Source organism: Verrucomicrobiia bacterium (assembly GCA_026414565.1).
Classification (GTDB): domain Bacteria; phylum Verrucomicrobiota; class Verrucomicrobiia; order Limisphaerales; family Fontisphaeraceae; genus Fontisphaera.
On record JAOAIT010000018.1, the window covers coordinates 1 to 57,671 of the forward strand.

Annotated in this window: 46 protein-coding genes and 1 pseudogene (1 of these 47 running past the window's edge); 21 read left to right on the forward strand and 26 right to left on the reverse strand. The window is 60.7% G+C overall.

Annotated elements, in window-relative coordinates; genetic code table 11:
• The 7 genes from N3J91_04330 to gspE all read right to left on the reverse strand — a co-directional run.
• A partial coding sequence (locus N3J91_04330) for a thioredoxin family protein (GenBank protein MCX8155667.1) occupies positions 1-221 on the reverse strand: 221 nt, incomplete at its 3' end.
• 67 nt (positions 222-288) lie between these two features.
• On the reverse strand, positions 289-1,851 hold the full coding sequence (locus N3J91_04335) for a DUF2961 domain-containing protein (GenBank protein ID MCX8155668.1): 1,563 nt from the start codon (positions 1,849-1,851) through the stop codon (positions 289-291).
• Positions 1,852-1,890: 39 nt separating this feature from the next.
• Complete coding sequence (locus N3J91_04340; GenBank protein MCX8155669.1) at positions 1,891-2,853, reverse strand: ROK family protein; 963 nt, start codon at positions 2,851-2,853, stop codon at positions 1,891-1,893.
• Positions 2,854-2,969: 116 nt separating this feature from the next.
• Complete coding sequence (locus N3J91_04345) at positions 2,970-4,295, reverse strand: type II secretion system F family protein (GenBank protein MCX8155670.1); 1,326 nt, start codon at positions 4,293-4,295, stop codon at positions 2,970-2,972.
• A gap of 14 nt (positions 4,296-4,309) precedes the next feature.
• The gene (locus tag N3J91_04350; GenBank protein ID MCX8155671.1) at positions 4,310-6,013 is read right to left on the reverse strand and encodes a GspE/PulE family protein; all 1,704 of its coding nucleotides are present in this window, start codon (positions 6,011-6,013) and stop codon (positions 4,310-4,312) included.
• Positions 6,014-6,025: 12 nt separating this feature from the next.
• The gene (locus N3J91_04355) at positions 6,026-7,156 is read right to left on the reverse strand and encodes a type IV pilus twitching motility protein PilT (protein MCX8155672.1); all 1,131 of its coding nucleotides are present in this window, start codon (positions 7,154-7,156) and stop codon (positions 6,026-6,028) included.
• Positions 7,157-7,223: 67 nt separating this feature from the next.
• Complete coding sequence (gene gspE / locus N3J91_04360; protein MCX8155673.1) at positions 7,224-8,930, reverse strand: type II secretion system ATPase GspE; 1,707 nt, start codon at positions 8,928-8,930, stop codon at positions 7,224-7,226.
• Between the two features lie 325 nt (positions 8,931-9,255).
• Between gspE and N3J91_04365 the strand changes: the two genes are divergently transcribed.
• Positions 9,256-9,528 carry a hypothetical protein gene (locus tag N3J91_04365; protein ID MCX8155674.1) on the forward strand — a complete coding sequence of 91 codons (273 nt, stop codon included), beginning with the start codon at positions 9,256-9,258 and terminating at the stop codon, positions 9,526-9,528.
• Between the two features lie 45 nt (positions 9,529-9,573).
• Here N3J91_04365 and N3J91_04370 read toward each other — a convergent pair whose 3' ends face one another.
• Complete coding sequence (locus tag N3J91_04370; GenBank protein ID MCX8155675.1) at positions 9,574-11,799, reverse strand: PAS domain-containing protein; 2,226 nt, start codon at positions 11,797-11,799, stop codon at positions 9,574-9,576.
• A 137-nt stretch (positions 11,800-11,936) separates the two neighbouring features.
• Here N3J91_04370 and ptsP point away from each other — a divergent pair, with 137 nt between their 5' ends.
• Both ptsP and N3J91_04380 read left to right on the forward strand, forming a co-directional pair.
• Positions 11,937-13,715, forward strand: a complete 1,779-nt coding sequence (gene ptsP / locus N3J91_04375) for a phosphoenolpyruvate--protein phosphotransferase (GenBank protein ID MCX8155676.1) — start codon at positions 11,937-11,939, stop codon at positions 13,713-13,715.
• A 139-nt stretch (positions 13,716-13,854) separates the two neighbouring features.
• Positions 13,855-15,144: a citrate synthase gene (locus N3J91_04380; protein ID MCX8155677.1), complete on the forward strand. Its 1,290-nt coding sequence runs from the start codon at positions 13,855-13,857 to the stop codon at positions 15,142-15,144.
• 114 nt (positions 15,145-15,258) lie between these two features.
• On the opposite strand, the gene N3J91_04385 is transcribed toward N3J91_04380, so the two are convergent.
• Positions 15,259-15,501: a hypothetical protein gene (locus tag N3J91_04385; GenBank protein MCX8155678.1), complete on the reverse strand. Its 243-nt coding sequence runs from the start codon at positions 15,499-15,501 to the stop codon at positions 15,259-15,261.
• A 285-nt stretch (positions 15,502-15,786) separates the two neighbouring features.
• Here N3J91_04385 and N3J91_04390 point away from each other — a divergent pair, with 285 nt between their 5' ends.
• From N3J91_04390 to N3J91_04405, 4 genes are all read left to right on the forward strand, one after another.
• Complete coding sequence (locus N3J91_04390) at positions 15,787-17,250, forward strand: cellulase family glycosylhydrolase (GenBank protein ID MCX8155679.1); 1,464 nt, start codon at positions 15,787-15,789, stop codon at positions 17,248-17,250.
• Between the two features lie 18 nt (positions 17,251-17,268).
• Positions 17,269-18,117, forward strand: coding sequence for a glycoside hydrolase family 16 protein (locus N3J91_04395; protein ID MCX8155680.1), 849 nt, complete (start codon positions 17,269-17,271; stop codon positions 18,115-18,117).
• Between the two features lie 153 nt (positions 18,118-18,270).
• The gene (locus tag N3J91_04400; GenBank protein MCX8155681.1) at positions 18,271-18,921 is read left to right on the forward strand and encodes a hypothetical protein; all 651 of its coding nucleotides are present in this window, start codon (positions 18,271-18,273) and stop codon (positions 18,919-18,921) included.
• 63 nt (positions 18,922-18,984) lie between these two features.
• Complete coding sequence (locus N3J91_04405) at positions 18,985-19,845, forward strand: sugar isomerase domain-containing protein (GenBank protein MCX8155682.1); 861 nt, start codon at positions 18,985-18,987, stop codon at positions 19,843-19,845.
• A gap of 6 nt (positions 19,846-19,851) precedes the next feature.
• On the opposite strand, the gene N3J91_04410 is transcribed toward N3J91_04405, so the two are convergent.
• Positions 19,852-20,526: an HAD hydrolase-like protein gene (locus N3J91_04410; GenBank protein MCX8155683.1), complete on the reverse strand. Its 675-nt coding sequence runs from the start codon at positions 20,524-20,526 to the stop codon at positions 19,852-19,854.
• A 176-nt stretch (positions 20,527-20,702) separates the two neighbouring features.
• Here N3J91_04410 and N3J91_04415 point away from each other — a divergent pair, with 176 nt between their 5' ends.
• Complete coding sequence (locus tag N3J91_04415) at positions 20,703-21,704, forward strand: MBL fold metallo-hydrolase (protein MCX8155684.1); 1,002 nt, start codon at positions 20,703-20,705, stop codon at positions 21,702-21,704.
• Here N3J91_04415 and N3J91_04420 read toward each other — a convergent pair.
• Entirely contained in the window at positions 21,686-22,618 is a 933-nt protein-coding gene (locus tag N3J91_04420) for an endonuclease/exonuclease/phosphatase family protein (protein MCX8155685.1), read from the reverse strand. The genes N3J91_04415 and N3J91_04420 overlap by 19 nt on opposite strands.
• Before the next feature lie 302 nt (positions 22,619-22,920).
• Between N3J91_04420 and N3J91_04425 the strand changes: the two genes are divergently transcribed.
• Positions 22,921-23,589: a glutathione S-transferase family protein gene (locus N3J91_04425; protein MCX8155686.1), complete on the forward strand. Its 669-nt coding sequence runs from the start codon at positions 22,921-22,923 to the stop codon at positions 23,587-23,589.
• Positions 23,586-24,881, forward strand: a complete 1,296-nt coding sequence (locus N3J91_04430) for a PhoH family protein (protein ID MCX8155687.1) — start codon at positions 23,586-23,588, stop codon at positions 24,879-24,881. The genes N3J91_04425 and N3J91_04430 overlap by 4 nt, the downstream gene beginning before the upstream one ends.
• Before the next feature lie 42 nt (positions 24,882-24,923).
• On the opposite strand, the gene N3J91_04435 is transcribed toward N3J91_04430, so the two are convergent.
• Positions 24,924-25,841, reverse strand: coding sequence for a dihydroorotate dehydrogenase (locus tag N3J91_04435; protein MCX8155688.1), 918 nt, complete (start codon positions 25,839-25,841; stop codon positions 24,924-24,926).
• Positions 25,838-26,623 (reverse strand): dihydroorotate dehydrogenase electron transfer subunit, encoded by a 786-nt coding sequence (locus N3J91_04440; GenBank protein MCX8155689.1) that lies wholly within the window; start codon positions 26,621-26,623, stop codon positions 25,838-25,840. Before N3J91_04440 ends, N3J91_04435 begins: the two co-directional genes overlap by 4 nt.
• A gap of 426 nt (positions 26,624-27,049) precedes the next feature.
• On the opposite strand from N3J91_04440, the gene N3J91_04445 reads away from it, so the two are divergent.
• From N3J91_04445 to N3J91_04480, 8 genes and pseudogenes are all read left to right on the forward strand, one after another.
• Entirely contained in the window at positions 27,050-28,588 is a 1,539-nt protein-coding gene (locus N3J91_04445; GenBank protein ID MCX8155690.1) for a roadblock/LC7 domain-containing protein, read from the forward strand.
• 12 nt (positions 28,589-28,600) lie between these two features.
• Positions 28,601-29,218 (forward strand): ADP-ribosylation factor-like protein, encoded by a 618-nt coding sequence (locus N3J91_04450; GenBank protein ID MCX8155691.1) that lies wholly within the window; start codon positions 28,601-28,603, stop codon positions 29,216-29,218.
• Position 29,219: 1 nt separating this feature from the next.
• Positions 29,220-29,519: pseudogene (locus tag N3J91_04455) on the forward strand (roadblock/LC7 domain-containing protein).
• Positions 29,520-29,774: 255 nt separating this feature from the next.
• Positions 29,775-30,014 carry a CDGSH iron-sulfur domain-containing protein gene (locus tag N3J91_04460; GenBank protein MCX8155692.1) on the forward strand — a complete coding sequence of 80 codons (240 nt, stop codon included), beginning with the start codon at positions 29,775-29,777 and terminating at the stop codon, positions 30,012-30,014.
• A 257-nt stretch (positions 30,015-30,271) separates the two neighbouring features.
• The gene (locus tag N3J91_04465) at positions 30,272-32,797 is read left to right on the forward strand and encodes a DUF294 nucleotidyltransferase-like domain-containing protein (GenBank protein ID MCX8155693.1); all 2,526 of its coding nucleotides are present in this window, start codon (positions 30,272-30,274) and stop codon (positions 32,795-32,797) included.
• A gap of 5 nt (positions 32,798-32,802) precedes the next feature.
• The gene (locus tag N3J91_04470; GenBank protein MCX8155694.1) at positions 32,803-33,600 is read left to right on the forward strand and encodes a metallophosphoesterase; all 798 of its coding nucleotides are present in this window, start codon (positions 32,803-32,805) and stop codon (positions 33,598-33,600) included.
• Between the two features lie 552 nt (positions 33,601-34,152).
• Entirely contained in the window at positions 34,153-34,422 is a 270-nt protein-coding gene (locus N3J91_04475) for a DUF485 domain-containing protein (protein ID MCX8155695.1), read from the forward strand.
• Between the two features lie 15 nt (positions 34,423-34,437).
• The gene (locus N3J91_04480; GenBank protein ID MCX8155696.1) at positions 34,438-36,360 is read left to right on the forward strand and encodes a cation acetate symporter; all 1,923 of its coding nucleotides are present in this window, start codon (positions 34,438-34,440) and stop codon (positions 36,358-36,360) included.
• Positions 36,361-36,563: 203 nt separating this feature from the next.
• On the opposite strand, the gene queG is transcribed toward N3J91_04480, so the two are convergent.
• From queG to N3J91_04515, 7 genes are all read right to left on the reverse strand, one after another.
• Complete coding sequence (gene queG, locus N3J91_04485) at positions 36,564-37,607, reverse strand: tRNA epoxyqueuosine(34) reductase QueG (GenBank protein MCX8155697.1); 1,044 nt, start codon at positions 37,605-37,607, stop codon at positions 36,564-36,566.
• A gap of 5 nt (positions 37,608-37,612) precedes the next feature.
• Positions 37,613-38,152 carry a shikimate kinase gene (locus N3J91_04490; GenBank protein ID MCX8155698.1) on the reverse strand — a complete coding sequence of 180 codons (540 nt, stop codon included), beginning with the start codon at positions 38,150-38,152 and terminating at the stop codon, positions 37,613-37,615.
• Between the two features lie 38 nt (positions 38,153-38,190).
• Complete coding sequence (locus N3J91_04495) at positions 38,191-41,496, reverse strand: DEAD/DEAH box helicase (protein MCX8155699.1); 3,306 nt, start codon at positions 41,494-41,496, stop codon at positions 38,191-38,193.
• Positions 41,497-41,670: 174 nt separating this feature from the next.
• On the reverse strand, positions 41,671-43,038 hold the full coding sequence (locus N3J91_04500; GenBank protein ID MCX8155700.1) for a PH domain-containing protein: 1,368 nt from the start codon (positions 43,036-43,038) through the stop codon (positions 41,671-41,673).
• 283 nt (positions 43,039-43,321) lie between these two features.
• Positions 43,322-43,639 carry a PH domain-containing protein gene (locus N3J91_04505; protein MCX8155701.1) on the reverse strand — a complete coding sequence of 106 codons (318 nt, stop codon included), beginning with the start codon at positions 43,637-43,639 and terminating at the stop codon, positions 43,322-43,324.
• A gap of 255 nt (positions 43,640-43,894) precedes the next feature.
• Complete coding sequence (locus N3J91_04510; protein MCX8155702.1) at positions 43,895-44,785, reverse strand: family 43 glycosylhydrolase; 891 nt, start codon at positions 44,783-44,785, stop codon at positions 43,895-43,897.
• Positions 44,786-44,965: 180 nt separating this feature from the next.
• Entirely contained in the window at positions 44,966-45,310 is a 345-nt protein-coding gene (locus tag N3J91_04515; protein MCX8155703.1) for a histidine triad nucleotide-binding protein, read from the reverse strand.
• Positions 45,311-45,484: 174 nt separating this feature from the next.
• On the opposite strand from N3J91_04515, the gene N3J91_04520 reads away from it, so the two are divergent.
• Both N3J91_04520 and zwf read left to right on the forward strand, forming a co-directional pair.
• Positions 45,485-48,259, forward strand: coding sequence for a PAS domain S-box protein (locus N3J91_04520; GenBank protein MCX8155704.1), 2,775 nt, complete (start codon positions 45,485-45,487; stop codon positions 48,257-48,259).
• Between the two features lie 101 nt (positions 48,260-48,360).
• Complete coding sequence (gene zwf / locus N3J91_04525; protein ID MCX8155705.1) at positions 48,361-49,917, forward strand: glucose-6-phosphate dehydrogenase; 1,557 nt, start codon at positions 48,361-48,363, stop codon at positions 49,915-49,917.
• 32 nt (positions 49,918-49,949) lie between these two features.
• Here zwf and N3J91_04530 read toward each other — a convergent pair whose 3' ends face one another.
• The 4 genes from N3J91_04530 to N3J91_04545 form a co-directional block, all read right to left on the reverse strand.
• Positions 49,950-50,723, reverse strand: a complete 774-nt coding sequence (locus N3J91_04530; GenBank protein MCX8155706.1) for a succinate dehydrogenase/fumarate reductase iron-sulfur subunit — start codon at positions 50,721-50,723, stop codon at positions 49,950-49,952.
• Between the two features lie 23 nt (positions 50,724-50,746).
• Entirely contained in the window at positions 50,747-52,663 is a 1,917-nt protein-coding gene (locus N3J91_04535) for a fumarate reductase/succinate dehydrogenase flavoprotein subunit (GenBank protein MCX8155707.1), read from the reverse strand.
• A gap of 21 nt (positions 52,664-52,684) precedes the next feature.
• A complete protein-coding gene (locus N3J91_04540; protein MCX8155708.1) occupies positions 52,685-53,500 on the reverse strand; it encodes a succinate dehydrogenase cytochrome b subunit in 816 nt (271 codons plus the stop codon).
• Between the two features lie 154 nt (positions 53,501-53,654).
• The gene (locus N3J91_04545) at positions 53,655-54,365 is read right to left on the reverse strand and encodes an HAD-IA family hydrolase (protein ID MCX8155709.1); all 711 of its coding nucleotides are present in this window, start codon (positions 54,363-54,365) and stop codon (positions 53,655-53,657) included.
• Between the two features lie 314 nt (positions 54,366-54,679).
• Here N3J91_04545 and N3J91_04550 point away from each other — a divergent pair, with 314 nt between their 5' ends.
• The gene (locus tag N3J91_04550; protein ID MCX8155710.1) at positions 54,680-55,306 is read left to right on the forward strand and encodes a DUF1080 domain-containing protein; all 627 of its coding nucleotides are present in this window, start codon (positions 54,680-54,682) and stop codon (positions 55,304-55,306) included.
• A gap of 19 nt (positions 55,307-55,325) precedes the next feature.
• On the opposite strand, the gene N3J91_04555 is transcribed toward N3J91_04550, so the two are convergent.
• Together N3J91_04555 and N3J91_04560 are read right to left on the reverse strand one after the other, a co-directional pair.
• A complete protein-coding gene (locus tag N3J91_04555; GenBank protein MCX8155711.1) occupies positions 55,326-56,282 on the reverse strand; it encodes an exo-alpha-sialidase in 957 nt (318 codons plus the stop codon).
• A gap of 219 nt (positions 56,283-56,501) precedes the next feature.
• Positions 56,502-57,671: the 3' portion of a TonB-dependent receptor gene (locus tag N3J91_04560; protein ID MCX8155712.1), read on the reverse strand. Its footprint extends 249 nt past the window's final position; 1,170 of the gene's 1,419 nt are visible here — the last part of the coding sequence; the start codon falls outside the window, past its right edge — the gene reads right to left on this strand; its stop codon occupies positions 56,502-56,504.

Consider the following 57,671-nt stretch of genomic DNA (forward strand, 5'->3'; position numbering starts at 1 on the left):
TTGGCGGCGAATTCCTTGAATTCAGGTGTGGAGAAGACCTCAGCGTCCAGTTTTTTGCACCAACCGCACCAATCGCTGCCGGTGAAGTTGATGAAGAGCAATTTGTTTTCCTTTTTGGCCTGGTTGAGGGCGGCATTGAAATCAGTGACCCAGTTCAATTCTGCGGCACCGAGCCAGCCGGCCACGAGCAGGGTTGCCAGTGCGAGGATTATTTTTTTCATAAGTTGTGCGTAAGGCTCGTTGAGTTTAACGAATCGTTCTGTTCGTAGGACGTTTCACAAGCGCCGTTTATTCAGGGGGCTGCCGCTCGGCATACCAGAAAACGGTGCCCGGGTATGAGCCAAGATACTCGTTATGATGACCGTGCTCAAACCCAATTTTTGCATGTTTTGTGAAGTTGAGCCGGTCGGCGAGATGGAAGCGATAGGCAATTTTGGGGGTGCCGTTGTCCAGCAGACCGTAAAGAGGGCGGGTGAGAGGGCCGCCGTAAAAGTACCAGCCGCAACGGAAGTAATCTTCCGTGCCCGTGCCATGCCAGGCCGGGGGAAAGGCCTCACCGTCCACGTAGAACCGGTCGTCGCCCTCGAGGGTGGCGTTGGCCAGCTCGAGGATGCAGCCGACGAAATGGCCACGGCCGCGAGTTTCAAGGAGCACGATGTCCCGGGCTTTCTCGGTTTTGTCGGTGATGCGGGCAGCGTGGAAGTAAAACAGCCCGGGCTGTGGCCAACCCTGGCGGAAGGTGGTCTGGACTTTAACCTCGAGGGGTTGGTCCGGGTTTTGCAGGACAAGCTTAAGCGATCGGCGGCAGGGCATGGGCCAACGGCTGTAATAGGCGCCGTTGGTGTCCACCCCCATGGTGAGTGCGTGGAATCGGGCCTGCGGACGTTGGTCGCGGCTGAACCCCCAAAACTCCCGGAGGGTCATGTCCACCAGGTTGAGACCATCGGCTTCCACACGCATGCGGAGGGCATCGGCCTTCGCTTGACCCACGTCGAGGCGAAACATCTCCAGAATACCCTGGGTTTCCGCCAGGAAGATGGTCACGGGCTGGCCGGTGGGCAGGGGGAAGGTTGCCGTGGGGCTGAGGGCGGGCCATGCCAATTCCCAGGCGGCGGTTTGCCGCAGGCTTTCGGGGGTGGAGCTGGCCACGGGCGCAGGCAGGCGTTGGAAGCTGAACTGATGATAGAGGTGGGGGATAATTTCGCCGCGGCCATTTTTGCGATGGGTATAAGAGTCACGATGGCCTTCGAGGGTAATTTTTAAGGATTGGGCATAGCTTATGGGCGCATAACAAAGCCACCCGCCACTGCTTTTTTCGGCCAAACCGGGGGGCAGCAAGGGATTATTTTCAAGCCACTCCGGCAGAGGAGCGGAGAGGCGCGGCCGGGGCTCGCCGTCGAAGTAGAAATTCAATGTGCCGCCGAGGTAGGCCTGACCTTGCTTGTTTTTGCCGGTAAACCAGATGCTGGTGATGACGCCGGGGCCTTTTTCCTCAAAAAGCACCCATGCCGAGTGGGCGTTGGAAAAACTCAGGCCTGATGGCTCCACGCGGATTAGATTGCCCGAGTCGTAGTTGGCATCGTTATAGTCAAAGCCGCTTCGGAGATAGGTTTTGGTCGAGTCTGGCACCGGCAGCCAATGAAGGGAGAGGGGATTGGGTTGGAGCAGCAGGGGGACGGCGGCGAAAGTAGAGAAGCAGATGGCCAGAGGCATCAGGCAAAGCGCGAAGCAGGATTGCCGCGGTTTAGGAGGCAGACGGAGCACCAGAGCCAATATTTCGGCCAGGAGAAGGTTTTTGGTGGGGGCATTCCTGGCGGAGGAGCGGGAGGGAGGAGGAGGCTTGGCGATCATAAAGGATGGGTGGCCCTGAGGGGAGACCATGCTCCCCCTTTAGTGGGATGGGGTTTGAGCGGCAAGAAGCAAAGCCCCCATGGGGACGGCATCTTCCTGCCAGGCGGCCAGGCGAACGGCGGGCACGGGGTGAAATGCCTCCATGACGTAGGCAGGCAGCCGGGCGGCGACAGTGGCGCGCAGTGGCTCACCCACAAGGGACAGCCCGCCGCCAAGCACAATAACCGCGGGATGGCATAGATGCACGACATGAGACAGGGCGAAGGCCAGGTCGTCGGCCACTTCATGGAGCAGGCGGCGGGCGTCCTCGTCTCCGGCGGCGAGGGCAGGGGCAAGAGTGCGAGCTTCGCCGCCCGTTTGTTTGAACTGGGCCAGGAGGGCAGCCCAGGGGCCGGTGAGGCCGCGGGAGCGGAGCTCCCGGATGCGTTTGTCCACGGCCCAGCCGCTGCAGCGGTGTTCCACGATCAGGCCTTCACGATTGAGGCGGAGGTGGCCGATTTCGGCCTCGCCGGGGAGGGCGCCGTGATAGATCTGCTCATTGACCACCAAGCCTCCCCCCACGCCGCTGCCCAGAGTGACGTAGAAAACAGGGTTGGCGCCCTGGCCTGCGCCGAGGCGGGCTTCAGCGAGGGCGGCGGTGTTGGCGTCGTTTTCAATCTGCACGGGAAGGTGGGTGAGATGGCGGAGCCAGTCGGCAAGGGGAAAGTCGGCCCAGCCGGGCACCTGGTGGGAGCAGCGAATGATGCCGCGCTGCCAGTCCACCGGCCCCCCGAAGCCCACCCCGAGAGCGCGGACAGGATGTTCGCGCAAGAGGGCAGGGAGTGTGGCCGTGAGCTGTTCCCGGATGCCGTGGCCGCCGGCCTCGGGTTTAACGGTAAAACGCTGGCGGTGGGCGATGTGGCCGGGGCGTCCCAGGACAATTTGTAATTTAGTGCCGCCAATTTCGATGCCGGCGAGGGTGTGCGCGGTGGATTCAGGCGGTTTGGGCGGCGGTAAGTTCATACACCGAGGCGACGGTTACGATGGATAAGGAGGGAGAGGGTCGGCGTCGAGGCCGGCCTGTCCCTCAGCCGCAGTAGAACCTGGCCTGCCAAGGAGAAACCCCCTGCCCCCATGCCTTACTCTCCCGGGCCGGAGCCTTCCTGGCCGAGGCTGTCGATGATGGAGATCAGCGGCAGGAAGAGGGCGATGACGATGCTGCCGACGATGACCGCCAGAATCACGATCATGATCGGCTCCAGCAGGGAGGTCATAGCGGCGACGGCGTTGTCCACTTCGTCATCGTAGTTGTCGGCAATTTTCATCAACATTTCCGGGAGCGCGCCGGTTTGCTCGCCCACGTCCACCATGCTGATGACCATGGGCGGGAAGACGCCGGAGGCCTCCAAGGGGGCGGTAATGGTTTCGCCTTCCTTGACGCTTTCGTGGACGGCGGAGACGGCATCCGCCACGATCACGTTGCCGGAGGTCTCTTTGACAATGGTAAGCGCCTGGAGAATGGGCACACCGCTGCTGATCAAGGTGCCCAGGGTGCGGGTAAAACGGGAGATGGCGACTTTCTTGATGACGGGACCCAGGACGGGCATGTTGAGTTTGAAGCGGTCGAAGAGCTTGCGCCCTGCCTTGGTACGGATGAAGACCTGAAAAAGGAAAAACAGGGCACCCAGCACACCCAAGGTGATGACGAAATGATTGGCAATCATGTCGCTAATCCCCAAGACGATCTGGGTGAATTGGGGCAGCTCTTTGCCGGGGCCAAGGAGGTCCACAAAGATGGCTTTGAATTTGGGGACGACATACACCATGAGGACGCCCAGGATGGTGACGGCCACCACGAGCACCGCCACGGGATAGAACATGGCGGAGATGACCTTGCCCTTAATTTTTTGGGCCTTCTCCATGAACTCGGCCAAGCGGTTGAGCACGACTTCCAATACGCCGCCCAGCTCGCCGGCCTTGACCATGTTGACGTAGAGGCGGTTGAAGACCTTGGGATGCTGGGCCAGGGCTTCGGAGAAGGTGCTGCCGCTTTCGATGGAGGCGCCCAAATCACCGATGATTTTTTTGAGCAGGGGGTGTTTTTCCTGTTTTTCCAGCACGCGAAGGCCACGCAACAGCGGGAGGCCGGCATCCACCAGGGTGGCCAACTGACGGGTAAAGGTGGTGAGGACCTTGCTTTTGACGCGGTCGGTAAGGCCGGGGATTTTGATGTTGAGATTGAGATTGATTTCCTTATGCAGCCCGCCTTTTTTGCCGGGGGCGCCTTTGGTCTCGGCGGGTTTGGCTTTGGCCTTGTCCTTGTCTTTATCCACCTGGACGATGCGGGTGGGGTGGAGCCCCATGTCCTTGATGCGGGAGATGGCCTCGTTCTGGGAGCCGACTTCCAAAGTGCCCTTGGTCTCCTTCCCCCGGGAGTCCATGGCCACGTAACTGAATTTTGGCATAAGGGTCGTTGTGGTCAGGTGTACTTAACGACTTCTTCAATAGTAGTATCACCATCAAAGATGCTGCGCAAGCCGTCTTCGCGCAGGGTGACCATGCCCAGCTCCACCGCCTTCTGGCGGATGACGACGGTGGGGGCCCGTTCATTGATGAGGATGCGAATGGGCTCGGTGATGGGCAGCAGTTCAAAGATGCCTTTGCGGCCCTTGTAACCGGTGTCATTGCAGGTGTTGCAGCCGCGACCGTAGTAGAACATTTTGTCTCCGATGTCGTGGGGGGAGAGGTTGAGGAGGGCGAGCTGGCTTTCGGTGGGTTCAAAGGGGGTGCGGCATTTTTTGCAGATGGTGCGCACCAGGCGCTGGGCCAGTACGGCCATGAGCGAGGAGGAAATGAGAAACGGCTCGACGCCCATGTCAATCAAGCGGGTGACGGCGCCGGGGGCGTCGTTGGTGTGGAGGGTGCTGAGCACGAGGTGACCAGTCAGGGAGGCCTGGATGGCGATTTGGGCGGTTTCGACGTCGCGCATTTCGCCCACCATGATGATGTCGGGGTCCTGGCGGAGGAAGGCGCGGAGGGCCTTGCCGAAGGTCATGCCGACGGCTTCGTTGACGGCCACCTGCATGATGCCTTCGATGTCGTACTCCACCGGGTCTTCGATGGTCAGCAGTTTGGAGTCAATGGTGTTGACCTTGCGCAGGCAGGAGTAAAGGGTGGTGGTTTTGCCGGAGCCAGTGGGGCCAGTGACGACGATGATGCCGTTGGGCTGCTGGATGGCCTCGAGCATGTAGTCGTAAACATACTTGGGGAAGCCCAGGGACTCGATGTCGAGGTTGACGGCGGAGCGGTCGAGGACGCGGAGCACCACCGATTCACCGAACTGGGTGGGCAGGCAGGAGACGCGCATGTCCACCTGGCGGTTGCCCATGGGGAAATTGATGCGTCCGTCCTGGGGGAGGCGGCGCTCGGAGATGTTGAGATTGGCCATGACCTTGATGCGGGAGATCACGGGCAGGGCCAGGTGTTTGGGGGGCGGGGCCATTTCATAGAGGGCGCCGTCCACGCGGTAGCGGATTTTGAACTCGTCCTCAAAAGGCTCGAAATGGATGTCGCTGGCGCGGTCTTTGATGGCCTGATAGAGGACGAGATTGACGAATTTGATGATGGGCGTTTCGTTGGCCAGGTCCATCAACTCGCCCAGGTTTTCCTCGGAAACCTCGGTGATTTCGCGCGCGATGTGCTCGTCTTCGCCCAGTTCCTTGAGGGCGCTGCTGACGTCCACCCCCTCCTCGCCGTAGTAGCGGGAGATGGCCCGCTCAATGGCGTTGGGGTCGGCCACCACGACGATGATTTCGCGGCCGCTGCTGACGCTGATGTCGTCGGCCGCGGTCAAGTTGAAGGGGTCGGCCAGGGCAACCTGCACGGAATTGCCATAGACGGCGACGGGGACGCATTGGTACATGCGGGCGACAGCCGCCGGGATGGTGGCGATGACATCGGGAGGGATTTCCCGTTTTTCAAGCTCCACCACTTCGGTGCCGAGGGCTTCGGCCTTGACCTGGAGCTGGGTTTCCATGTCCATGAGGCCAAAGTCAGCCAGGATTTGGTGGATGGGCTTGGCGGTGCGCTGGTGTTCCTGGACAACTTCTTCGATCTGCATGTCATCCAGCAAGGCGCGCTCGCGGATGAGATTCAGGAAGGGATCGTGGATGAGGTCGGGCATAGGCAACGCAAACTAGGCGGTGGGGGCCGTGGCCGTGGCGGCGGGGGCGGTGCCGGCGCGGGCGGCCTCGGCGGCCTTGGCGATGTCGTATTCCTGGAGTTTTTGCATCATGGTAACGGGGTCCTGGCACTTATTGATGACCTCCTCACGGGCAATGATGCCCTGCATGTATTTTTCCATGAGGTAGCCGTCGAGGGTGACCATGCCGTATTTGGCGCCGGTTTGGATGTCGGAGGCGATGCGGAAGGTTTTGTTGTCGCGGATCAGGGCGGCAATGGCGGGGGTGTTGATCATGATTTCATACACCGCCACGCGCCCGGGCTTGTCGCAACGCGGGATGAGCAACTGGGAGATGACCGCCTGCAGCACGGTGGAGAGCTGGATGCGGATCATTTCCTGCTGGTTCATGGGGAAGGCGTTGACGATACGGTCGATGGTTTTGGCGGCGCCGGTGGTGTGCAGGGTGCCGAAGACCAGGTGGCCGGTTTCGGCGGCGGTGATGGCGGCCTCGATGGTTTCGAGGTCGCGCATTTCGCCGACGAGGATGATGTCGGGGTCCTGGCGGAGGACGCGGCGCAGGGCCTCGGCGAAACTGGGGACGTCCACGTGCACCTCGCGCTGGGTGACAATGGCCTTTTTGTGGTAGTGGTAATACTCGATGGGGTCTTCGATGGTGACGATGTGGGCGTCATCCCGCTCCTGGTTGATGATGTCAATCATGGAGGCGAGGGTGGTGGATTTGCCCGAGCCGGTGGGGCCGGTGACGAGGATGAGGCCGCGCGGTTTGTAGAGGAGGGTCATGATGGTCTGCCGCGGGAGGCCGATCTGCTCGAGGGTAAGGAGTTTGTTGGGGATCTGGCGCAGCACCAGGGCGAACTGGCCGCGCTCCTTGAACACGGAAACACGGAAGCGCGCCATGTCGCCAAAGGCGAAACCGAAGTCGGCGGTGCCGTTTTCGCGGACCTGCTGGATGTGGTCATCGGAGGAGATGCTGCGCATGAGCTCCTCGGTGTCTTCGTTGGTGCAGGGGGGGCCTTCGACGCGATGAAGGATGCCGTGCAGGCGAATGACGGGGGGCACCCCGACACGGATGTGCAGGTCGGAGGCTCCTTCGGAGACCACCAACTGCAGGAGATCGGACATCTGATAGGACATAACGCTTACGAGCTTCTCAAGTCGGTTGTGTGAACACCAGGGGCATGGGTTAGGTTTAATCCACGTCGGCCAGCGTGGCGCGGATGACTTCTTCCGGGGTGGTAAGCCCGGCCAGCACCTTGCGGGTGCCGTCTTCACGCAGGGTGCGCATGCCGGTCTCGCGCGCCCGGGCGCGGAGGATGGAAGCCTGGACCTTTTCGTAGATCAGCTTGCGGGCTTCATCGTCCACCACAAAAATCTCGAAAATGCCCATGCGCCCCCGGTAACCGGTTTTATTACAATCGCCGCAGCCGCGGCCCTTGAGGAAATTGGCGCCGGGGGTGTTGGGGTCGAGGTTGAGGACGCGGCGCTCGTGTTCCGTGGGGTCGTAGGGGGCGGCGCAGCGTTTGCAGACTTTGCGGACGAGGCGCTGGGCCATGATGGCGCGGGTGGAGGAGGCGACAAGGAATGGTTTGACGCCGATGTCAATCAAGCGCGTCACGGCGCTGGGGGCGTCGTTGGTGTGCAGGGTGCTGAAGACCAGGTGACCGGTGAGGGAGGCGTTAATGGCAATGGAGGCGGTTTCGAGGTCGCGGATCTCACCAATCATGATGATGTTGGGCGCCTGGCGCAGCATGGCACGCAGGGCGGCGGCGAAGGTCAGGCCGACGACTTCATTGACCTGCACCTGGTTGATGCCGCTGAGGAGGTATTCCACCGGGTCTTCCACCGTGATGATCTTGCGGTCGGGGCGGTTGATGAAATTGAGCACGGAGTACAAGGTGGTGGTCTTGCCGGAGCCGGTGGGGCCAGTGACCAGGATGATGCCGTCGGGGAGGCCGATGAGGCGCTCGAAGGTTTGCTGGTCGTCGGTGAAAAAGCCCAGTTCCGGGAGGCCAAGGCGCAACCCTTCCTTGTCCAGGATACGCATGACGATGCTTTCCCCGTGGTTGGTGGGGATGCAGGAGACGCGGAGGTCAATCATCTTGCCGCCGACGGAGGTCTGGATGCGGCCGTCCTGGGGGATGCGCCGCTCGGCGATGGACATGTTGGACATGATTTTGATGCGGCTGATGATGGAGGCCTGGAGCTTTTTCGGGGGGCCTTTGATTTCATGCAGCACACCATCAATGCGGTAGCGGACGCGGAAGGACTTGGAGAGGGGTTCGAGGTGGATGTCCGAGGCGCGCATTTTGAAGGCCTCGACGATCATGTTGTTGACCAGGCGGATGATGGGGGCATCGGATTCGACGACGGAGCCGTCGTCTTCGCCCGCGGCCTTGGTCATGGCCTGCACCGCCACATCCCCTTCGGTGATGTTTTGGATCATCATCCCCACCTGATCGTCCTCGGCGCCGTAGTACTTGGAGAGGGCGGCGTCAATCTCGGCATCGGAGGCCACTTTGACCTCGATTTCCATCTTCAAGGCATGGTGGAGGGCGTCGATGGTATCGAGGTCGGAGGGGTCGGAGAGGGCCACGGCCATGGTGTTGCCGTGTTTGTAAATGGGGATGGCGCGGTAGCGTTTGGCGAGGTCACGGCGCAGGGAGGAAATGACACTGTCCTCAATGCGCAGGTCCGCCAGTTGCACCACTTCGGCGCCGAAATACACGGCTTTGGCGTTGGTGACATCCTGGGGGGTAATCCACCGGCGCGCCAGGAGTGTATCCACCACGCCGGCGCCACCGGCTTCCGCTTCCTGCCGGGCTTGAGCCACCTGGTCATGGGTCACAACGCCCATGTCCATGAGCAGGTCCAATAAATAATCGTCTTTGGCAGCCACAAAATTGGTTGTCACTGCCGCCGGGCCTTTCTGGGGGACTCCCACCGGCGGCGTATGGAGTTCTGATAAAACTGTATCCGTGAAACCGGGGCAAAGTCAACATGGGCGCGGAAAAAAACGTGCCGAGGCGAGGGAAACCCGGGCTGTGCGGAGCTTGATGAGGGGGCTTTTTTCCAGATTTCGCCTGCCGGGGTGTTTCCCCGCAGCGGGCTGATGGGGAGGGGGGCATGGTTGGCGACTAGAGGGTGCGAAGGTGCGGTTGCCGGGAGGCGTTTCCGGCGCATTTTCGTTTGCGAAAGCTGCCCTTTGCCGTTACTGTGCGCCAATGGCGAGTCAACCGGCCAAAAAGAAGAGAAAAAAAGCCCTCCTGCTGGGGGTGGGACTGGACAGCGATGGTCACAAACGGGTGACCACGGGGCCGAACTTTGCCCTGGTGGGGGGGACGGAGGAGACCCATGAGGCCATGACCGAGAAGGCCATCAAAATCAATGAAAAGCTGGCGCGGCGGGGGAAGACGCTGGATGACGTGAGCCGCGAGGAATTTGATGACATTGCGCACGAGGTGGGGTTGAAGAAACTTGAACCACCGCAGAATTAATTAGGCACGGCTGGAATGCCGCCCAAGCAGCGGGCGGAATGGAGCCTATGAGGCGGGGGACGGCGGGGGAGGCGATTCGCCGGGAAGTTTCAGGTCAGCCAGTTCGGGGTAAAGTTTTTTGACGCACTCAGGGCATAGGCCATGAGTGAAACGGGCCTCGGAGTGTTGTTGGAGATAGACCTCGATTTGATTCCAATAGCCCTGGTCATCCCGGATTTTTTTGCAATTGGCGCAAATGGGCAGAAGGCCGCTCAAAGTTTTGACATTATCCAGGGCCTCCTGCAGCTCGATGATGAGTCTTTCACGCTCCTGCTGGGCCAGGCGCATTTCGGTGATGTCGCGCACGACGCCGACGATTTTGACGGTTCCGCTTTGGGGCATCAGCACGGTGGCCGCTTGCTCGTGGAGGATGCGCACGCGTCCATCGGGCAGGAGAACGCGAAACTCGTGATCGAAGGTGCCACCCTCGTGAATCAAGGCGGTGATGCGCTGGCGCAGAGAGTCGCGGTCTTCGGGATGGACCAGTTGATAAAAGTTTTCGCGGGTGGGCACGAACTGGTCCGCCTGGAGGCCGAGAATGCGGTAGGTCTGGTCGGACCAGAGCAGGTGTTGGGTGGTCAGGTCAAGCTCCCAACTGCCGACATTGCCGACGCGCTGGGCCAGTCTCAGGCTGGCCTCGCGTTCCTGCAAAGCCTGTTCGGTGTGCTGGCGCTCCACAATGTCGGCCTGGAGCAGCTCATTGGCGCGGCGCAATTCGCGGGAAGCCAGCCCGGCGGTTTGGAAGATGTAAATGAACCAGGCGGTGAGCACACCCATCACGGCGCCCCCCCCGAGGAATAGCCGCGGCAACAGGCTGAGCGAGCGCTGGACCAGCTCGCGGCGCGGAATGACCTCCAGCCGCCAGTAGGCACCTTCAAAATGGATTTCGCGGATTTGGGCGTAGCCATTAAAAACGGAGCGGGAAGCCGATGCCGCGGGAAAAACCAGGTGGTGCCGGCTGCGCATGTCGAGCAGGCGCATTTCAAAGAGCCCGGCCAGCCGGGACCAGTTGTATTGGGCGAGGGAAGCATAGCGGAATACGCCCACCAGCGCGCCTTCGTAGCGATCCTGCCGGTAAAGCGGCAGATAGATCAGGAATCCCAAGCCCCCTTGTTTCAACAGGAGGGACTCACTGACGGCAGGCCGGCGGCGGTTCCGGGCCTGTTCCAGGGCCTGGCGGCGTGGGTCATCAAAGATGCCGGATTGGTTCAGGATGGCTTCGTTGCCCGCGCGGGGGACACACCAGCGGACGATGCCGTCGGGGTCCAGCCATTGCAGTGCCTGGACATCGGGATGGCGTTTGATGACCAGCCCGGCCAGGTGCTCAAATTGCGCTTGAGTCAGCGGGCCTTCGGCGATCCAGACGTCGGCCACAAACTGAAGGGCGGAGCTATAGTAACTAAGCTGATTGGTCCAGGAGGCGGCAGCGAGGTCGGCTGCATCGGAGCAGTTTTGGCGTAGGGACTGGCTTTCCTCGTTGCGCAGCGTCTGCCCAAAGATCAGGGCCACGGTAAAAACAGCCATGCCGCTGGCGATTGCCGGCAAGGGGGAGGGCCGCTCGGAGGAGGGAGGTTTTTTGAGGCGAAGCCAGAGCAGCAGGGTGACGTTGGCCAGAGCAAAGGCCAAAGCGGTGTGGAAGGCCATTAAATTGAAGCGGCCCCAGGCCTGGTCTGGCGCCAATCCCTGCGCAAAACCCACCATGGCGGCGAGGGCGATGGCGATCACCATGCAACTCAGCACGTTGATGGAAATCACACAGGATTCCGGGAGGTTTTTCTGCGAAAGCAATCCTACGGCCAGACTGGTGAGCAGGAAGCAAAAACCTGAGCTGAGAGCGACGAGTGTGGGGGACTGGCTGCCTACGGGGGATTGCGGGGTGATCATCCAGTGATCTATTCCCAAAGAGATACCGCTGAGGTGCTGGAAAACGGTCAAGCAGCCCAAACCCAGGGGGAGGATGGCCAACAGGCGGGTCAGCAGGCGACGGTCGAAGGTTAGCGCCAGGAGTGCAGCCCCCAGGAAAACGAAAGCGAGGGCGGAATTGTAGGCCATGGGGACCCAATCGGTGCGCCAGTGGGTGAGGCGGTCGTTTTGCAGATGCCAGCCGGCCAGGGTCACCAACCCCAAAAGCAACAGCAGGACCGACAATCCACGACTGATCCCTATACGCCAGCGCGGGCTCAGCCACGTCTGGTCCGGAGACGCTGCCGGATTGGTGGAATTAACGCTCATGGAGTTGGGCTATGAGGACGAGCAACGGGTGGGACAGGCCATGAATCCCGTCCGTGGAGGCCCGGGCGGCGGAAAGGGGCACCTGGATAAGGTTTTGCTTTTCATTTTGGTGCAATGCTTTACGATGCCATCGTATCATGGCTGGTTTGGCAAAGACAGGCGAAAAAGTGTTGCGGGGCATTCCTGCTTCGGGGGGGGTATGCAGGGGCAAGGTGCTGGTGCTGGGCAGTCGTGAGCAGAAGGTGGCGCGCCTGGAGATGACGGAGGCGGACGTGCCGGGCCAGGTGGCGCGCTTCGAGCAGGCGCTGGTGCAATCCCGTCAACAACTCCTGGAGTTGCAGGAGCAAATTCGCGCCCGGGTGGGGGCCAAGGATGCGGACATTTTCACCGCGCATTTGTTGATCCTGGAGGACCCGTTACTGGTGGACGAGGTCATGAGACTGATCACGGAAGAAAAAGTCAACGCCGAATATGCCCTGCAATGCGCCATCGATAAATACGTCAATGCGTTGGAGCAGATACAGGATGAACTGTTGCGGGAGCGGACGGCCGATTTGCGGGACGTCGGGGATCGAATTTTGAACAATCTGTTGGGCTGTGTGGACGAGCACCAGCTCAAACTGCTCACCGAGCCGAGCATAGTCATCAGCCATGATTTGACGCCATCCACGACGGCGCTGCTGGACAAGACCAAGATATTGGGATTTGCCACCGACGTGGGCAGCCGCACGTCACATACGGCAATTCTGGCCCGCAGCCTGCAGATTCCGGCGGTGGTGGCGTTGAAGACGGTGAGCCAGGAGCTGGCCACGGGGCAGCAGGTGCTGTTGGACGGCTACAACGGCCTGCTGATCATCAATCCTTCAGACCAGACGTTGTTTGAATATGGTCACCTGGTGCGGCGGCAGGTGACGCTGCAGGAGAAGCTGCGGGCCATACGGGATCAGCCGGCGGTGACGTTGGATGGGCATCGGGTGCTGTTGTCGGCCAATATCGAGCAACCTGCGGATGTGGAGGCGGTGAAAGCGAGCGGGGCGGAGGGAGTGGGACTGTTTCGCACCGAGTTCATCTATCTCAATCGTGAATCCGCGCCGGACGAGGAGGAGCAATATCAGGCCTATTTGTCGGTGGCCGAGGCGTTGCATCCGGCGCCGGTCATCATCCGGACGCTGGATTTGGGGGGGGATAAATTTTTGACGCATGTCAATGTGGGGCCGGAGACCAGCAGCTTTTATGGGTGGCGGGCAATCCGTTTCTGTCTGCATCGGCGGGATATTTTCCGGACGCAAATCCGGGCGATCTTGCGCGCCAGCGTGCGGGGGAATGTGAAATTGATGTATCCGATGGTTTCGATGACGCGGGAGATCGAGGAGGCCAACACGCTGGTGGCGGAATGCAAGGCGGAGCTGCGGGCGGAGGGGCGGGCATTTGATGACTCGATGGAGATTGGGGCGATGATCGAGGTGCCCTCGGCGGTGCTGGTGGCCGATGCCCTGGCCCGGCGGGTAAAGTTCTTCAGCATCGGGACGAACGATTTGATCCAGTACACGCTGGCGGTGGACCGGATGAACGAGCATGTGGCGCATCTTTATCAGCCCACGCATCCGGCGATACTCAAACTCATCCGGGAGACGGTGGAGGCGGCGCATCGGCAGGGCATCTGGGTGGGGGTATGCGGGGAAATGGCGGGCGATCCGGTGCTGGTGCCGTTGCTGCTGGGGCTGGGCGTGGATGAGCTGAGCGCCGCGCCCTCGGCGGCGGCTCAGATCAAGTTTTTAATCCGGCGCCTGAAGATGAGCGAGGCCCGGGAGCTGGTGGAATTTGCGCTGCAGAGCGAGGACGCGGGCGAGATTCAGGAACGCTCGCGCCAACTGGCCCGGAATGCGGCGCCCAGTTTGTTTGAGACGGAATTGTGAGGGCGGTCAAGATGGGAAGCGCAGGAAAAGCGGCTGATTCAATGAAAAACGCTTGTGAGCGGGACAGGCTGCCGATATTAGTTTTTTGCACGACGCATTAAGCTGACTGAATACACAACCCCCAGACAGGAGAGCGCTCATGAATAAAACGGCGACGCTGACGATTGATGATAAAACCTATACGCTGCCGGTGGTGGAGGGCAGCGAGGGCGAGAAGGCGATTGACATTTCCGCCCTGCGGCAGCAGAGCGGGTATATCACGTTGGATGATGGCTACGGGAATACCGGCTCGTGCAAGAGCAAGATCACGTTTATTGATGGAGAGCGGGGCATCCTGCGCTATCGGGGGATTCCGATTGAGGAGCTGGCGGAGAAGTCGTCCTTCATTGAGACGGCCTATTTGATCATCTACGGGGAGCTGCCGAATCGGAAGCAGTTGCAGCGGTTTTCGGATTTGTTGACCAAGTGCGAGAATCTGCACGAGGACATGAAGTATCACTTTGAGGGGTTCCCCTCGACGGGGCATCCGATGGCGATCCTGTCCTCGATGATCAACGCGACGAGCTGTTTTTATCCGGAGGTGATGAAGGGGTATGATCCGGCAACGTTTGATTTGATGGCGGCGCGGTTGATTTCGCAGGTGCGCACGATTGCGGCCTTTGCGTATCGGAAGGCGCACGGGCTGCCGATCATTTATCCCAAGCCCAGCTACAAGTACACGGCCAACTTTCTGCACATGATGTTCAGCGAGCCCTACCAGGATTACGAGCTGCAACCGGAGGTGGTGTGGGCGCTGGATTTAATTTTCCTGCTGCATGCCGACCACGAGCAGAACTGCTCGACGGCGACGGTGCGTTTTGTGGCGTCGAGCCGGGCCAATTTGTTTGCCTCGGCGGCGGCGGGGGTGTGCGCGTTGTGGGGGCCGCTGCATGGCGGGGCCAATCAGGCGGTCATTGAGATGCTGCAGCAGATTCACGACAGCGGGGATGATGGGCGCAAGTTCATCGAGATGGCCAAGGACAAGACGAGCGGCAAGCGGTTGATGGGTTTTGGGCATCGGGTGTACAAGAATTATGATCCGCGCGCCAAAATCATCAAGGCGCGGTGCGATCAGTTGCTCAAGGCGCTGAAATTGAATGATCCGCTGCTGGACATCGCCAAGCGTCTGGAAGAGGCGGCCTTGAATGATCCGTACTTTATTGAGCGCAAGTTATATCCGAATGTGGACTTTTACAGCGGCATCATCATGCGTGCCATTGGCATCCCCATCGAGATGTTCACGGTAATTTTCGCCATTGGCCGCATGCCCGGCTGGATCGCCAATTACAAGGAGATCATGGAGAGCGGCGACAGCCGGATTTATCGCCCGCGGCAGATTTATGTGGGGCCAACGATGCGCCCATATACTCCGTTGAAGAATCGGGGTTGAGCCGCCGGCTGAATCAGCCGGCCATTTTTGCGGCGCCAGGGGGCGCGGAAGCGGCAGGAGCTTCCCGCCGGGCAGGGGGCGTTGCCCGGGAGGTTGGTGGGAGCGCCTGAGTGATCAGGAGCGCGTGGGGTCCACGCTGGTTTCTGTTAGCAGAGCCGGGGCTGCCTCCCGCAAAACCGGGTCCGTCTGGGGGCCGGGGGCGTTCAAGACTGCCTGGCGCATTTGTTGAAACCACCAGTGCGCGCCGGGGAGACGGCGCTGGCGGCGGGGGGTGTGGCGCAGGTTGGCCGAGGAGGGCAGGCCCAGCTCCATTTGCCGGGCGTGGGAGCGGTACAGGTTTTTCATCGTCGTTTTCATTTTGACCGCCGCCATTTTGGGCCAGTGGGGTGGACATTTGTTGTCCAACCCTCAATTCTTTTATCGGCAAAGTGGAGGGGGACTTGAACAGGGGCCACGGTGCCGGGGGGCCAGGCGTATGCTGCCTGCCGGGTTCAAGGCGGGGGCGGGGGCGAAGGGGGAAGCGATAGCTCGGGCATGGCTGGGAAAGGGGAGGTTGATTTGATGATGAAGGCGCGGGCGAACGTCCAACCCTAGCAACCTATGAACACAAGAACGTGTTGGCTGACGGGATTACTACTGTTAATGGCTGGCGGAGCCCCGGCGGCGCCGGATCCGCAGGTGGTGGGCGGAGTGGATATATCGAGGTGGCGTGGGTTTAACCTGCTCGAAAAATTCACGCTGCGCCAGAATGCGCCTTATGTGGAGGACGATTTTCGCTGGATTGCCGAGCTGGGATTTAATTACGTGCGGCTGCCGGTGGATTATCGCTGTTACGTTCAGACCAACAACTGGCTGGAGTTTCGGGAGGAGGTGTTGAAGCATTTTGACCAGGCGATTGCCTACGGGGACAAGTACAACATCCACGTATCCATCAATCTGCATCGGGCCCCGGGCTTTTGCATCAACCCCCCGGCTGAGCCGACCAATTTGTGGACGGAAGAGGCTCCGTTGGAGGCATTTGTAGCGCATTGGGTGATGTTTGCGCGGCGATACAAGGAGGTGCCCTCGTCCCGGCTGAGTTTCAACCTGCTGAACGAGCCGACGCGGCACACCCGGGAGCAATATCTGAAGGTCTTTTCGCGGGCGATCGAGGCCATTCAGGCGGTGGATCCCCGGCGGCTGATCATTGTGGACGGAATGAATGTAGGCTCCCAGCCGGTGAAGGAATTTTTGCGCTATTCCAATGTGGTGCAGGCCACGCGGGGGTACCATCCGGGCACGATATCCCATTACCGTGCCAATTGGGTGCAGGGCAGCGATCAGTGGGCGGAGCCGGTGTGGCCGCCGGTGCCGGTGAATGGGATGTTGTACGGGCCGGCCAAGCCAGAATACCAATCGCCGTTGACCCTGCAGGGAAAATTTCCGGCCGGCACCAGGCTGGTGTTGCAGGTGCAGCAAATCTCGGTCAAAGCGCGGCTGGCTGCCAAGGCGGATGGAGAAGCGTTGGGTGAATTGCTGTGCGATCCGGGCGTGCAGAAACAGGATTGGAAAGTGTCACCGGAAAGCCGGCAGTACACCTACCATGAGCCGGTGAATCCCTTGCGGTGGACGGTGACATTACCCAAGGCCGCCGAGGAAGTGACCGTGGCCAATGTGGAAGGGGATTGGGTGCGGCTGCGGGAGATTACCCTAACGCTTCCGGGGGGCAGGACCAACGTGGTGCGTCCGGATGCCCCATGGGGCCGGAAGCAAAGCCCGCTGCGGGTGGATGCCAGCGGCCGATTCCTGCCGCCAGCCGGCGTGTCCGCCGATCAAACGCTGCGGGATTTTCTCAAGCCCTGGGTGGAAATTCAGGCGGCGGGGCAGGGGGTGTTTGTGGGGGAGTGGGGATGCTTCAACCGCACCCCGCATCCGGTGGCTCTGGCCTGGATGAAGGACTGGCTGGAGTTGTGGAAGCAGCATCGGATGGGTTGGGCGTTGTGGAATTTCCGCGGGAGTTTCGGGATATTGGACAGTGGCCGGAATGACGTGAATTACGAGGATTTCCACGGGCACAAACTGGACCGGCAGATGTTGCAATTGTTGCAGCAGTATTTGAAGTATTAACCTGAAAAATCAATGTTTATGCGAAAACACACACGCGTTTGGGCATGGGGCCGGGCCGTTGGACTGGCCTGCTGGCTGGGGACTCTGGGGTTGCAGGCGGCACAATGGGAGTTGGTGTGGGCCGACGAGTTCAACGGGACGGGACTGCCGGATCCGGCCAAGTGGGACTATGAAGAAGGGTGGATCCGGAATAATGAGCTGCAATATTACACCCGCGGGCGGCTGGAAAATTGCCGGCAGGAAAATGGGGTGCTGGTGATTGAGGGGCGCAAGGAGAAATTCCGCAACCCCCATTTTCGGCCAGACGCTGATCCCAAGAGCCGCAAATCCGGCCGGGAATATGCGGAATACACCGCGGCAAGCATCAACACGCTGGGGAAGGCCAGTTTCCTGTATGGGCGGGTGGAGGTGCGAGCCAAGCTGCCCCAAGGTCGGGGGGTGTGGCCGGCGATTTGGATGATGGGCACCAACCGGGTGACGGTGGGCTGGCCGCGCTGCGGGGAGATTGACATTATGGAATTTGTGGGCAAAGCCCCGACTAATGTGCATGCCACAGTGCACTGGTTTGGGGAGGGCAGGCACCAATCGCTGGGAGGAAAGATTGTGACGAATGCGCCCTACGATGGTTTTCATATTTACGCCGTGGAATGGTTTCCGGACCGGATGGATTTTTACTTTGATCATATCAAATATTTTACCTACCCCACCGACAAGGCCGGGGCGGGACCCGACAATCCCTTTCGGAAGCCGCATTATTTGCTGATAAATCTGGCTCTGGGCGGCTCCTGGGGAGGAACGATGGACGATGCCGTGCTGCCGCAGAAATACCTGATTGATTACGTGCGGGTGTATCGGCAGAAGCCGTAGGGGTGGCAGGAGAGGTGCAAGGGCGCGGCAGCTCAGGATTCCTGGGGCTCGTGGGGGGCAACGCGTGAGCAGGAGAGTGGTGAAGCGTCGAGGGGCGCAACTTTTTTTTCGGCTTGGTGTAGTAATCAAAGCAGGCGTATATTCATGGCGGACATGATGTATTGGCGAATCATGGTGGGGATAACGGCGGTCTTGCTGGCCGGCGTGGGAGGAGTGATGTCGCTTGATACCAAGGAGGAGAAGCTGCCCGGCAAGAGCATTACCGAGCGCAATGCCTTTAATTTGAAAGCGCCAACCCCGCCCGCTCCACCGCCGCCGCCGCCGCCGCCGGCGACGAAAGTTAATTTGACGGGGGTGTTCAGCATCATGGGGAATAAGCGGGCAATTTTGCAGATTACGGAGCCGGGCAAGAACAACTCCGAGTCGCGGATTGTGCAGGAGGGGGACAAGGAAGGGGACATTGAGGTGCTGGCGATAGACACCGTGATGGAGACGGTGCGGGTCAAGATTCGGGATCAGGAGAAGGAATTAGATTTCAAGAAGGATGGGATTGCTCCGCCCACGGCACCCGCGGGGGCATTTACGATGACCAATCTGGTGGCCAGACCGGGTGTAACGGTATTGCCCGGGGGCGCTTTGAATGCCACGACCGGCACGCCGATGCCCGTACAACCGCCGCCGAATCTGCCGCCGGGGGCGCTTTGGCGGCCGGATGGGACCGTGATCATGCCGGGGACAGGGGTAACCAATCCCGCAGGAGCGGCGCTGTACCAGCCGCCCACGCGCATCATACGGACGCCGTAGGCGAGGGCCGGTTCCTACCAAACAAGACTGGCCAGCGGCGGGGGTGCAGGATATAATGGGGGTATGAAACCCGCAGAAGCCTACCTGGCCAAGGCCAGGGAAATTATTGCCTGTGTGGCGGGGCAGATGGCAGCCATTGAACAGGCAGCGGATTGGTTTGCCGAGGCCATTCTGGCCGGGCGCATGGTGCACGTCTTTGGGACCGGGCAATGTCGCGCGATGGTGGAGGAGTTTTGGCCGCGCAACGGGTCATTTCCCGGATTTCATCCCATTGTCGAGCTGGCTCTCAGCGCGCCCAATCCGGTGGGAGCCAATGGCCCGCGGCAGGCGATGTATTTGGAAAATACACCCGGTTTGGCGGAGCAAATTCTGAAGAACTTTGCGCTGCACCGCAAAGACGCCGCGCTCATCATCACGTCGAGCGGCTGCAGTGTGGTGCCGGTGGAAATGGCCGCTTTATTTCAAAAACGGGGCATCCGGGTGGTGGCACTGGTGAGTGTGCGGCATTCGGCGGTGAGCGCCTCGCGGCATGCGGAGGGGCGTAAGGTGCAGGATTTTGCAGATTTGGTGTTGGACACGGGGGCGCCGACGGGGGATGCGCTGATAACGGTGGAGGGGATTGAGGAGCCGGTGGGGAGTGCTTCCACCTTGGGGGGGTGTCTGGTGATTAATTGCCTGAAAGTGGAAGTGGCGCGCAGGCTGGTGCAAGGGGGGCATCCGCCGAGGGTGTTGGTGGCGCCAGCGCTGGCGGGTCAGGAGCGGGCTCATGGTTTGTTTGAGCTGGCGGTGGCGGAGCAGGCCCGTTTGTTGGCCAAACTGCATCAGGAACTGGAGGCGCAAACGGAATCCATGACCAGTTTTCGCCGGCGGGCGCCGGAGAAGCCGCCGGAGGAATTTGATACCGGCTCCTTTTTTATCACCTGAGCCGATTCATTGCAGCGCTTCGAGCGGAAAATTTTCCAGGGTGGCGACGGCCCAATCTGGGGCATGGTGTTGAAGTTCGGACAGCGTCGCGCCGCCGGTGGCGACTGCGAGGGTTTTGGCGCCGATGGCGCGGCCACAGCGGATGTCATGGGGGGTATCGCCCACCACCAGGACTTCGTGGGGCTGCAGAGAGTCTCCCAGGAGGGCGCGGCCGCGGGCCAGGGCGATGCGGGCAATTTCGTTGCGGTCCTCGTGATCATCGGCAAAAGCGCCGGTGACAAAGGGCCCCCAGAGGCCAAAATGGCGCAGTTTGATTTCGGCGCCAAGGCGGATGTTGCCGGTCAGCAAGCCCAGGACGGGGGGAGGGTGTTGCGTTTGCAGGGCCGTGATAAATTGCGTTACGCCCGGAATAACGCCGCCGGTGGACTCGCGGAGGTAGTGATCGAGCAGGAAGATGTAGCAGTCAAAAAAGCGGCGCATGTCTTCCGGGGTGGCTTCCCGGCCGTGCTGGCGCAGGAATTCCCGCACCAGACTGGTGTCTGTGCGGCCGGCGAAACTCATGGTTTCCGTGCCGTTGCCGAGGCCGAATTCAACAGCAAAAGCCCGGGCAAAAGCCTTGACTCCCGCGCCGTGAGTGCGGATGAGCGTGCCGTCAATATCAAACAGGGCCAGCCGGACCATAGTGCGGCAAAGGTAGGAGCGGAAGTGGGGACGGGCAACTGAAAAAGGATTTGTGGGGAGCCTCTGTCTGCAGGGGGTCCCGGCGAGCCACATAGGCTCCGTCGTGAGTGGCGGCACGGGGCGGGGGGGGAGGGGTGTGGCCTTGACAAGGCGGGTTAAGGTCACAGATTAAGGGCATGGCCAAAAGCCGCCGGAAGTGGCTGAAATACACGCTCATGGCCGCCGGTGTGGGGGCGGTAACGGGGGCGTGGTGGGTGCAGCATTCGAAGAGCCGTTTGGCGCGGATATTGCGTATGTTAAGTTCTGATTATTTCCGGCGCATGGCCGCGCCGTCGCACCGGCCCGAGCCGCAGCAGTGGTCGGATCGCCATGTTACTTTGAGCTGGCTGGGGCACGCCACCACCTTGATTAATTTCCTGGGAATCCGGCTATTGTTGGATCCGGTGTTCAGTCAGCGGGTGGGGCCGGTGGGGTGGTTGGGGAACGTTGGTCCCAAGCGATATATAGCGCCGGCGTTGGGGGTGGCGGAGCTGCCGGAGGTGGAGCTTATTCTGCTGTCTCATGCGCATTATGACCATTTTGACCGCCCCACATTGCGCCAACTGCCAAAACAGGCCACGGTCATTACGGCGCCGGAGACGAGTGATTTGCTGGAGGGCATGGGTTTCAGGGTGGTGAAGGAGCTGGATTGGAATGAGCGATACGTTTTCCGGAATGGGGGCGGAGAGCTGGAGGTGCAGGCGGTGCAGGTGCGGCATTGGGGGCAGCGCTGGCCCAACAAAAAGGTGCGGGGATACAACGGCTACATTTTGCGGCGGGAGGGGCGGTCGGTGTTATTTGCCGGAGATACCGCCATGACGCCGCTGTTCAAACAGCACCGGCGGTTGGGGCCGTTTGATTTGGCCATCATGCCGATTGCGGCGTATGACCCCTGGATTTGGAATCATTGCACGCCGGAGGAGGCGGTGGAGATGGCCAATGATGCGGGGGCGCGTTTCATTGCGCCGGTGCATCATGAGACCTTCAAGCTGAGTGATGAACCGATGGATGAACCCGTGCGGCGGTTTTGTCGGGCGCTGGCGGACGAGCCTTCCCGGATTGCGTGGCGGCGGGTGGGGGAGACGTTTGCGCTGAATGAGCAGGGGGTGGCGGTCAAAGTTCAGCGGTCTTCGGCATAGATCGTGGCCACGATGGGGCGATGATCGGAGGCCAGCCCCCAATTGGGCAGGGCGAGGACATAGGTTTCCTCGGGGATCCACTCGGCGGCCATGCCTTTGCTCAGGAGGATGTAGTCAATGCGGCTGTAGGAGTCTTCCAGGCCGTAATAATGCGTCCAGGTGATGCGGCGTGCATCCTGCCGGTTATTGAGAGGAGGCAGGCTGTCGCCGTTACGCTCGGCGGGTCGGGTATCCACCAAACCATTGCGGGCGTTGGCCCGGCCGAGGACGGTGCGCAATGTCCGGCTGTCCTTGGTGTCGTTGAAGTCACCTAGAACGACCAGATTCAGCTTGGGATTGGCGGTCAGGCGGGTCTCAATGATTTCCCGGAGGAGGCGGGCCTCCTGTTCCCGCATTTCGGCTTCGTCGCCTTCGGGAATGGGGCGGCGGGATTTGAGATGCACGGCGATCAGGGTGAACTGGTAACCTTTGGGTCCCTGCAAATCCACCTCCAGAAAGGCACGGCTGACATGAAAGCGGCGCCCGTAGAGCAGGTAGGTCAGGTTGGTGTGCGGTCGGCGGGCAACAAGGGGCAGGCGACTCAGCAGGGCGACGTGAATGTTGGTGTCCCAGCCGCGCACCCATTCCCAATGGGGCAGGGAAAGTCCCTCGGCCTGCAGGGAATCGCGCAGCTCCAACAGGGCATTGGTGCTGCCCATTTCGACGAGGGAAATGACGTCGGGTTGGAGGGCGCGGATGCTCTCTCGGATTTTGGCGCGGGCTTCCGGGGTTTTGGCGGGGCGGGTGCCGGCGGGTTGGTCCAGGTAATTTTCGAGATTGTAATGGGCAAGGCGGATTTTCTCCGCGGCGGCCGCCGACGAAAGGCCGGCCAGGAGCAGGCAGAGACTAATAAAAACAAGTATTAGAACGCGCATCAAGCGGATGAATTACGGGGTGGGAGGGAAGAAGTCAAAGCCGATTCATCTGGGTGGGCGGGGGGGCGAGCGGAGGCTGGAGGGATGGCCTGCTTGAGGCGGCGGTCCGGCCGGCTGGTGGATGAAGCAGCGAAGGGGCAAAGTGCAAAAAATCTTGTCAGGGGGCAAAGCTGCCACTAAAAGGGGCGTGTGAGTCACACCATGGTTTATCCAACGGCGCCCACCGAAATTGGACGCTGCGGGCGGCGGGCGGCGGGGTGTCGTGGGCGGCAGGCGCTTCAATCCTCCATTCTGGCAAATCCATGATGGTTTTGGTGCAATTTCCGTGGAGCCCGTTTTGCCTGGTGCAACGGCGCATCCTGGAGTATTCAGGGGCAAAATATAAGCTGCATAACATTCCATGCACGGATCGCCGGCTGGTGTGGCGGTTGACCCGGCAGCGGTATTATCAGGTGCCGATTCTCAAGGATGGCCGGAATGTGATTTTTGAGACGGATCACGAGTCGCAGGTTATCGCCAAATACGTGGATAACGCCCTGGGTCTGGACTTGTTTCCACGCTCACTCGCCGGGGTGCAGAATATTTTGTGGCGGCACATTGAAAACGAAATTGAAGAAGTTTGTTTCAAGCTGAACGACATTTATTTCCGGGAGTTTGTGCCGGCAAGGGAGCATTTGGAATTCATCCGGTTCAAGGAGCGGAAATTCGGGCGGGGTTGCCTGGAGCAATGGCGGCGGCAGCAGGTGACGCTGTTGGAGGAGCTGCAACGGCGGCTGCTGCCGTTTGAGCAGATGTTGACTACCCGCCCGTTTTTGTTGGAGGAGCGTCCGCGATTTGTGGATTTTGATTTATACGGCATGCTGGCCAATTTTTTGTACAGCGGTCATTACCAGTTGCCGGCGCCCCACAACCGGCTGGCCGAGTGGTATCAGCGCATGGACACCTGCCGCCGAACTGACTTCAGCCTGTGAAAAACTACATACTCGACACCAACGTCCTGCTGCACGATCCCAACAGTCTCTTCAATTTTCAGGAAAATCACGTCCTGATTCCCATCGAGGTCATTGAAGAGATTGATCGTTTCAAGCGCGAGGCGACGGAGCTGGGGCAAAATGCCCGCACCGTGAGCCGGACGCTGGATGCGCTGCGGGAGCAGGGGGCTTTAAGCGCGGGGGTGCCGCTGCGCAACGGGGGGCTGTTGAAGATTCTGTTTCATCAAAACAATGGCAACGGCCATCATCATCACAGCGTGGACAGCCGCATTTTGGCGCTGGCACTGGCCGTGCAGGAAGCGGACAAGGGACGCAAGACGGTGCTGGTGACCAAGGACATCAATCTGCGCATCCGGGCCGACGCCTGCGGACTGGCGGCGGAGGATTACGAGACCGATCATGTGCGGATTCAGGATTTGTACACGGGGATGTTTGAAAAGACGGTCAGCGCCGAGCAGATGGCGGCGTTTCGCACGCAGGGTGAGCTGGAGGTGCCGCTGAACGGCCATTATCCCAACGAGTATTGTGTGTTGAACGATGCGGGCAACCCACGGCGGCCGGCTCTGGCCAAGGTGGATGTGACAGGCCGGAAACTGGTGCCGATTCTGGATTGCCGGGAGGGGGTATGGGGGATCAAACCGCGCAACCGGGAACAACATTTTGCCCTGGATGCCCTGTTGGACGAGCGCGTCCGGCTGGTGACCCTGATGGGCAAGGCGGGCACGGGCAAGACCTTGCTGGCGATGGCGGCAGGGTTGAAGAAGACGGTGCAGGACCGGGAGTTTCGGCGGCTGGTGGTGGCGCGGCCGACGGTTTCTGTGGGACGGGAGCTGGGCTTTCTGCCGGGGACGCTGGAGGAGAAGTTAAATCCTTGGATGCAACCCATCCATGACGCGCTGGAGATGCTGAGCGACTTGAACATGGGCCATGAACACCGGCGGGCCTCGGATTTGTTGCGCAGCGGCACGATTGTGGTGGAGGCACTGAGTTATATTCGCGGGCGGAGCATTGCCAACCAGTTCATGGTGATAGACGAGGCGCAGAACCTGACGCCGCTGGAGGTGAAGACGATTTGCACCCGCGTGGGACACGGCACCAAGCTGGTGTTCACCGGGGATCCCTACCAAATTGATAATCCCTATGTGGATTCGGCCTCCAATGGTTTTAATTACCTGGTAAGCCGTTTTCGTGAGCAGCCGCTGGCGGCGCACATTGAATTGCAGAAAGGGGAGCGGTCAGAACTGGCGGAGCTGGCGGCGAATATATTGTAGAGCAGGGAGAGCACGGCAGCGCCGGCGCCCACCGGCGGCGAGTTATATTCGCGGCAACTTCACGGAGCCGACAAGGCTTTTGAGGTCTTCAATTCCGTGGCGTTGCATATATTCGCGGATGCCTTCCAGAACGCGCAGGGAGGTTTGCGGCTCGTAGAAGTTGGCAGTGCCTACGGCCACGGCGGAAGCGCCGGCGATGATGAACTCCAGGGCGTCCTCGGCGGATTGAATGCCGCCCATGCCAATGATGGGGATTTTGACGGCGCGGGCGGCCTCCCAGACGAGTTTGATGGCAATGGGTTTGATGCAGGGGCCAGTGAGGCCGCCGGTGATGTTGGCCAGGCGGGGACGCCGGGTTTCGATGTCAATGGCCATGGCCGGGAAGCTGTTCATGATGGAGAGCGCATCGCTGCCGGCTGCCTCGGCGGCCTGGGCATAAGGGACGATGCTGGCCACGTTGGGGCTGAGTTTGGTGATGAGCGGGAGGCGGGTGGCTTGACGGCAGGCCGAGACGACTTTTTCCAGGAGGCGGACATCGGTGCCAAAGTGTGAGCCGCCTTCCTTGATATTGGGGCAGGAGACATTAAGTTCCAGGGCGCCGACGCCTTCGAGGGCGTCAAAACGACGGGCAACTTCAGCGTATTCTTCCAGGGTGCGTCCCCAGATGTTGATGATGACTGGGACCTTGAGGGTTTTAAGGAAAGGCCAGTATTTTTCAATGAACCCGTCCACGCCGGGGCCTTGGAGACCGATGGCATTGATGAGGCCGCTGGCGACTTCCACGGTGCGCGGGGTGGGGTTACCGCGGACAGGATCGAGGCGGATGCCCTTGACCACCACGGCCCCGAGCTGGTTCAAGTCGAGCAGGCGGGCATATTCCACACCGTAGCCGAAGGTGCCGGAGGCGACGGTGACGGGGTTGGGCATCACCAAAGAACCGATGCGAACGGACCAGTTCATGCCATGACCTCCCAGGCGATGGTGTGGGCGTTGAAGACGGGGCCTTCGGTGCAGGTGCGTTGGTATTCCCAGCCCTCAGCGGAACGGATGGGAATGACGCAGGTGAGACAGACCCCCACGCCGCAGCACATGTGTTCGTCCATGGAAAGCTCAGCTTCGACGTTAAACTCGCGGGCCAGGTCGCTGACGGCCTTAAGCATGGGATTGGGGCCGCAGGCGTGGAGCCGGACGTTTTGGGTGCCGCGCTGCAATTCCTCGCGCAAGGGCTGAGTCACCAGCCCTTTGATGCCGTAGCTGCCGTCCTCAGTGGTGGCGCGGACCTCCCAGCCGAGGGCGCGAAATTCGTTTTCGCAGAGAATGTCGCCCTGTTTGCGTCCGCCGACAAAGACGATGCCGGGGCGGGGGGAGCGTTCAGCCAGGAGGTACAGGGCCGCCATGCCATAGCCGCCGGCGACAAGCAGGGGGCGAATCTCGGGGGAAGAGGGAATCGTAAAACCGTGTCCCAACGGGCCGATGACACTAAGTCCCTGCCCGGGTTTGAGGCGGGATAGTTGATGGGTGCCTTTGCCGACGGTTTTGTAGAGCACGGACAACGTGTGGTCCCGGACTTGAAAGATGCTGAAGGGGCGGCGCAGCAGCGCCTCGCGCAACAGCGGCACACGGATATGCACAAATTGCCCCGGCTGCACCAGCGGAGCGATGTGCTCCGCCTGCAACACGAGCCGGTAATACTGGCCGGTAAAATTGTCGTTGGCCAGGATGATGGCGTCCTGCTCAACCATGCGCGGGGAGCATGGGGGGGGCGGGCTTTCCTGTCAATGTTGGGATAAAAGGGGTTGAATGACGCATTGCCCCCCATGCTTTGGCAAAATTATCCATGCCGTTTCCGCTGGATGGTTCATGAGGGGGTTAGGCGGTGGGAGGCATAATTTTGCTTTGCAGTTTGGCATTTTTGCCGTATAGCTTGCCAAGAACCGTTTAGCAGCGTCCGAAACGCAGCGCATGTTAAAGGCCTGAACATGTTCGAAAAACTCAAACAACTTTTCAAAAAGCCGGCGCCTGCACCGGCTGTTTCCAAGCCCGCACCTGCAGCACCTGCACCGGCTTCTGCTGCACCGGCCAGGCCTGCAACAGCGCCTGCGCCTTCGACTCCGGCTCCATCGAAGCCTGCCGCTCCCGCTCCCTCGCCAGCTCCGGCCCCGACAGCGGTGCGGACGCCGACAGGGGATGAACTGCCCATTCCGTTGCAGGCCATTGTCGAGAAGCTGCCGGCGTCACTGGCGCGCAAGGTGGCCAATCCCAATGAGGTGTTGCTACTTCCCAAGAAATTGGTGACGCAGCAATTGCCATCGGGGGCGGTGAGATTTGCGTTTGCCGATCTCCGGAAGTTGGCGCCGCCGGGGGCCTTACTGGAGGCGGGAGAAGAGGACCAAAAGATGGTGGAGATTCCGCTAAGTGAGATTCTGCCCAAGTTGTCCCCGACGGATTTTGGCCGCCGAACGGATCAAAAGGTGATTGAGATACCCGATGAGGTGGTGGGGTTGTTTGGTCCCAAAGGCGAGCCGGTAACGCCACCAAAGACGACGGTGATCGGAGTTGCGCCAGTCGAGACTCCAACCCAGAAACCCGCGCCTGCCCCTGCGGCACCGTCCAAACCAACAGCCTCGCCGCCGGCCAAGCCGGCGCCGGCGCCTGCGCCCGCGACCGCTCCGGCGGCAATCAAGGCTCCAGAGCCGCCGCCGGCCGCTCCACCACCGGCCCCCAAACCGGCGGAGCCGGCAGGTCCATTGAAGGTTTCCGCCGATTTATTGCAGCAGATGACGGCGGCAACAGCGGCTAAACCTGCTGCGCCGGCATCGGCGCCGGCGCCAGCTCCTGCCGCCGCACCTGCGGCCGCGCCGTCCGCGCCGCCGGGCATGGTGGCCGTGCCGGTGACGGCAGTCAGCGCCAACTGGCCGGATGCCATCAAAGCGGAGATACAACAGTTCAAGTTGGGTGAGGGCAGTCTCCTGGTGCCGGTGGGGGAAATGGAGAAGGCGTTGAAGAGCGGCAAGGTGGCTTTTAGTTGGAGCCAGTTGTTGTCCTGGACGAATCCCTCGCTGAAGACGACGCAGGGCAATGTGACGGTGGAGCTGGCGTTGAAGGTGGTGGCGCCGCTGTTCCTGGCGGTGAGCAAGTTGCCGGCGCCGAAGAAGAAAGTGGAGATCGATCCGAACATTCCCGACATGTTCGTTGGCAAAGGGGCCCCGGCGGCCGCGCCCGCGGCGGAAAGCGCGCCGGCCGCGCCCGCGGCACCGGCAGCCGCACCTGCTCCCGCGCCAGCAGTTGCGCCGGCGGCCGCTCCCAAACCAGCGCCCGCTCCGGCACCGGTGCCGGCGCCTGCACCCGCCAAGCCGGCGATTGCCGCGCGCACCCCGGCGGAAGCGGTGCAGGTGGCCATCAAACTGCCCGGGGTTGCCGGGGCGGTGGTGGCTTCGGAGGATGGATTGTCGGTGGCCGCGCAGGTCTTGCCGCCGCTGGCGGGGGACAAGGTGGCGGCCTTTGCGCCGCAACTTTTCCAGCGCACCGCGCAATATGCGAAGGATCTGGGGGCGGGCGCATTGGAGGGGCTTTCCTTCACTTGCAATGGGACGGCCTGGCGGGTGAGCAAGTGTGGGAAGGTGTATCTGGCGGTGGTCAGCCAGCCGCAGCGGGCGCTTCCGCTGGCGGAACTGGCGCAACTGGAACGCGAGCTGTCGAAAATGTAACTCAACAACACTATGGCGATCATCAATCAAGCCACGAAGGAGCTGCAGGTCAAAATCGTATATTATGGGCCGGCCAAATGTGGCAAGACCACCAATCTGGAGCAGGTGCATGCCAACGTGCAGGTGGCCAGCCCCGAGAACAAAGGGAAGATGGTCTCGCTGGCCACCAGTTCGGACCGCACGCTGTTTTTCGACTTCATGCCCCTGGAGGCGATGGCCATCAAGGGATACAAGACCAAATTCCAACTGTACACGGTGCCGGGCCAGGTGATCTACAACACCACCCGGCAGTTGGTGCTGCGCGGAGTGGATGGCATTGTGTTTGTGGCGGACAGCCAGTACGACAAGATGCAGGAGAACGTGGAGAGCTTTCAAAACCTGATTGACAACCTGAAATCGCTCAAACTCAACCTCGACGACATTCCGTACGTGTTGCAGTACAACAAGCGGGATTTGCCGAATGTGGCGCCGATCGAGTACATGGAGTTCCTGCTGAACAACCGCGACGTGCAGGTGCCGTCTTTTCCGGCAACGGCCACGAAATGCGAAGGGGTCTTTGAGACGATGAACATGATTGTGCGGATGCTGCTGCACAAGTTCATCAATTTGGGCGGGAAGAAGATTGCCTGATATGGGCTTTCCGCAACTGATCGAGGAGGATTTTCAGTGCCTGGATCAGGCGCTGAAAGACCTGCTCGGCAAAACAGAAGCCGAGGCAGCCCTCCTGGTCGAAAAAGCCGGTCATTTGATTCATCAGGCTGGCGAACAGAATGCCTTTCCCCCGGATGTGCTGGCGACGCTGGCCTCCAATTCCTTCAATGCGGTGCAGTTCATGGCCGGGTTGCTGAATGAAGACAAGTTTCCCGGCCTTTATCAACAGGGGGAGCGCTGCAGCACGCTGATGCTCAATGTGGATGAGCACTGCATGTTGGTGGTGATTTTCCGGGCCGACATCAGTGTGGGGGCGGTGCGGTACTATGCGCAGGAGACGGCCAAGACGATTGCGCAGCAAATCAAGGTGGCACAGGAGCGCGCGCCGTCGGTGAGTTTTGATTTGACGGATTTGAATGTGTCGGATGTGCAGGCTTTGTTTCGCCGCAAGGACGAGCCTGCGGCGCCAGCGCCCGCCGCTGAAGCGGCGCCGGAGAGCGCCGTGGCGGCTGACCCACCGGAACCGGAGACGCCTATGGAACCCCTCATGGCCAAACGTGGCCCCTACATTGTTTCGCTGAATGCCGGCACGCATTGGTGGTGTGCTTGTGGACGTTCCCAAAGCCAGCCGTTTTGTGATGGAGCGCACAAGGGCACGGGATTGAAGCCGCTGGCCGTGGAAGTGACAGAAACCAAGCGCGTAGCGCTGTGCGGCTGCAAACACACGCACAACCCGCCGTATTGCGACGGCACCCACGCCAAGCTGCCAGCCTGAGCACGGCGAAACAACGCCCGGGTGGGGATGCCGGGCGCGGAGCAAGGCTCCAGATTACAACGTCCGGCGACTTCCCCGGAAGGCAATTCCAAAGGGCCTGAGTCTGGTCAGGGGCATTTATAGCCGGGAGGGGGATGGGTGCCAAGGCGGGGGATGGTCATGGTTTTTGCATTGGCCTAGAGGCACAAGGGCCTTTAAGATAACGGAGTGGTGGGCAGGCAGATTGCCCGGCGCAACAGCCTTCCCGCGTGTGTCCCATGCAAGTCCATCCCACAGGCCCGCGAGCGCAGCCGCACTGGCAAAGCTTTTTTCTTCACATTGTTTCGCCGGCCATTTTAACGCTGGCCCTGTTTCTGGTTCTGATCTTTGGCGTGATCATTCCCACCATGCGCAAGAACATCATCGAGCGCAAAAAGGAAATGATCCGGGAGCTGACGCATGCGGCGTGGAGCGAGCTGGCGGGGATGTACGAGCAGGAGCGGCTGGGGGTGTTGACACGGGAAGCGGCGCAGCAGGCGGCCATCAGCCGGATTCAGAACATGCGGTACGGGGAGGATGGGAAAGATTACTTCTGGATATCGGATATGAAAACCCAGATGGTCATGCATCCGTACCGTCCGGATTTGAACGGCCAGAGCTTGCTGGAGTACGCCGATCCCACCGGCAAAAGACTGTTTGTGGAATACACGCGGGTGGTGGCACGGGAGGGGGCCGGCTATGTGGATTATTATTGGCAATGGAAAGATGATGAGTCGCGGGTGGTCCCGAAACTTTCGTATGTCAAGGGTTTTGCGCCCTGGGGATGGATTGTCGGGACCGGCATTTATTTGGAGGACGTGCGGGCGGAGATCCGGCAGGTTACGCGCCGGGTGCTGCAGATATCGGTGGGCATCGCCGTGATCATTGCGGGTTTGCTGGCCTATATCAGCCAGCAGAGCTTGAACATGGAGCGACAACGGCGCCGCGCCGAGCTGGCCCTGCGGCGTTCCGAGGAGAAATACCGCCTGTTGGTGGAGAGCGCTGCCGAGGGGGTCTTGCTTGTCCTGCAGGATCGGCCGGTCTTTGCCAATAAAACCCTGCTCAGCCGGCTCGAGTACACGGAGGAGGAGCTGACGCAACAGCCCCTGGAGGCGGTGCTGCAATTGCTGCCCAATGGCAGCGTGGACCGGGCGCGCGCAGAGCGACATGCCCGTTTAATCAACAAGCGGGGTGAGGCGGTGGATGTGCTGGTCACGGCCACGCCAGTCATCATGGGGGAGCAAACCGGCCAGATTTTAACCCTGAAAGACCTGGCGGCGCGCAAGCGGACGGAGGAAACGCTGGCGCGACTGGTGGCGGACCTGCAAAGTTTGTTGCCGCTGGCCACCCGTTCCATCAAGACAACGCCGTTGAAAATCAGCACGTGCAGCCTGGATACGCCCATATCCGCGGCGGCGGCGGCGATGACACGCAACCAGAGCAGCGCCATGCTGGTGCTGTCGCCGACGGGCGTTCCCATCGGCATTGTCACGGACCAGGACTTGCGCGCGCGGGTGCTGGCGGCCGGCTTGTCCGTGTCGCGGCCGGTGGCGGAGGTGATGAGCGCGCCGCTGGTGCGCATCGAGGAGCGGGCCCTGTTGTTTGAGGCCGCGCGCCTGATGTATGAGCGGCAGGTGCAGCATCTGGTGGTGGCGGATGCGACCGGGGCGGTGAAGGGGATATTGACCAGCGCCGAGGTGCTGCATGCGCAGCGGCATGCCATCGGGACGCTGCTGGGGGAAATTCAGGAGGCGCCCACGCCGGAAGCGCTCCGGGACAGCCGGGCCAAGCTGCCGGTGTTTGTCAAGGCGCTGCTGGAGAGCGGGGCGCGGGTGGAAAGTGTTACGCGCATCATGACGGCAGTATCGGATGCCGTCTTGAAACGGCTGATTGAACTGGCGGAGGCGCGGCTGGGGCCGGCGCCGGTGGCGTATGCGTTTGTGGTGCTGGGGAGCGAAGCGCGGGAGGAGCAAACCCTGGCCACCGATCAGGACAATGCCATCATCTACGCCGATGTGCCGCTCGAACGCAACGCAGCCGTGCAGCAATGGTTCCTGCGACTGGGCGAAACCGTCTGCGGCTGGCTGGATCTGGTGGGCTACCGGCGTTGCAAGGGGGAGGTGATGGCCTGCAATCCCAAATGGTGCCAGCCGCTCAGCCGGTGGCGCCAGTACTTCAGCGAGTGTGTGGCGGCCAATCGGCCGCAGGATCTGCTTGATGTGAATGTGTTTTTTGATTTTCGCTGCGTTTATGGGGAGGCCGCCCAGGTGCATCAACTGCGCGAGCATCTGCATCTGGAGCTGGAGGGGGAGCAGCGGCATGCCTTTTTCTTTCACCTGGCGGAAACCACCTTGCAATTCCGTGCGCCGCGCGGATTCTTTGGCAACATTCAACTGGAGAGGTCGGGCGAGCATCCACCCGCGTTTAACGTCAAGGCGGCGTTGATTCCGTTGGTGAACTTTGCGCGCATTTATGCGCTGCAGCGGCGGGTCGCGGAGACGAATACGCTGGAGCGCCTGCATCGGTTGCGGGATCTGGGGGTGTTGCTGCCCGGCAGTCACGATGAACTGGTGCAGGCTTACACCGCCCTGATGCAGATGCGGCTGGCGCATCAGGCGGCCCAGATTGGGCGCGGCGAGCCGCCGGACAATTTTCTGCCGCTGGAGGAGCTGACGCAAATCGAGCGGTCGGTGTTGAAAAAAATATTTGCCGACATTGCCGTGTTCCAGGCGCGGTTGCAAACGGACTTTGCCAGGACGACTTGAGGATTATGCGGGTGTTGATTGTAGGAGATGTCCACGGCCGCCATCACCTGCTGGCCGAGGGACTGCGGCAGGCGCAGGCGGAATACCGCATTGCAGCGGCCATCCAGGTGGGAGATTTCGGCTTTTATGGGCCGTGGATGCAACAGGCCCATCTGGAGGGGCTGCGCTTTCCGGTGCCGTTGCATGTGATTGACGGCAATCACGAGGATCATCAGTGGTTGCAGCGCGCCCTGGCCGCGGGGGCCGAGCAGGAGTGGCGGACAGAAATGAACCTGCATTATCAACGGCGGCCTTCGGTGACCCGGCTGGGTTCCAGCACGGTGGGATTTCTGGGGGGGGCGCTGCACGTGGACCGCCCGCAGAAGCACAATTGGTTGAGCGGCTGGCCGAATTATATTCTTCCCGCGCAACGCGAGCGGGCGGCAGAGCTGTTCAATCAGCATCAACCGGAGCTTATTGTGACCCATTCCTGTCCCTCGCGCATCGGCATCGGCCTGGCCACGTCGGACGAACTGCAGCCGGAGGTGGCGCAGCACATCACGGCAGCCGGTTTTGACGCCGGCCCGCCGGATGATTGTGGAGACGTGGAGCTGCGGCAATTATGGCTGAGCTTGCAATATCGTCCGCGCGCCTGGGTGTTTGGGCATTTTCATCGGGACCACCAAAGGGTGGTGGAGGGCACGCAATTCGTATGCGTGGGCAGTGATCTCAGCTCCCGCAAGCGTCAATTGGTGCTGTGGGACACCGAGGAGAAGCGCCTATTGCTCTGTCCGTCCGATCCGAGTGACGCGGGGGACTGGTAAAGGGGCAGACCTGAGGGGGCGGGATTGGGTTGCGTCTGAAGCGTTTAATAATATATATGAATAATGCTAATTATAAATGAATAATTTATAAGATAATATATTATATTTCTCTTGCTTAAAGCATGATTTTTCCGCCATGCTTTGCCTGCATGCCCCGCAGGAATGAAGTCAACGGTTTCATGGTGGCCGGTCTGACAGGCTGGTGGTCGGGGGCTTTACGGCACTGGCAAGAGATATGCCTCAACAATCCTTAAACGCTGCTTCCTGCCACAATCGTGCTTCATTATGGGCTGGGGCAATGTTGACGTGCACCAACAGCCTACCCCGTTCATCCGGGGGTGGTGGGACCTGTAGGGGGCGCCGACGGATCTGCGGCATGGCTCAGGGGCGTCTTGGGTCGTGTGGCGGACGGCGGGAGGCGACTGGGACGATTTAACGGGCGGGCGCGCGAATAGATGGGTGAAACCATGAACCAACAAACCAGCGGCCCTATGCGCTGTTTAGTGCCCGGGCAGCGCAGTGGGGCGGCAAAAACCAATAACAGACCCAACTATGGCAGGACTGGATTTCAAAGCTCCTCAAGCTAAAGAACAGGAAGACGCAGCGGTGGTGGCGTATAATTCCCGCATGGGGGTGCTGCTGTTTTTTGTGTATGTGCTGTTTTATGGAGGTTTCATGGCATTGAGCGCCTTTGCGCCGGAAGTGATGAGCCGGCCATTTTTGCGCGGGGTGAATCTGGCGGTGGTGTATGGGTTTGCGCTGATCCTGGCCGCGCTGGTGCTGGCGTTGGTCTATATGAAGGTGTGCCGTAAGAGCAAATAAGGAGGAGGAGCTGCCATGATTCACGAGACTTCCTGGATAGCGGTGGTGGTGTTCCTGGTTTTTGCCGGCGTTGTGCTGGGCATTAGTTTTTATCTAGGCTCCCGCGCCAAGTCCGCCAGCGGCTATTTTGCCGCGGGAGGCGGCATTCATTGGGCGGTGAACGGGGTGGCCTTCGCGGGAGACTATTTGTCCGCCGCTTCCTTTCTCGGCATTTGCGGCATGATTGCGTTTTTTGGGTACGATGGATTTTTGTATTCCATCGGGTATCTGGCGGGGTGGATTGTGGCGTTGTTCATCATTGCGGAGCCGCTGAAACGGCTGGGGCGGTTCACTTTTGCCGACGCGCTGGACAATAAGTTCAACTCCCGCGGCATCAAACTGGCGGCGGGCATCAGCACGCTGGTGGTAAGTTGTTTCTATCTGATTCCGCAAATGGTGGGCGCCGGGGCGCTGGTGCAACCGTTGTTGGGCTTTCCTCATTTTGTGGGGGTGGTGGTGGTAGGCTCGGTGGTGACGCTGATTGTCATGACCGCCGGCATGGTTTCGACGACCTGGGTGCAGTTCATCAAGGGGACCATGCTGGTTTTGCTGTGCGCCTTTATTACGGTGCTGATTTTATTTCGCGGCGTGACGACCAAACCCACGGACGCGGACGGGAGGCCGCTGCCCCTGTTGAAACGCAACGTGCCGGCGGCTGAAGTCATCAACGCGCCGGGGAATACCGTCCTGCCGCCGGAAGGGGGATGGGAGGGAAAGCCGTATGTGCGGGTAAGAAACGCGGCGGGGGTGGTTTCTGTGTGGCGCAAGGAGGGCGATTTATTATCTGAAACACAAACCATTACCGTGTTGAAAGATGGCCGCAAACTGGTCAACGGCCTGCCGCGGGGGAAGAAGGAGGGCGAGGCGGATCTGAAGCCGGTGGGCTATGCCTCACGACTGCCCGGCGGGGTGGAGAAAACGGGGCCACTGGGGCCGTTCGCCTTTTTGCGCACCATGCAGGACAGCGAGGTGATCTTGTGGAGTTCAGAAAAAATCGTCGAAGCCAACGGCGGCAGCACCACCGTTTATTATCAGCGGCCCACTGAGGGCAAAGATTTCATGGCGCCCGGCTCCAGCCCGACGTTCAGGAAGGTGCGGGGCGAGAAACTGACCGACAAACTGGATTTTCTTTCGTTGATGCTGGCCCTGTTTTGCGGCACGGCCTCACTGCCACACATTCTGATACGTTACTACACCGTCAAGGATCAGTTGAGCGCCCGTAAAAGCACGGTGGTGGGGATTGCAGCCATTGGTTGTTTCTACGTCCTGACGTTGTTTCTGGGGCTGGGCGCCATGACCAGCGGGACGCTGGACGTTACGGACTCCAACATGTCAGCGCCGTTGTTGGCGCGGAGTTTCAATGAGTTTTTGTTTGCGGTGCTGTCCGCGGTGGCGTTTACCACGGTGCTGGGGACGGTTAGCGGGTTGATCATGGCAGCCAGCGGGGCTGTGGCGCATGATTTGATGACCCATGTGTTCAAGATGAAGCTCGATGAGTTTCAAAAGGTGCGGGCGGCCAAGGTGGCCGCGCTGGCGGTGGGTTTGCTGGCCATCTGTCTGGGGATTTTATTTGCCCGCATGAATGTCAATTTTCTGGTGGGGTGGGCGTTCAACATTGCGGCGTCAGCCAACCTGCCGGCGCTGGTCATGCTGCTGTTCTGGAAGCGTACCACCAAGCAGGGCATTACGGCGGCGATCATCGTGGGCATGTTGTCTTCGCTGGCATGGATCCTCCTGAGCGCCCAAGCGTACAAGGATGTCTATGGTTTGGATCCGGCCCGCGCGATTGTGCCATTCAGCCAGCCGGCCATTGTGACCATCCCGCTGGGCTTTCTGGTGTTGGTGGTGGTTTCCTTGCTGACGGCCAAATCGCCTGAGCCATCCAAAGCCACTGCCTGAACCGGCTGATGGCAAATGAGCGGTGATCAGCGTGCGTGCGTCCAAAAACCCTGCCGCGCGCGGGCCATACCCTAAAGGCCGTTGGCTCCCTTCAAGTTGTCCTTAAGCCAGGACGGACTGGTTTTGTCCAAGGTAAAAGGGCATTTGATGATGAGGGGTAGGCGGACTTGTCCCCGATAAAGTCAAGCCGCGTTGTTCGCAGATTAAGGAACAGATTGGGCGGATTGAAGGCGGTGGATGGCCCAGCGGGCGTGTTCGGCAATCAGCGGCTCAGGGTCTTGGGCGGCCCTTGCCAGTTCAGGCAGGGCGGCGGCGTTGCCCAGGTTGCCCAAGGCCACGCAGACATTGCGGAGCAGGCCCCGGCGTTTGGCGCGCTGGAGGGGGGTGCCATGAAATTTCTGGCGAAATCCATTTTCGTCGAGCCGCAGCAGCTCCAGCAGGTCGGGGGCTTGCAAGTCAGGGCGGGCCCATTGGCGCAGAAGTGGGGAAGCATCACCGGCAAAACGGTTCCAGGGGCAGACCTCGAGGCAATCATCACAGCCAAATATGCGTGTTCCGATGAGCGGTCTGAACTCCTCCGGGATGGCCCCTTTTAGCTCGATGGTGAGATAGGAGATACAGCGTCGGGCGTCGAGGGTAAAGGGGGCGGTGATGGCGCGGGTGGGACAGGCAGCCAGGCAACGCGTGCAGGTGCCGCAACGGTTGCGCTCGGGTTCGTCGGGCGGGAGGGCGGCGGTGGTCAGGATTTCTCCGAGGAGGAGCCAGTTGCCGTGGTGGCGGTTGATGAGCTGGGTGTGTTTGCCAATGAAGCCGATGCCGGCACGCTGGGCCAGGGCGCGTTCCAGGATGGGGCCGGTATCCACGTACCAGAGGCTGCGGGCGCCGGGCCCGGCGTGGTGGTCCAGATAGGCGGCCAGTTGAGCCAGTTTATCACCCATCACCTGATGGTAATCAGGGCCGCGGGCATAGCGGGCAATAAAGCCGGAGGAAGCAGAGCTTGACGAAGGTGGAGCAGGGTAGGCGGCGGCCACACAAACCACGCTGCGCACGCCGGGGAGGACGGCTGCAAGGTTCTCGCGTTTGGGCAGGGAGCGGGCCATCCATTGCATCTCCCCGTGCCGGCCGTCTGCCAGCCATTGGCGCAAATGGTGTTCGGGGTCGGGGGAGTCGGCCTGGGTTACGCGGCAGAGAGAGAAGCCGAGCTGACGGGCCAAATCCTGCAGAGCCGTTTTGAGGGAGTGAGACATGGCGGTCATCCGCCGCTGGCCTGCCGGTTTAGAAACTCATGCAGGATGTGTTGCACGATTTCGCGGGAGGGCCGTCCGTCTGAGGAAATCAGAAGGTCTGCCCGGCGATAAAAGGGTTCACGTTGGGCCAGCAACTCACGGATGCGCGCGAGGGGGTCAGGATGTTGGAGGAGCGGGCGATGCGAGTTGTGGCGGACGCGCTCAAAGATGGTTTCGGGAGAGGCCCAGAGGCAAACGAGATAGGCGTGCTGGCGGAGCCGTTCGAGATTATCGTCATGGCAGGGCAGACCCCCGCCGGTGGCGATGACGGTGCGCTGGCGTTTGGCCAGGTCGGCCACCAGTTGTTGTTCCAGGGCGCGGAAGTGGGCTTCGCCGGACTGGCTGAAGATTTCAGGGATGGATTTGCCGGCGGCGTTTTCGATCCATTGGTCGGTATCCAGGAATTCATAGCCCAACTGCGCAGCCAACAGGCGGCCGATGGTGGTTTTGCCGGTGCCCATGAAACCGATGAGCGCCAGGTTGGTGATGTTGCGCAAGGCGGTCACAGCATAAAGATAGTGCAGGTGGGCGGCGACTGCAGCCCTTAGTCTTCGCGGAAGAGGTATTCCAAGTCGGCCTGGGTGAGGCTGCGGGTAAAGCCTTCTTCGCCCAGGACATCGGCAATGGTCTGGGCCTTGCGTTGTTGCAGGTCCCAGATTTTTTCCTCCACGGTGCCGGGGCTGATCAGGCGGTAAGCGTTGACGGTGCGGGTCTGGCCGATGCGGTGCGAGCGATCAATGGCCTGGGCTTCAACGGCCGGGTTCCACCAGGGATCATAAAGGATGACGTAGCTGGCGGTGGTGAGGTTGAGGCCCGTGCCGGCGGCCCGCAAACTGAGCAGGAAGACCGAGGCCTTGGGGTCGTTTTGGAAGGCCTGGACGACGGCCTGGCGTTCTTTGGTTTCCCCGGTGAGGATGTGGGTGGGGATGCCGCGCTGCTGGCACTCTTTTTCCAGCAGCCGCAGCATTTGCACAAATTGCGAGAAGAGCAGCACTTTGTGGTTCTGGGCCAGGAGAGGTTCCAGCAGTTCAAAGAGGGTTTCCGTTTTGCCGGAGGGCGAGTCGTTGCCCACCAGCGCGGGATGGCAGCAGATTTGGCGCAGGCGCGTGAGGGCGGCCAAGACGTGCATTTTGCTCTTGTTGAGGCCCTTCTCGGCGACGATCTGCGAGATTTGCTCGCGGCTGCGGCGCAGTTCGGCCAGGTACAATTTGCGCTGCTGTTCGCCGAGTTCGCAGTCGCGGCGCTCCTCGATGCGGTCCGGCAGGTCTTTGGCGACCTGTTGTTTAAGCCGCCGGATCATGATAGGGCGCAGGCGGGCTGAAAGACGGCGGCGGGCGATGCGAAGCTGGGTCAGGGCTTCTTCACCGTCGCCGGAAACTTTAGGCTCATACAGCTCATGGAAATGTTCCTGGGTGCCGAGGTAGCCGGGCTGGATGAAGTCGGTGATGCTCCAGAGGTCGAGCAGACGGTTTTCCAAGGGCGTGCCGGTGAGGGCCAGGCGCTGGTCGGCTTTAAGTTCCTTCACGGACTGGGTGACCTGGGCGGTAGGGTTCTTGATGAATTGGGCTTCGTCCAGGATGACGGCCCGGAAGGAGAACTTGGCCAGCTCGGCCAGGTCGCGGCGGAGCAGGGCATAATTGGTGACAATCAGGTCGTAGTGCGGGATTTGTTTGCGCAGATTATGGCGGGCCTGACCGCTTTCCAGCACCAGGACGCGCATGTCGGGCACGAATTTTTCGGCCTCCCGCCGCCAGTTGTGGAGCACGGAGGCAGGACAGATGACCAGGGAGGGCTTGGGGTTTTTGTGATGCTCATGCTTCAGCCACGCCAGCCAGGCGAGCGTCTGGAGGGTTTTGCCCAGGCCCATGTCATCCGCCAGAATGCCGCCGAGTTTGAGGCGGGTGAGATGGCAGAGGAAATCAAAGCCCTCTTTTTGGTAGGGACGCAATTCGGCTTTGACATTGGGCGGAAGGGGCACGGAAGGAATGCCTTTGAAGTTGGCCAGGCGCTGGCGCAAGGTGCGCATCTCTGGCGTGTCGGCAAAACGGCCGAGTTCGGCAGGGTCGAGGTGGGCGGCCTGCTCCAAGCCGACTTTTTGCTCGATGGGGCTTAAATCTTCCAGCCCCAAATCCGCCATGACCTCGTGGGCCTGGGCGAGGGCTTCGGTGTTAAGCTCCACCCAGCCGGCATCGGGCAGTTTGACAAAGCGGCTGGTGGCGGCGGCCAGGCGTTCGAGGTCGGCCCGGGTCAGGCGCATGCCTTCAGCCTCCCATTCGGCGGAGACGCTGAGCCAGTCAATGCCGCTGCCCTTGACGATGAGTTTGGGCCGCAGGAGCTTGGGCTGAATGAAGAGGCGCTGAAAGGCCGGATTCCCCAGATATTCGGCCTCTTTGGGGCGGCTGGGCCAGATGGCGGCCAGGGTGCCAAGAAAAGTTTCATTGGCATCACCCACCCATAAACCGGGTTCGGGGGTAAACCAGTCAAGGCGGCGGAGCCATTGCGTGGCGGCATCCAGGCGTGGATCTTCGAGGACTTGGGGGTGAGTGGCAGAGGAAGAGGGAGTGGAGCCGTTGCCGTTGTCAGCGTGGTTTAATGGCTGCCACTCCTGGCCTGTCCAATGCCATTGACTGCCGTCGCGCTCGCTAATGGCCAGAAGCTGCAGGCGCACGGTGTCGCCCTGCAGTTCAAAGACAAAGCGGGGGCGGGCACGATGCGTGATGCAGATTTCATCCCAATTGATGGCGCCGTGCACGTCCTGGCGGCGCAAATGAAGGCGGAGCCGCGCCCCCAGCTTGGTAATGGGGATGCCCGCCTGGGAGCTCCAAAACTCCAGGAGTTCGGCGGGTGGCGGGTTGCGCATGAGGTAGAAGCGATGGCCGACCAGCAGGAGCCTTGGATGGCCGGCGAAGAAGCGGGCATCGCTTAGGGGGAGCTGGCGTCCATCGCTGAGTTTGATTTGATGATGCAACCACAGGTGTTGGTCATTTTCCTGCACCAGGGGTGTGACTTCGGCCATTTCGCCAAAGAATTGCAACGGCTCGGGATGATCGGCCTGTTCAAGGCGGCGGGTGTGTCCCCATTGGACCAACCAGAGCAGGAGGGAGGCGCCTTGCAGCTTGAGATATTCGGACTCCGGGTTTTCCTGTCCATGCTGGCCGGCAATCCATTGCACAAGCTGCCAGTCGTCCTGGGAAAAAAGTTCGCGCTCGGTCTGGTTACGGGTGCTGAGTTCCAGGATTTCACCCAGTTGGCGGTTTTTGACGCCAGAGCGTGGGCGGTAAAGATTCAAAAAAAGGCGCAATTCATGCAGGTAGGGGGTGTCGGCCAGGGGGGTGACGGAACAGAGCAGGCGCAGGGTGGCGCGGGGGGCATCCAAATGCTCAGGGGGAGGCGGGATGAGCCACTGTTCCAGGATGCGCAGGTATTGTTGTTCACGTTCCGCCTGGTCGCGCTCGGCCAGGCGTTGGTAGTTGGCAAAGGGGGCCAGTTCGGAGGGCAGCGAGCGGCCGGTGCGGAGGAAGAGAAAGGCCAGCTCCTCCAAACGGTTCTGGCCGTGATTGGCCAGCATGCGCGGCCACCAGTCACCGTCGGCAAAATCCTTGCGGGAGAGGGAGAGTTTTTCAAAGTAATCCTCGAGCAACAGCCAGGCGCGCTGGGAGTCATTGCAGCGGGAGAACAACTCGAGGATTTCTCTGCGTTCTGCGACACGCTCCTTGGAATCGGTCAATTCACGGCGCAAATCAGCCAGGGCACCATAGGTTTGTTCCAATACGCGGTGGTGGGCGTCGTACTTGGCCGTGCCGGCTGAGTAACGGGGCGCCCTTCCGCCTTTTTTGCTCGTTCTTGCCATGTTCCAGCTCCGTCTCGCCAAACCCGCCGAGGGGTTTGGTAATACTTAATGATGCCACAATGAATGGCCAATTCGGTCAACAGAAAAGTGAAAAACCGGGCGGAAGTTACCTGTAGCGTGTGACCCCGGAGCATAAGGGGGTGCCGCAGTGGAGGTTGAGGCGCCCGGAACGGGTTACCAGCGGTAGCGTAGAGCCGAAGCTTTGCGGGCAAGGGTGCGGGCCAGGTGCAAGGCTTGGGTGGCGGGGACGTTATGGAGGTGGGGGCCGCCGCCGGTGGAGGTTTGGCCGGCTGAATCCAAGCGGATGCTGGCCACGCCGTGCCACCGGTCCAGCGGGGTTTGGTGGACGATGATGGCCTGGGTGTTGCGGACAGGCACGATCCAGGTCTTGCGACTGAGCCAGCCCTGGCGGCTCCAGAAGAAATACTCGCCGAGACGGTATCCCAAATGTCGGTAGGCCTGGACATTAAGCCAATAGACGAAGGGAAGCAGGCCCAACAGCCACAGGCCCATCCAGCTTTGCCAGGCGAGACAGGCGGCGGCGGTTAACAGGAGCACCATCCAGGCGCCTTTGAGGGTACCGCGCCGGATGGCCCGGGGGGAAACACGCTGCCAAGGAGTTTCTGGTTCATCGCCAAGGGCGGGCAACACGGCCGGGAGCAAGGGTTCAATGGCAGAGCGTTTTAGGACGGGCACCAAGACGTCGTGGCCGCTTTTGCCCTCTTCTCCCTCCTGGGGGGTGCTGCCAGCGGTGTCGGCGCGCAAAGTGGCCAGTCCGAGACAGCGACGCAGCCAGGGTTCATCAATGCGGAGCACTTGAATGCGGCGGCGGGGCAGGCTGGAAATGCGGCGAGTGAACAAGCCATAGCTGCGGCGCAAATCCTCGCCATAACGGCTCAGGGTGAAGCCGTAAAAGAGCGTAATGGAGCCGGCGACGGAGAAGATGAGGCCGATGGTTAAAAGTCCCAAGGCCAGCGCCAGGGCGCCTGTCCAGGAAAATCCTGCTGCGGGGTTGGCCGCCTGGTTAACCGATTGTTCCAGGAAGCGGCCCAGTTGCTCATAAACGCTTTCGGGCAGCAGATCATCGAGCTGTTGCCAGATCACCAGCAGCACCACCAGGGCCGAAGCGATGTAATTGGAGGTCAGGCCCGCGCGGACCAGATCACCGAGGGTGAGCCGGCATAAGATTTCTTCAGCGGCAGGGGGCATGCTCGTTGAAGCATCAGTCGTCGCGGCGGTGGCCGGCAGGGCACGCCCGGCATGTTCGAGGATGAGGAGGCGGAGTTTCTCGGCCTCGGCGGAGGAGAGCACAGAGAGATTGGCCTCGGCCCCCTGGCCGCCGGCGGTTTCAATTTGAAGTTCGACGACGCCGAGAAGGCGTTGGAGGAGGGATTGCTCGATGCGCACGTCTTGGACACGAGCAAGGGGGATTTTGCGTTCCAGGCGTCCCACGAGGCCCTGGGTGGTAATCAACTCGTAGGGGGTGATGCGGTAGGAAAAAGTGAAATAACGAATGAGAGAGTAAGTAAGCGACAACCCCATCATTAAAGCGATCCAGAAAAAGAAAGCGCCCTCGGTGCGCCGTCCCAGGAAAAGAACAATAACCAGGGGAATAAGGAAACTGCGAATGGCCTGCCCGACGGTGAGCAAGAGGGTGAAGGGGTGCAGGCGTCCCTCCACCAGGGCAGCCAGGGAGGTGGCGGGTTGGGGGGCCGAGGCCGCAGGCAGTGGCGGGGGAATAACGGGTGAGGGAGAATAGACCGGCGGCGGCACCCCGGGCAGAATGGGAGGTGGCTTGGGAGGAGGTGGGTTTGGATTTTCTGGATCAGACGCCATCGTCTCCTCCTTTGGCTACCAGCTCGTCGCGAAGGCGGGCAGCCTGGCCCGCGTCCAACCCCGGAATAACCAGCACGGCATCGTGGGTGCCGGCGGTATGCAGGGAGAGGGTGGCCAGTCCCAGAGATCGTTCCAGCGGGCCGGAGTGCAGGTCCACGTGTTGCAAGCGGGAGAGCGGAAGCAGTTGGATTGTTTTCCACCAGATGCCAAAATGGATTTCCAGGACGGTGCCATCGAGCCGATATCCCCAGTTGGCGTAGGCACGCGGTGGATACCAAAAGAACAGGAACAGACGCAAGGCAAGCATGGCACCCAACAGGAGGACGGCGAGGGGCAGGGAAATGACCCGATTCCAGGCGAGCACGGCCACGGCGAGGAGGGTGGCCGCCAGCCAGAAGGCGCTGTTGATGGCCTGGCTGATTTGCCAGAGGCGGATGACGCGCGGATCGAGTTTTTGCAGGGCGAGGTCGCGCTGTTCAGGAATGGTATCCACGAGCAAACTTTGGCGCAAAAGCGGGAGGGTGAAAACGAAAAATGCTAGAACTGGGGGGATACGCCGGGCTTAGGGCGACATGGGGAAACGCCTGGAGTGAGGCAGAAGCCGAGGCCGAAAATCGTCCCAAAGGACTTCCACGGCCGAGATCATCCAGGTGCGGCCACGATCGGGATTGCCTTGAAAAAAGAGGTAAGTGTGGCCGTCCGGGTCTTCAAAAATGCCTGGATGTCCACTTTCGCTGTGGTTCCAGGAGCCCGGTGGGCCATGGGCCAGGAAGGGCTGGGTAGCAAGCCGTGTCCACTGCACGCCGTCGCGACTGGTGGCGACGCCAATTTGCTGAGGGTCATTGTTATAGCCGCCGGCATAGAACATGACGAACGTATCGCCGCGGAGGGTGACGGAGGGGGCCTCGATGCAGCGCGTCTCCCAGGGCAGTTCCGGGCGTAAAATGGGGCCGTGGCCCTGGAGTTTCCAAGCTGCGCGGCTTATGGCGTTGCTGAGGCTGGCGGTGGCCACTCCCAACATCTGGGTGCGCCCGGAGGGGTCGCGGGTGGCAAAATAGAGCCACCATTGGTTTTGCCAAATGAATGGCTCAGCATCGATCGCCCGACCATTGTTCCAGTCGCCCGTGGGCCGAAAAATGGGATTATCGGGGTGGCGTTGGAAGTGAAGGCCATCCTTGGAGGAGGCATAACAGATGGCATCACGCGGGCCGTTGCCGTAGGTCTGGTAGAACAGGTGGACCTGGCCATTCCACACGCGGGCGGCGGGGGCGCAAAGGCCATTTTGGTCGCATTCCTGGGCGGGCCATAGCTCGGCCACTTTGCGCCACTTTATCAGGTCCTGGCTTTCGGCAATGCCCACGCTCCAACCACGAGGAGCATTGGTGGGCGCCAGCTCGGCGGCAAAGGGCGGCAGCGAGTAATACATGAGATAGCGTCCGCCGAAATGGATCACACAAGGGTCCTTGGCATAAGGCCGGCCCAGGCGGGAATCATCGCTGAACCAGAATGGTGGCAATGGCGGGACAGCAGACGCGGGGCAGGGCCGCGGAGCAAGGCACAAAGTGGCCCCCATGGCTGCCCATGCGGCAACCTGATGCCCCAAATGCCTGAGGTTCATGTATCGGCCCATGGCTTAGCCGGGAGGCCAGCGCATGTGCCGTCCGCCCAGGATGTGGACATGAAGGTGGGGTACGGATTCGCCTCCTTCGGCGCCGTTGTTGATGACGAGACGGTAGCCGCGCTGGTCAAGGCCGGCGCGGCGGGCGACTTCCGCGGCTTTGAGGAGGAGGTGTCCCAAAAGGGACTGATCCTCGGGCGTGGCTTCGTTGAGGCGGGGGATCGGCTTGCGTGGTACGATGAGGATGTGAGTGGGGGCCTGCGGGTGAATATCTTTGAAGGCCACCACCTGGTCATCTTCGTAAACGATGTCCGCAGGGATTTCGCGGGCGGCGATTTTTTCAAAAATGGTTTTGCTCATAGCAGAATGTGATGCTGCTGACCCACGCGGTTTAGGATAGGCCAACGCACTGGAGCGTGCAAGGACATCCGGGCAAGGGAGGAGATGGCTTGCTTTTAGCGGCGGAATGAGGCAAGGTCAGAAGCGTGATTCCGGTACACAGGCGCCAGACAGGCCGGGCCAAAGGTTGACGGCATGTTTTTCCCGGGTGGCAGCTCCATTCAGCGCAAATTAACGCTGATCATCACCTTGAGCAGCGTGGGGGCGCTGTTATTGGCAGCGGTGGCGCTGGTCATCTATCTGAACAATCAGGCGCGGACGGCGCTGGTGCAGCAACTGCAGACGCATGCGCGGTTCATCGGCAACAGCAGCATCGCGGCGCTGGTGGCGGAGGATCCGGGGGTGGTGCGGGATTTGATGGACAGCCTCAAGGTGGACCGGCGGTTCATTGCGGCGTGCATCTATACCAGGGACGGGCGGACTTTTGCCACCTACACCCGGGGGGATGTGCATGGCTACAGTTTTCCGAAACAACCGCTGAGTGGGTCGGTATGGTTTGATCCGGATGGAGTGGCAGTGGCGGAGGCCGTGCTATTCCAGAACGAGCCCAAGGGGGTGGTGTACCTTAAGGGTGAGCCTGCCCGCGTGGCGCCGGAGTTTTGGAAGGTGCTGGGTGGGGTGTTGGGGGCGTTGACCTTGTTGGTGGCGCTGGTGGCGCTGCGTGTTCAGCGGTTGATTTCCCAGCCCATTCTGGATCTGGCGCGGGTGGCCAATGAGGTGGCGGCCCACCAGAATTATTCCCTGCGGGCCATCAAAAGCAGTGATGATGATTTGGGGCACTTGGTGGGCAGTTTCAATTGGATGCTCACGCAAATCCAGGCCCGGGAGCAGGAGCTGCAGAAAGCCCGGGACGAGCTGGAGCAACGGGTGGCGGAACGGACGGCCGCGCTGGTGCAGGCCAATGAATTGCTGCGCAAGGAGAATCTGGAGCGGCAACGGGCGGATGAGGCGCTGCGCAACTCGCAGCAGAAGCTGCTGATGCATGTGCAGCAGACGCCCTTGGGGGTGATAGACTGGAATCTGGAGTTTCAGGCCATCAATTGGAATCCCTCGGCGGAGCGGATATTCGGGTACACCGAGAGCGAGGCGATTGGGAAGAACGGGGCGGACTTGATCTTTCCGGAAAGTGCGCGGCCCAACGTGAAGCGATTGTGGGAGGATTTGCTGGCAGGGCGTGGGGGCAAGCGGGTGGTGCATGAAAACCGGACCAAGACGGGGGCCACGATCATTTGCGAATGGTTTAACACGCCGCTGGTGACCATTGACGGGCGCGTGGTGGGGGTGTCGTCGCTGGTGCTGGATGTGACGCACCGGCAGCAGGCGGAGGAGGCCCTGCGGCGGTCGGAGGAACTGTTCAGCAAGGCGTTTCGTGCCAGTCCGCAGGCCATCAGCATAGCCACGCTGTTGGGGGGGCAGTTTGTGGATGTGAACGACAGTTTTCTGGCGTTGTTTGGCTACCGGCGGGAGGAGGTCATCGGCCACACGATGCAGGAGCTGGGGATGTGGGAAAAGCCGCAGGATCGGCTGAAATTGTTTCAGCGCCTGCAGGAGGCACGGCGTTTCCGCGAGGAATTATGCCTGTTTCGGAGCAAGGACGGCAGCAGCCGTAAGGCGCTGGTGTCGGCGGAATTGATCAATTTGGGGACGGAGCCCTGCACGTTGTTCATTTATCATGACATCACGGAGCGGCTCAGTTTGGAGGAGCAGTTGCGGCAGTCGCAAAAGATGGAGGCGGTGGGGCGCCTGGCGGCGGGGGTGGCGCATGATTTCAACAACATTCTGACGATTATTCAGGGGCATACGGCGTTGTTGTTGCGCAAGACTTCGCTGCCGCCGCCGCAACTGGAGTCGCTCAAGCAGGTGGCGGGGGCGGCGGAGCGGGCGGCCAACCTGGTGCGGCAATTGCTGGCGTTCAGCCGGCGGCAGGTGATGCAGACCAAGACGCTGGATTTGAATGAGACGGTGCAGAACATGGGGCGGATGTTGAACCGGATGCTAGGCGAGGATGTGGTGCTGGAGTTTCAGTGTGCGCCGGAGCTGCCACCGATTGTGGCGGATGTGGGGATGATGGAGCAGGTGATTCTGAATTTGGTGGTCAACGCCCGGGACGCCATGCCCCTGGGAGGGCATGTGCTGATTGCCACGGCGGTGGTTAACGTCAATCCTGAAGCCAGCCGGCGGCATCCGGACGCGCGGCCGGGCCAGTTTGCGCGTTTGAGCGTGAAGGACACCGGTTCGGGGATTGACCCGTCCATTTTGCCGCGGATTTTTGAGCCGTTCTTCACCACCAAGGAGGTGGGCAAGGGGACGGGGCTGGGATTGTCCATGGTGTATGGGATTGTCAAGCAACACCAGGGGTGGATTGAAGTGGAGAGCGAACTGGGGCGGGGGACTACTTTTCACATTTTTCTGCCGTTTGCACCGGCGGCGACCCCGGTGGGCGGCGAGACCAGGGCTGGAGAAGAGGCGCTGGACGGGCATGAGACGATCATGGTGGTGGAGGACGAGGCGGCCTTGCGGGAGCTGGTGCGGACGGTTTTGGAATTCCATGGCTACAAAGTCATCACGGCTTCCAACGGAGTGGAGGGGCTGCGCGTGTGGGAGGAACACCAGGGCCAGGTGGACTTGCTGGTCACCGACATGGTGATGCCGGAAGGCATCAGCGGGCGGGTGCTGGCGGAACGCCTGCAAAGCCGGAAACCTGATCTGAAGGTGATTTTTTCGAGTGGATACAGCCTGGATCTGTTTTCCAAAGATTTTACGCTGCGGGAGGGATTTAATTTCCTGGCCAAGCCCTACCATCCCACGACGCTGGCGCGGGCGGTGCGGGCGTGCCTGGATGGGCAGCCTTTGCCGCCGGAATGCAGTCCCAAAGCGGCGTCGCTGGGGCCGGCGCGTCCGGGGGCCTAAACGGGCCCTCGGAGCAATTGCCCGGGATTCCAAGGCAGGAAGAAGGCAGAATTACAGCGAGGATTTGCGCCTTTCACTGGGGAGAGGCAATTTATCAGCCTATGATGCAATCAGCCAACGAGGATGCATATAGTTGTCAGTTGGACAGCGGCCGCAAGGTGGACACCCCATGCACGGTGGTGATTTTTGGGGCCAGCGGCGATTTGACGGCGCGCAAGCTCATCCCGGCCCTGTATCACCTCTATGCTGAAGGACGGCTTCCCGAGCCGTTTCAGGTCATTGGGGTGGCGCGAAGGCCCAAAAACCATGAAACCTGGCGAGAGGAATTGCGGGCGGCCTTGGAGCGTTTTTCCCGCACGGGTGCGCCGTCGGCCGAGCGCTGGCAGGCCTTTGCCGGGCGGGTGTTTTATTGCGAAGGAGATTTTAACCAGGCACAGACCTATGCACGCCTGAAGGAGATGTTGGCGAAGTCACCGGTGGAGGCCCTGCGGCGGAATCTGTTGTTTTATCTGGCGGTGGCGCCCAGCCAATTTGGCGAGGTCAGCCAGCATTTGCATGAGGCCGGATTGTTGCAACGGATGGGGGATTCAGGCGGCTGGCAGCGGCTGTTGGTGGAGAAGCCCTTTGGGCATGATTTACGCAGCGCCCGTGAATTGAATCATCATTTGCTGCGGCTGGTGGATGAGCAGCAAATATTCCGGATTGACCATTACCTGGGCAAGGAGACGGTGCAGAACATTTTGATGTTCCGGTTCAGCAACTCGATATTTGAGCAGCTTTGGAATCGGCAACTGGTGGATCACGTGCAGATCACCGTCAGCGAACAGCAGGGGGTGGGCGATCGGGGAGGGTTTTACGAGGAGGCGGGGGCGTTGCGCGACATCGGGCAGAACCACTTATTGCAGGTGCTGGCCCTGGTGGCCATGGAGCCGCCGGTGACGCTGGAGAGTGAGGCGGTGCGCAATGAGAAGGTGAAGCTGCTCAAATCCATACGCCCCATCACAGCGGCACAGGCGGCGACGCAGGCGGTGCGGGGGCAGTATTTTGCCGGCACCATTGAAGGGCAGCCCGTGCCGGGGTACCGGCAGGAGGCCCGCGTCAAACCGGATTCCAACGTGGAGACGTTCATGGCCTTGAAACTGCACATAGACAACTGGCGGTGGTCGGGGGTGCCGTTTTACTTGCGCAGTGGCAAGCGGCTGCCGTTGAGCGCCAGCGAAGTGCGGGTGCAGTTTCGGCCCGCCCCCAATGTGCTCTTTGCGGCGCAGTGCGGGCCGCAATTGGATGTGAATGCGATCACGCTGCGCCTGCAGCCCCATGAGGGGATCAGCCTGCGGTTCAATGGCAAGGTGCCAGGCTCAAGCCTGCGGGTGCGGCCGGTGCGCATGCATTTCAGTTACAACACGGAGTTCGGGGCCTATACGCCGGAGGCTTATGAGCGGTTGTTGCTCGAGGCCATGGCCGGAGATGCCACTTTGTTCATCCGCAGCGACGAAGTGGAGGCGGCATGGAGCCTGGTGGATCCCATCCGCCAGGCGTGGGCGGCGCCGTTGTCGAACCGCGAATTCTATGCCGCAGGCACGTGGGGCCCGGTGGCGGCAGAGGAGCTTATGGCGCGGGATGGGCGCGAGTGGCGGAATCCGCAGCCGGTGGCCTGAGGACGAGGCCCGAGGCCGGGGGCCTTGACTTTTCAGCCAGCGCCCTGAGCCGACTGGGGCGGATCTCCTTTGAGCAGGGCCACGGCGAAATCCCGATTAAGCCGCGCAATGAAATCGAGGCTGATGTTCTTGGGGCAAACGGCCTCGCAGGAGCCGGTCACGGTACAGGCGCCGAAGCCGGCTTCATCCATGGCTTCCACCATGGCCTTGGCGCGACGGTAGCGCTCAGGCTGGCCCTGGGGCAGGAGGCCCAGGTGGGAGACCTTGGCCGCCACAAAGAGCATGGCGCTGGCGTTTTTGCAGGCGGCCACACAGGCCCCGCAGCCAATACAGGCGGCTGCATCCATGGCGCGATCTGCATTCTCTTTGGGCACAGGGATGCTGTTGGCATCGGGGGCGCTGCCGGTGCGGACGGAGATGAAGCCGCCGGCCTGCATGATTTTGTCGAAGGCCTTGCGGTTGACCACGAGGTCCTTGATGACGGGGAAAGGCCGGGCGCGGAAAGGCTCGACGATGATGGTTTCCCCATCTTTGAAACTGCGCATGTAAGTCTGGCAGGTGGCCACGCCGCGATGCGGGCCGTGGGGTTTGCCATTGATGACCAGCGAGCAGGTGCCACAGATGCCTTCGCGGCAGTCGTGATCAAACGCGATCGGCTCCTGGCCTTTGAGGGTGAGGTCCTCATTGACCACGTCCATCATCTCCAGAAAGGACATGTTGGGGTTCAGCTCCGGCGTTTCGTAAATCTCGAAGGCGCCGGGGGCGTCGCTGTTTTTCTGCCGCCAAACCTTGAGTTTAACTTTCATAGAACGATCGTGCCGTAGTAAAATTACTTGTAACTGCGCGTGCCCATTTTGACTTCCTCGTACACCAGCGGCTCGGTGTGGCGCACCGGCGGTTTATTGGGGCCTTGATATTCCCAGACGGCCACATGGGCGAAGTTCACATCGTCGCGTTTGCACTCGCCGTCTTCGTACTGGTATTCCTCGCGGAAATGACCGCCGCAGGACTCGCGGCGTTCCAAGGCGTCCAGGCACATCAGCTCGGCCAGTTCCATATAATCGGCCACCCGGCCGGCGCGTTCCAGCGCCTGATTGAGGTTGTTGTCTTCACCGGGCACATTGACATTTTTCCAATACTCCTCGCGGAGGGCGGGAATGAGCTGGAGGGCCTTCTTAAGTCCGGCCTCATTGCGGGCCATGCCGCAGTATTCCCACATGATGTTGCCCAGTTCCTTGTGGAAGGAGTGCACCGTGCGCTTGCCTTTGGCGGCCAGCAGCCGTTTGATGATCCAGCGGACGTTTTCCTCAGCCTCCTGAAAGGCCATGTGCGAGGTGGCGGGGCGTTTGCCCGGGTCCTGGGTGGCCAGGTAGTTGCCGATGGTATAGGGAATGACGAAGTAGCCATCGGCCAGGCCCTGCATGAGGGCGCTGGCGCCCAGGCGGTTGGCTCCGTGGTCGGAGAAATTGGCCTCGCCCAAAACGAACAATCCGGGAATGGTGCTCATGAGGTGGTAGTCCACCCACAGGCCGCCCATGGTGTAATGGACGGCCGGATAAATGCGCATGGGAACCTGGTAGGCATCTTCGTTGGTAATTTCGTGATAGATGTCGAAAAGGTTGCCGTAACGCTCGCGCACTTTTTCGATTCCCAGCCGTTTGATGGCGTCGCTGAAGTCCAGGTACACCCCCCGGCCGGTTTCGCCCACCCCGCGGCCTTCGTCGCACACGCGCTTGGCGGCGCGGGAGGAGACGTCGCGTGGGGCGAGGTTGCCGAAGCTGGGGTAGATGCGCTCAAGGAAGTAATCGCGCTCCTCCTCGGGGATTTGATTGGGGGGACGCTTGTCGCCCGCCTTTTTCGGCACCCAGATGCGGCCGTCGTTGCGGAGGGACTCGCTCATCAGGGTAAGCTTGCTTTGGTAATCGCCGGTGACGGGGATGCAGGTGGGATGGATTTGGGTGAAGCAGGGGTTGCCAAAGCCTGCGCCGCGTTTGTAGGCGCGCCAGATGGCGGTGGCATTGGACTGGCGGGCGTAGGTGGTGAGGTTGAAGACGTTGCCGTAGCCGCCGGTGGCCAGGACGACCGCATCGGCGTTGTGGCGGCTGATTTCGCCGGTGATAAGATTGCGGACGATGATGCCCTTGGCCTGGCCGTCCACCACCACCAGGTCAAGCATTTCGCAATGGGTAAAGGATTGGACTGTGCCGGCGGCAATCTGGCGGACCAAGGCAGAGTAGGCCCCCAGGAGGAGCTGCTGACCGGTCTGGCCGCGGGCGTAGAACGTGCGCGAGACCTGGGCGCCGCCAAAGGAGCGATTGTCCAGCAGCCCGCCGTATTCCCGGGCAAATGGCACACCCTGGGCCACGCATTGGTCAATGATGTTTACGCTGACCTGGGCCAGGCGGTACACGTTGGCCTCGCGGGCGCGGAAATCGCCGCCCTTGAGGGTGTCGTAGAAAAGCCGGTACACCGAGTCACCATCGTTTTGATAATTTTTAGCGGCGTTGATGCCACCCTGGGCGGCGATGGAATGCGCGCGGCGGGGGCTGTCATGATAGACAAAGTTTTTAACCTTGTACCCCAGCTCGCCGAGGGTGGCGGCGGCCGATGCCCCGGCCAGACCAGCGCCGACGACGATGATTTCGTATTTACGCTTGTTGGCCGGGTTGACCAGCTTGTTTTCAAACTTGCACTTGTCCCATTTCAGCGCCAGCGGGCCTGAGGGAATGCGGGAATCGAGTTTCATGTTACGTCAAAGGGTTGGGCTTCATTTTGCCGGGGGCAGCGGCGGGACCTGGGCAGGGGCCGGCAGGCTTTTGGATGACACGGCTTGGGTCACGGCCTCCTCCAGGTGTGCCCTGCCGAGACCCAGAAGCACCGCGGCCGGAATGGAAAGGTAACCGATCAACAGGAGCAAGGCGATGGCTTTGGCGGCTTTTTCGATCAGGGGGCTGTACACGTGATTGCGAAAGCCCAGGGATTGAAACATGGCGGCGATGCCGTGGCTCAAGTGCAGGCAGAGCAGGCTTACGCCGATGGCGTAGCAGAGGGAAATCCAGGGGTTGCGGAAACCGGCGATCATCATGGCGTACACATCGGGACGGGTTTCGCCGGTAAGCAGCCGTTCCTTCAAATCCTGGAACTTGATGGGGGCCACCGGCCCATCGGCTTTCACCACGCTGAGCGGGTCAATTTTGACGGTGTAGTGCAGCAGGTGGAAAATGATGAACGCGGCCACCACCAGGCCGCCGACCAGCATGGTGCGCGACGCCAAACTGGCGGCCAACGGCGGCTGGCCGTGAGCGTAGTCCACTGGACGAGCGGCGCGGTTCTCCAACGTCAGGCGGATGGCCGAGATGACATGGAGCACCACCATGCCCAGCAGGAACAGGCGCACCGGCCAGAGCAGCTCCACGTTGCTTTGCAGGAAATGGGCGTAACGGTTGATGGCTTCCGGGCCGAGAAAAATCTGGAGGTTGCCGATCATGTGGCCGATGACAAACAACACCAGCACCACGCCGGAAAGGGCCATCAGGTATTTCTTCCCCAAAGAGGAATTCCAAATGCGCAATACCAGGTTCATGAAACAAAATTATGTCATTGAGGGTCGCAGAACCTCTGCGAGCACATGCCGGGAGAGATTAAGGAAAGTCTTGACATCGTCAATCATGTTTTAATGAATTAGATATTCTAATCTACTGAGAGCGAGTTTAGCGGGGTGAAAGCTGAGCATTAGCTCAGGTGTTTTCGCTGGAAAGCAGCAGATGGCCGCCAGCCAGTTCCACGACGGTGGGCACCTCGAGCAGGGAGGTGATTTGGCCGGCCGTTTTGTGCAAGGCGCCACGGACCAAATGCAAGGTTTGCAAGCCGGCCGATCGCGCTCCCTCCACATCTTCCAGATAATGATCGCCCACATGGAGGATTTGCTCTGGCGGCAGGCCAAGCTGGCGGACAGCGATTTCAAAGATGACCGGGCTGGGCTTGTTAAAGGCGACTTCGCAGGAGGGGACGATGACATCAAAAAAACCGGTCAGCTTGAAAGCGGAGAGCAGGGGACGCAGACGGTTGTCCCAGTTGGAGATGACGCCCATCGGAATTCCGTGACTGGCCAGTTCGTCGAGGGTGGGCAGGACATCTTCAAACAAGTGCCAGGCCTCCACGTGGGCGAATTCCTCGTACAGTGCGGGGTAAAAGGCCTCCGGCAGCCGGTCTGCATGGGCGCCAAAGGTGCGGCGTACCAGGGCAAACCAGGCTTCCTGCGAGTAATCAAACTCCCCTTTTTGGCGCCATTCACGCGCAAAATTTTCCTCCAATTCCGCGGCGGATGCCGCCTGCAACCCAAACTCGCGCGCCACGCGGGCATAGATCTCTCCCACGGGCTGGGCCGGCCGGAGCAGCGTGCCCCCCGCGTCAAAAGTTACGGCTCGAATGGGTTTGGTGTCGAGCATGTGTACAGGTCATTCTTAGCTTAAGTGGGGCGGGATACCAAATGTTTTTTCGCCCGCGGGTCGAGGCAGTTCAGGGGGGCGAATGGACAGAGCCGGGCAAGGGGGAAAATCGGAGGCAGCAATCACAGGAAACGCCCGGTCCCTCTGTTAGGATGAGGGTGAATTCAGCGTTGGCTCGGGGAGGGGTGGGTGGTAGGCTTCGAGGCATGAAAATGACATCCTTCCTACTGAAGCCCTTGGCTGGTTTGGTTGTCGCTGCGCTTTGCCTTGTGGGGCAGGGTTGCGGCGTGAAGACCACCCACACGATTACGTCCATGCGACCCATGTTTAACGGCAAGGATTTGCAAGGTTGGGAGGGGGTGCCGGGCTGGTGGGAAGTTAAGGATGGGGTGATTGTGTGTGAAAGCACGCCGCAAAAGCCGTGCAACAAGAGCCATTACTTGATTTGGAAGGGCGGGGAGCCGGGGGATTTTGAATTTCGTTGTCAATGGCGCATTACGGGACCGGCCAATTCGGGGATTCAATTTCGCAGCAAGGCGCTGGCCGATTATGACACTTGGGGATACCAGGCGGACATTGATGCCGCAGGAGAATATGTGGGGTGCCTCTATCAACATGAGCGGGGACTGGTGGCCAGGCGAGGCGAGAAAGTTCATTTTGACAAAGACGGCAAGCGGACGGTGACCGTCTTTGCCCGTGCTGAGGACTTGCTCAAGGTCGTCAAGCCGGGGGACTGGAATGAATATCGTGTCCTGGCGCAGGGGCCGGCCATTAAATTATGGATCAATGGCGTGTTGATGTGCGAGGTGGAGGATTATCAACCGAAGTTTGCGCTGCCCAAGGGGGTGATTGCCCTGCAAATGCACCAAGGCCCGCCGATGAAGGTGGAATTTCGGGAGCTTTATATCCAGGAAATGCCCGCAGCGGCTTCCGCCAAATGAGGCACGGGCAGGGATCTGGTCAGGGCAGCCTGGCCAGGTCTATAACGGCGTGTTTGATGCGCAGCCGTTTCCAAGTGTAGGTGATGTGGAGAAGCCCGTCGCGGGTTTGAATGACGGCGGGGTACGAATATTCGCCCGGGGTGTCTTCAAGGGTAAGGACGGGTTGCCAATTTTGGCCGTCATTGGAGAGAGCGACATTCAAGGGGGTGCGGCCACGGTCGGTGTGATTGTAAACCAGGACGTGGCGGCCGTCCTTCAGGGTCAGGGCGTCCGTGCCGGCATTGGGGTTGGGCAGGTCAAGTGTGGTCATGGGGCCCCAGGTTTTTCCCTGATCACTGGACCAGATTTGGAAGATTTTTCCCTGACGGGTGCGGCCGACGGCCTGCAGGCGGCCGTTGGGGTGAATCAGGAGGCTGGGCTGAATGGCTCCCAATTCCTTGCCGTCGTTTACGGGCCCGATTAATTCCCAAGTACGGCCGAGGTCGGGAGTGCGCTCGAAGTGCACGCGCCAGCCGGCGTGTTCGGAACTGGAGCCGCAAAGGATGTCGCCATTGGGGAGTTGGATGGGCTTGTTTTTTACGGGGCCGAGGATGTCTTCGGGAAGACGGCGGGGGAGGCTCCAAGTTTGTCCGGCATCATCGGAGGTCATTAACATGCCCCACCAGGTGGAGGGGCTGGGGCCAACTTTGTAAAAAAGCATCAGCGGCCCCTGGCGGGGCTGGAAGAGGACTGGGTTCCAGCAGGGATAGCGTTTGTTGGCATGTTGGATGCCATTGGCGACTTCCACCGGTGTGGACCAGCGGCCTTCGCGATGGCGGGAAAGCCAGATGCCGACATCCGGATTTTGCTCGTGGCGGCCACCGAACCAGGCGGCCACGAGGCCCTCGGCAGTTTCGACGAGGGTGGAGGCGTGGCACTGGGGGGTGGGTTGTTGCTCGAAAATGAACTCGGAGAGCACGAGGGCATTGGAGGCCATGGCGGCAGGGGGCGGGGGTGTTTGTGGCCAGATTTGAAACGCGCCCAAGGTCAGCCAGATACAACCACCGAGAGCCAGAAGATAAATGCGCTGCATGGCTGTCATGGTGGGAATTCCGGGCAGAACGGCAAGAGCAAAGCGACGCACTTTTGGGCACCGTCAGTTTGCACGTCTGGACCGGCTTTCCAGGCTGGCCCCGCAACCGGGACATCGTTGCCCTCAGGTGGCGGCGGGGGCAGGCTGCCAGCCGAAGAGGCGGCGCTCTTTGATGATTTGAACCACTTGCGGCGGGACCAGGGATTCCCATGAGGGATCGCCGCGTTGGAGCCGGGCCAGGGCGTCGGCCGAGGTGATGTTCAGGCAGGTGGGATCGTAGTTGCGGATGTCCTCGATGAATTTCTTTTCGCGCAAATAAGCATAAAGAGGGCGGAGGTGCGGCTCGGGTTGAAAAGTCTCCGCGTTGATGAGCTGGCCGGTTTGGGGATCGCGCATGGGATAAAGGTAAAGTTTCAAATCATTTTTGAAGAGCCGGCCGAAGGATTCGAGAATGCCGCCCTCGAGGTCGGTATAAAACTTTTCGGAGAACAGCTCGCGCAGGGCGGGGGCGCCGATGGCGATGCCGATGCGTTTTTTGGTATGGCGAAAAAGGTAATTGGCGAGGCGGAAGAAACGGGCGTAGTTGGAAATGAGCACGGTCTGGCCCAGCGTCCCCAGGATGTCGGCACGATCCAAAAAATCGCGATGGTCAATGCCGCTGGGGGAGGTGGTGAGGCTGCGCAGGGTCATTTCCATGATGACGGCGACTTCCGCGGGGTCGGCCTGGGCGTCCTGGATGAATTGGGCACGGGCATTTTGGAGCAGGTCGAGGGTGAGCCGGGTGACGGGGCGGAAATTGCCGCGCTCGACGAGGATGGGGCGTTTATAAAGGTATTCGGCGGCCTGCACCACTTCGCCGTCGGCGGTGAACATGGCCGCATCCGTCAAGCCGTGGCTGACCAGTTCGAGGCTCATCAGGCGGTTGTCCACGCCCGCGAAGGCGGGGCCGGAAAAACGGACGAGGTCCACCTCGACGCGTTCGGTGGTGAGGTTGTCCAGGAGCGACATGATGAGGGCGCGCGGCTGTTGATGAAAGTAGAGCGCCCCATAAATGAGGTTGACGCCCATGACGCCCAGCGCCTCCTGTTGCATGACGCTTTCGCGGTCCAACATGCGGACATGAATGATGATGTCCGAGGGTTCACCGCGGGGTTCGGTCTGGAAGCGAATGCCCAGCCAGCCGTGGCAGTCGTTATTGCCGCGGAAACTCTTAACGGCCACGGTATCGGCAAAGACAAAAAACCGGGTGGTGGCTCCGCGCTTGGCGTCCAGCCGTTCCACAAGGAGCTGATA

Coding starts and splice junctions, on each gene's coding strand:
- N3J91_04335 (MCX8155668.1), bottom strand. CDS start 1,851: ATGATCGCCAAGCCTCCTCCTCCCTCCCGCTCCTCCGCCAGGAATGCC.
- N3J91_04340 (MCX8155669.1), bottom strand. CDS start 2,853: ATGAACTTACCGCCGCCCAAACCGCCTGAATCCACCGCGCACACCCTC.
- N3J91_04345 (MCX8155670.1), bottom strand. CDS start 4,295: ATGCCAAAATTCAGTTACGTGGCCATGGACTCCCGGGGGAAGGAGACC.
- N3J91_04350 (MCX8155671.1), bottom strand. CDS start 6,013: ATGCCCGACCTCATCCACGATCCCTTCCTGAATCTCATCCGCGAGCGC.
- N3J91_04355 (MCX8155672.1), bottom strand. CDS start 7,156: ATGTCCGATCTCCTGCAGTTGGTGGTCTCCGAAGGAGCCTCCGACCTG.
- N3J91_04365 (MCX8155674.1), top strand. CDS start 9,256: ATGGCGAGTCAACCGGCCAAAAAGAAGAGAAAAAAAGCCCTCCTGCTG.
- N3J91_04370 (MCX8155675.1), bottom strand. CDS start 11,799: ATGAGCGTTAATTCCACCAATCCGGCAGCGTCTCCGGACCAGACGTGG.
- ptsP (MCX8155676.1), top strand. CDS start 11,937: ATGGCTGGTTTGGCAAAGACAGGCGAAAAAGTGTTGCGGGGCATTCCT.
- N3J91_04380 (MCX8155677.1), top strand. CDS start 13,855: ATGAATAAAACGGCGACGCTGACGATTGATGATAAAACCTATACGCTG.
- N3J91_04385 (MCX8155678.1), bottom strand. CDS start 15,501: ATGAAAACGACGATGAAAAACCTGTACCGCTCCCACGCCCGGCAAATG.
- N3J91_04390 (MCX8155679.1), top strand. CDS start 15,787: ATGGCTGGCGGAGCCCCGGCGGCGCCGGATCCGCAGGTGGTGGGCGGA.
- N3J91_04395 (MCX8155680.1), top strand. CDS start 17,269: ATGCGAAAACACACACGCGTTTGGGCATGGGGCCGGGCCGTTGGACTG.
- N3J91_04400 (MCX8155681.1), top strand. CDS start 18,271: ATGATGTATTGGCGAATCATGGTGGGGATAACGGCGGTCTTGCTGGCC.
- N3J91_04405 (MCX8155682.1), top strand. CDS start 18,985: ATGAAACCCGCAGAAGCCTACCTGGCCAAGGCCAGGGAAATTATTGCC.
- N3J91_04410 (MCX8155683.1), bottom strand. CDS start 20,526: ATGGTCCGGCTGGCCCTGTTTGATATTGACGGCACGCTCATCCGCACT.
- N3J91_04415 (MCX8155684.1), top strand. CDS start 20,703: ATGGCCAAAAGCCGCCGGAAGTGGCTGAAATACACGCTCATGGCCGCC.
- N3J91_04420 (MCX8155685.1), bottom strand. CDS start 22,618: ATGCGCGTTCTAATACTTGTTTTTATTAGTCTCTGCCTGCTCCTGGCC.
- N3J91_04425 (MCX8155686.1), top strand. CDS start 22,921: ATGATGGTTTTGGTGCAATTTCCGTGGAGCCCGTTTTGCCTGGTGCAA.
- N3J91_04435 (MCX8155688.1), bottom strand. CDS start 25,841: ATGAACTGGTCCGTTCGCATCGGTTCTTTGGTGATGCCCAACCCCGTC.
- N3J91_04440 (MCX8155689.1), bottom strand. CDS start 26,623: ATGGTTGAGCAGGACGCCATCATCCTGGCCAACGACAATTTTACCGGC.
- N3J91_04450 (MCX8155691.1), top strand. CDS start 28,601: ATGGCGATCATCAATCAAGCCACGAAGGAGCTGCAGGTCAAAATCGTA.
- N3J91_04460 (MCX8155692.1), top strand. CDS start 29,775: ATGGAACCCCTCATGGCCAAACGTGGCCCCTACATTGTTTCGCTGAAT.
- N3J91_04465 (MCX8155693.1), top strand. CDS start 30,272: ATGCAAGTCCATCCCACAGGCCCGCGAGCGCAGCCGCACTGGCAAAGC.
- N3J91_04470 (MCX8155694.1), top strand. CDS start 32,803: ATGCGGGTGTTGATTGTAGGAGATGTCCACGGCCGCCATCACCTGCTG.
- N3J91_04475 (MCX8155695.1), top strand. CDS start 34,153: ATGGCAGGACTGGATTTCAAAGCTCCTCAAGCTAAAGAACAGGAAGAC.
- N3J91_04480 (MCX8155696.1), top strand. CDS start 34,438: ATGATTCACGAGACTTCCTGGATAGCGGTGGTGGTGTTCCTGGTTTTT.
- queG (MCX8155697.1), bottom strand. CDS start 37,607: ATGTCTCACTCCCTCAAAACGGCTCTGCAGGATTTGGCCCGTCAGCTC.
- N3J91_04495 (MCX8155699.1), bottom strand. CDS start 41,496: ATGGCAAGAACGAGCAAAAAAGGCGGAAGGGCGCCCCGTTACTCAGCC.
- N3J91_04500 (MCX8155700.1), bottom strand. CDS start 43,038: ATGGGGTTGTCGCTTACTTACTCTCTCATTCGTTATTTCACTTTTTCC.
- N3J91_04505 (MCX8155701.1), bottom strand. CDS start 43,639: ATGCTTGCCTTGCGTCTGTTCCTGTTCTTTTGGTATCCACCGCGTGCC.
- N3J91_04515 (MCX8155703.1), bottom strand. CDS start 45,310: ATGAGCAAAACCATTTTTGAAAAAATCGCCGCCCGCGAAATCCCTGCG.
- N3J91_04520 (MCX8155704.1), top strand. CDS start 45,485: ATGTTTTTCCCGGGTGGCAGCTCCATTCAGCGCAAATTAACGCTGATC.
- zwf (MCX8155705.1), top strand. CDS start 48,361: ATGATGCAATCAGCCAACGAGGATGCATATAGTTGTCAGTTGGACAGC.
- N3J91_04530 (MCX8155706.1), bottom strand. CDS start 50,723: ATGAAAGTTAAACTCAAGGTTTGGCGGCAGAAAAACAGCGACGCCCCC.
- N3J91_04535 (MCX8155707.1), bottom strand. CDS start 52,663: ATGAAACTCGATTCCCGCATTCCCTCAGGCCCGCTGGCGCTGAAATGG.
- N3J91_04540 (MCX8155708.1), bottom strand. CDS start 53,500: ATGAACCTGGTATTGCGCATTTGGAATTCCTCTTTGGGGAAGAAATAC.
- N3J91_04545 (MCX8155709.1), bottom strand. CDS start 54,365: ATGCTCGACACCAAACCCATTCGAGCCGTAACTTTTGACGCGGGGGGC.
- N3J91_04550 (MCX8155710.1), top strand. CDS start 54,680: ATGCGACCCATGTTTAACGGCAAGGATTTGCAAGGTTGGGAGGGGGTG.
- N3J91_04555 (MCX8155711.1), bottom strand. CDS start 56,282: ATGGCCTCCAATGCCCTCGTGCTCTCCGAGTTCATTTTCGAGCAACAA.